The 57,671-nt window shown below is 70.4% G+C and carries 53 protein-coding genes and 1 tRNA gene (1 of these 54 running past the window's edge); 41 read left to right on the top strand and 13 right to left on the bottom strand.

Features of this window, described 5'->3' with window-relative positions:
- The 8 genes from ACFVZW_RS16990 to ACFVZW_RS16955 form a co-directional block, all read left to right on the top strand.
- Positions 1–1,804 carry the 3' portion of a M20/M25/M40 family metallo-hydrolase gene (locus tag ACFVZW_RS16990; protein ID WP_384521929.1) on the top strand. The gene continues 53 nt to the left of window position 1, outside the view, so only the last 1,804 of its 1,857 coding nucleotides appear in the window; its start codon lies beyond the left edge, outside the window; the stop codon is at positions 1,802–1,804.
- Positions 1,801–2,430 (top strand): adenylyl-sulfate kinase, encoded by a 630-nt coding sequence (gene cysC, locus ACFVZW_RS16985; protein WP_384521927.1) that lies wholly within the window; start codon positions 1,801–1,803, stop codon positions 2,428–2,430. Before ACFVZW_RS16990 ends, cysC begins: the two co-directional genes overlap by 4 nt.
- Positions 2,427–3,398 carry a sulfate adenylyltransferase subunit CysD gene (gene cysD, locus ACFVZW_RS16980; protein ID WP_384521925.1) on the top strand — a complete coding sequence of 324 codons (972 nt, stop codon included), beginning with the start codon at positions 2,427–2,429 and terminating at the stop codon, positions 3,396–3,398. Before cysC ends, cysD begins: the two co-directional genes overlap by 4 nt.
- An 89-nt stretch (positions 3,399–3,487) precedes the next feature.
- Positions 3,488–4,756: a sulfate adenylyltransferase subunit 1 gene (locus ACFVZW_RS16975; protein ID WP_384521954.1), complete on the top strand. Its 1,269-nt coding sequence runs from the start codon at positions 3,488–3,490 to the stop codon at positions 4,754–4,756.
- 122 nt (positions 4,757–4,878) lie between these two features.
- Positions 4,879–5,019, top strand: a complete 141-nt coding sequence (locus tag ACFVZW_RS16970) for a hypothetical protein (RefSeq protein WP_384521923.1) — start codon at positions 4,879–4,881, stop codon at positions 5,017–5,019.
- Positions 5,020–5,080: 61 nt separating this feature from the next.
- Positions 5,081–7,354 (top strand): TOMM precursor leader peptide-binding protein, encoded by a 2,274-nt coding sequence (locus ACFVZW_RS16965; RefSeq protein ID WP_384521921.1) that lies wholly within the window; start codon positions 5,081–5,083, stop codon positions 7,352–7,354.
- A gap of 33 nt (positions 7,355–7,387) precedes the next feature.
- Positions 7,388–8,944 carry a SagB family peptide dehydrogenase gene (locus tag ACFVZW_RS16960; protein ID WP_384521919.1) on the top strand — a complete coding sequence of 519 codons (1,557 nt, stop codon included), beginning with the start codon at positions 7,388–7,390 and terminating at the stop codon, positions 8,942–8,944.
- Positions 8,945–9,064: 120 nt separating this feature from the next.
- The gene (locus ACFVZW_RS16955; RefSeq protein WP_384521917.1) at positions 9,065–10,222 is read left to right on the top strand and encodes a sensor histidine kinase; all 1,158 of its coding nucleotides are present in this window, start codon (positions 9,065–9,067) and stop codon (positions 10,220–10,222) included.
- Between the two features lie 114 nt (positions 10,223–10,336).
- On the opposite strand, the gene ACFVZW_RS16950 is transcribed toward ACFVZW_RS16955, so the two are convergent.
- From ACFVZW_RS16950 to ACFVZW_RS16925, 6 genes are all read right to left on the bottom strand, one after another.
- The gene (locus ACFVZW_RS16950) at positions 10,337–10,930 is read right to left on the bottom strand and encodes a DNA-binding response regulator (RefSeq protein ID WP_383553313.1); all 594 of its coding nucleotides are present in this window, start codon (positions 10,928–10,930) and stop codon (positions 10,337–10,339) included.
- A gap of 122 nt (positions 10,931–11,052) precedes the next feature.
- Positions 11,053–11,757: a 4'-phosphopantetheinyl transferase family protein gene (locus ACFVZW_RS16945; RefSeq protein WP_384521915.1), complete on the bottom strand. Its 705-nt coding sequence runs from the start codon at positions 11,755–11,757 to the stop codon at positions 11,053–11,055.
- A complete protein-coding gene (locus tag ACFVZW_RS16940; protein ID WP_384521913.1) occupies positions 11,754–12,344 on the bottom strand; it encodes a YdeI family protein in 591 nt (196 codons plus the stop codon). Before ACFVZW_RS16940 ends, ACFVZW_RS16945 begins: the two co-directional genes overlap by 4 nt.
- Positions 12,341–14,233, bottom strand: a complete 1,893-nt coding sequence (locus tag ACFVZW_RS16935) for an NAD(P)-binding domain-containing protein (protein WP_384521911.1) — start codon at positions 14,231–14,233, stop codon at positions 12,341–12,343. Before ACFVZW_RS16935 ends, ACFVZW_RS16940 begins: the two co-directional genes overlap by 4 nt.
- A 21-nt stretch (positions 14,234–14,254) precedes the next feature.
- Positions 14,255–14,806 (bottom strand): SRPBCC family protein, encoded by a 552-nt coding sequence (locus tag ACFVZW_RS16930; RefSeq protein ID WP_384521909.1) that lies wholly within the window; start codon positions 14,804–14,806, stop codon positions 14,255–14,257.
- Entirely contained in the window at positions 14,803–16,392 is a 1,590-nt protein-coding gene (locus tag ACFVZW_RS16925; protein WP_384521907.1) for an aldehyde dehydrogenase family protein, read from the bottom strand. Before ACFVZW_RS16925 ends, ACFVZW_RS16930 begins: the two co-directional genes overlap by 4 nt.
- Before the next feature lie 167 nt (positions 16,393–16,559).
- On the opposite strand from ACFVZW_RS16925, the gene ACFVZW_RS16920 reads away from it, so the two are divergent.
- The 3 genes from ACFVZW_RS16920 to ACFVZW_RS16910 all read left to right on the top strand — a co-directional run bounded on the left by ACFVZW_RS16920 (position 16,560) and on the right by ACFVZW_RS16910 (position 19,322).
- Positions 16,560–17,030 (top strand): SUKH-3 domain-containing protein, encoded by a 471-nt coding sequence (locus ACFVZW_RS16920; protein WP_384521904.1) that lies wholly within the window; start codon positions 16,560–16,562, stop codon positions 17,028–17,030.
- A gap of 149 nt (positions 17,031–17,179) precedes the next feature.
- Positions 17,180–17,848, top strand: a complete 669-nt coding sequence (locus ACFVZW_RS16915; RefSeq protein ID WP_384521952.1) for a 2-phosphosulfolactate phosphatase — start codon at positions 17,180–17,182, stop codon at positions 17,846–17,848.
- A 175-nt stretch (positions 17,849–18,023) separates the two neighbouring features.
- Positions 18,024–19,322, top strand: coding sequence for a hypothetical protein (locus tag ACFVZW_RS16910; RefSeq protein WP_384521901.1), 1,299 nt, complete (start codon positions 18,024–18,026; stop codon positions 19,320–19,322).
- A 111-nt stretch (positions 19,323–19,433) separates the two neighbouring features.
- Here ACFVZW_RS16910 and ACFVZW_RS16905 read toward each other — a convergent pair.
- A tRNA-Arg gene (locus tag ACFVZW_RS16905) sits at positions 19,434–19,505 on the bottom strand.
- Positions 19,506–19,616: 111 nt separating this feature from the next.
- Between ACFVZW_RS16905 and ACFVZW_RS16900 the strand changes: the two genes are divergently transcribed.
- The 25 genes from ACFVZW_RS16900 to ACFVZW_RS16780 all read left to right on the top strand — a co-directional run bounded on the left by ACFVZW_RS16900 (position 19,617) and on the right by ACFVZW_RS16780 (position 45,637).
- Positions 19,617–20,132: a response regulator gene (locus ACFVZW_RS16900; protein WP_384521899.1), complete on the top strand. Its 516-nt coding sequence runs from the start codon at positions 19,617–19,619 to the stop codon at positions 20,130–20,132.
- A gap of 110 nt (positions 20,133–20,242) precedes the next feature.
- On the top strand, positions 20,243–21,499 hold the full coding sequence (gene nrtL, locus ACFVZW_RS16895) for an ArgS-related anticodon-binding protein NrtL (protein WP_384521896.1): 1,257 nt from the start codon (positions 20,243–20,245) through the stop codon (positions 21,497–21,499).
- A gap of 12 nt (positions 21,500–21,511) precedes the next feature.
- Positions 21,512–22,903, top strand: a complete 1,392-nt coding sequence (gene lysA / locus ACFVZW_RS16890; protein ID WP_384521893.1) for a diaminopimelate decarboxylase — start codon at positions 21,512–21,514, stop codon at positions 22,901–22,903.
- 104 nt (positions 22,904–23,007) lie between these two features.
- Positions 23,008–24,300 (top strand): homoserine dehydrogenase, encoded by a 1,293-nt coding sequence (locus tag ACFVZW_RS16885; protein ID WP_362358279.1) that lies wholly within the window; start codon positions 23,008–23,010, stop codon positions 24,298–24,300.
- 6 nt (positions 24,301–24,306) lie between these two features.
- Positions 24,307–25,377, top strand: coding sequence for a threonine synthase (gene thrC / locus ACFVZW_RS16880; protein ID WP_384521890.1), 1,071 nt, complete (start codon positions 24,307–24,309; stop codon positions 25,375–25,377).
- 369 nt (positions 25,378–25,746) lie between these two features.
- Positions 25,747–26,664 (top strand): homoserine kinase, encoded by a 918-nt coding sequence (gene thrB / locus ACFVZW_RS16875; protein ID WP_383553260.1) that lies wholly within the window; start codon positions 25,747–25,749, stop codon positions 26,662–26,664.
- Positions 26,665–27,048: 384 nt separating this feature from the next.
- Positions 27,049–29,091 carry a transcription termination factor Rho gene (gene rho, locus ACFVZW_RS16870; protein WP_384521887.1) on the top strand — a complete coding sequence of 681 codons (2,043 nt, stop codon included), beginning with the start codon at positions 27,049–27,051 and terminating at the stop codon, positions 29,089–29,091.
- A gap of 205 nt (positions 29,092–29,296) precedes the next feature.
- Positions 29,297–30,394, top strand: a complete 1,098-nt coding sequence (locus ACFVZW_RS16865) for an LCP family protein (RefSeq protein ID WP_384521885.1) — start codon at positions 29,297–29,299, stop codon at positions 30,392–30,394.
- A gap of 155 nt (positions 30,395–30,549) precedes the next feature.
- Positions 30,550–30,768, top strand: coding sequence for a 50S ribosomal protein L31 (rpmE, locus tag ACFVZW_RS16860; RefSeq protein WP_046909139.1), 219 nt, complete (start codon positions 30,550–30,552; stop codon positions 30,766–30,768).
- 98 nt (positions 30,769–30,866) lie between these two features.
- Positions 30,867–31,943, top strand: a complete 1,077-nt coding sequence (gene prfA, locus ACFVZW_RS16855; RefSeq protein ID WP_361434704.1) for a peptide chain release factor 1 — start codon at positions 30,867–30,869, stop codon at positions 31,941–31,943.
- A gap of 37 nt (positions 31,944–31,980) precedes the next feature.
- Positions 31,981–32,826: a peptide chain release factor N(5)-glutamine methyltransferase gene (gene prmC / locus ACFVZW_RS16850; RefSeq protein WP_383553246.1), complete on the top strand. Its 846-nt coding sequence runs from the start codon at positions 31,981–31,983 to the stop codon at positions 32,824–32,826.
- A 43-nt stretch (positions 32,827–32,869) separates the two neighbouring features.
- Positions 32,870–33,517: an L-threonylcarbamoyladenylate synthase gene (locus tag ACFVZW_RS16845; protein WP_384521880.1), complete on the top strand. Its 648-nt coding sequence runs from the start codon at positions 32,870–32,872 to the stop codon at positions 33,515–33,517.
- Positions 33,514–34,158: a protein-tyrosine-phosphatase gene (locus ACFVZW_RS16840; RefSeq protein WP_384521878.1), complete on the top strand. Its 645-nt coding sequence runs from the start codon at positions 33,514–33,516 to the stop codon at positions 34,156–34,158. Before ACFVZW_RS16845 ends, ACFVZW_RS16840 begins: the two co-directional genes overlap by 4 nt.
- Positions 34,159–34,285: 127 nt before the next feature.
- The gene (glyA, locus tag ACFVZW_RS16835; protein WP_384521875.1) at positions 34,286–35,533 is read left to right on the top strand and encodes a serine hydroxymethyltransferase; all 1,248 of its coding nucleotides are present in this window, start codon (positions 34,286–34,288) and stop codon (positions 35,531–35,533) included.
- Positions 35,534–35,640: 107 nt separating this feature from the next.
- Entirely contained in the window at positions 35,641–36,972 is a 1,332-nt protein-coding gene (locus ACFVZW_RS16830) for an MraY family glycosyltransferase (RefSeq protein WP_384521872.1), read from the top strand.
- A gap of 265 nt (positions 36,973–37,237) precedes the next feature.
- Complete coding sequence (locus tag ACFVZW_RS16825; RefSeq protein ID WP_384521869.1) at positions 37,238–37,654, top strand: hypothetical protein; 417 nt, start codon at positions 37,238–37,240, stop codon at positions 37,652–37,654.
- A gap of 225 nt (positions 37,655–37,879) precedes the next feature.
- Positions 37,880–38,689: a F0F1 ATP synthase subunit A gene (atpB, locus tag ACFVZW_RS16820; protein WP_384521866.1), complete on the top strand. Its 810-nt coding sequence runs from the start codon at positions 37,880–37,882 to the stop codon at positions 38,687–38,689.
- A gap of 94 nt (positions 38,690–38,783) precedes the next feature.
- Positions 38,784–39,050 (top strand): ATP synthase F0 subunit C, encoded by a 267-nt coding sequence (atpE, locus tag ACFVZW_RS16815; RefSeq protein WP_366371947.1) that lies wholly within the window; start codon positions 38,784–38,786, stop codon positions 39,048–39,050.
- A 41-nt stretch (positions 39,051–39,091) separates the two neighbouring features.
- Positions 39,092–39,637, top strand: a complete 546-nt coding sequence (locus ACFVZW_RS16810; protein ID WP_383553226.1) for a F0F1 ATP synthase subunit B — start codon at positions 39,092–39,094, stop codon at positions 39,635–39,637.
- The gene (locus tag ACFVZW_RS16805; RefSeq protein ID WP_384521862.1) at positions 39,634–40,449 is read left to right on the top strand and encodes a F0F1 ATP synthase subunit delta; all 816 of its coding nucleotides are present in this window, start codon (positions 39,634–39,636) and stop codon (positions 40,447–40,449) included. The genes ACFVZW_RS16810 and ACFVZW_RS16805 overlap by 4 nt, the downstream gene beginning before the upstream one ends.
- A gap of 132 nt (positions 40,450–40,581) precedes the next feature.
- Positions 40,582–42,180, top strand: a complete 1,599-nt coding sequence (atpA, locus tag ACFVZW_RS16800; RefSeq protein ID WP_384521859.1) for a F0F1 ATP synthase subunit alpha — start codon at positions 40,582–40,584, stop codon at positions 42,178–42,180.
- A 20-nt stretch (positions 42,181–42,200) separates the two neighbouring features.
- Positions 42,201–43,118 carry a F0F1 ATP synthase subunit gamma gene (locus ACFVZW_RS16795; RefSeq protein ID WP_383553217.1) on the top strand — a complete coding sequence of 306 codons (918 nt, stop codon included), beginning with the start codon at positions 42,201–42,203 and terminating at the stop codon, positions 43,116–43,118.
- On the top strand, positions 43,118–44,560 hold the full coding sequence (gene atpD / locus ACFVZW_RS16790) for a F0F1 ATP synthase subunit beta (RefSeq protein ID WP_384521856.1): 1,443 nt from the start codon (positions 43,118–43,120) through the stop codon (positions 44,558–44,560). The genes ACFVZW_RS16795 and atpD overlap by 1 nt, the downstream gene beginning before the upstream one ends.
- A gap of 111 nt (positions 44,561–44,671) precedes the next feature.
- Complete coding sequence (locus tag ACFVZW_RS16785; protein ID WP_384521853.1) at positions 44,672–45,046, top strand: F0F1 ATP synthase subunit epsilon; 375 nt, start codon at positions 44,672–44,674, stop codon at positions 45,044–45,046.
- A gap of 144 nt (positions 45,047–45,190) precedes the next feature.
- Positions 45,191–45,637, top strand: a complete 447-nt coding sequence (locus tag ACFVZW_RS16780) for a DUF2550 domain-containing protein (RefSeq protein ID WP_384521851.1) — start codon at positions 45,191–45,193, stop codon at positions 45,635–45,637.
- A 191-nt stretch (positions 45,638–45,828) separates the two neighbouring features.
- Here ACFVZW_RS16780 and ACFVZW_RS16775 read toward each other — a convergent pair whose 3' ends face one another.
- The 3 genes from ACFVZW_RS16775 to ACFVZW_RS16765 form a co-directional block, all read right to left on the bottom strand.
- Positions 45,829–47,676 (bottom strand): glycosyl hydrolase family 18 protein, encoded by a 1,848-nt coding sequence (locus tag ACFVZW_RS16775; protein WP_384521849.1) that lies wholly within the window; start codon positions 47,674–47,676, stop codon positions 45,829–45,831.
- A 124-nt stretch (positions 47,677–47,800) separates the two neighbouring features.
- A complete protein-coding gene (locus tag ACFVZW_RS16770; RefSeq protein WP_384521847.1) occupies positions 47,801–48,451 on the bottom strand; it encodes a response regulator in 651 nt (216 codons plus the stop codon).
- Positions 48,439–49,653, bottom strand: coding sequence for a sensor histidine kinase (locus ACFVZW_RS16765; protein ID WP_384521845.1), 1,215 nt, complete (start codon positions 49,651–49,653; stop codon positions 48,439–48,441). The genes ACFVZW_RS16770 and ACFVZW_RS16765 overlap by 13 nt, the downstream gene beginning before the upstream one ends.
- A 154-nt stretch (positions 49,654–49,807) precedes the next feature.
- Between ACFVZW_RS16765 and ACFVZW_RS16760 the strand changes: the two genes are divergently transcribed.
- Positions 49,808–50,482, top strand: a complete 675-nt coding sequence (locus ACFVZW_RS16760) for a hypothetical protein (RefSeq protein ID WP_384521842.1) — start codon at positions 49,808–49,810, stop codon at positions 50,480–50,482.
- Here ACFVZW_RS16760 and ACFVZW_RS16755 read toward each other — a convergent pair.
- From ACFVZW_RS16755 to ACFVZW_RS16745, 3 genes are read right to left on the bottom strand one after another with little or no spacing between them, the layout of a single operon-like run.
- Entirely contained in the window at positions 50,479–51,051 is a 573-nt protein-coding gene (locus ACFVZW_RS16755; protein WP_384521839.1) for a cob(I)yrinic acid a,c-diamide adenosyltransferase, read from the bottom strand. The genes ACFVZW_RS16760 and ACFVZW_RS16755 overlap by 4 nt on opposite strands.
- Positions 51,052–51,064: 13 nt before the next feature.
- Positions 51,065–51,814 carry an ABC transporter permease gene (locus ACFVZW_RS16750; protein WP_384521836.1) on the bottom strand — a complete coding sequence of 250 codons (750 nt, stop codon included), beginning with the start codon at positions 51,812–51,814 and terminating at the stop codon, positions 51,065–51,067.
- An 8-nt stretch (positions 51,815–51,822) separates the two neighbouring features.
- On the bottom strand, positions 51,823–52,596 hold the full coding sequence (locus tag ACFVZW_RS16745) for an ABC transporter ATP-binding protein (RefSeq protein ID WP_384521833.1): 774 nt from the start codon (positions 52,594–52,596) through the stop codon (positions 51,823–51,825).
- A gap of 72 nt (positions 52,597–52,668) precedes the next feature.
- On the opposite strand from ACFVZW_RS16745, the gene ACFVZW_RS16740 reads away from it, so the two are divergent.
- The 4 genes from ACFVZW_RS16740 to ACFVZW_RS16725 all read left to right on the top strand — a co-directional run bounded on the left by ACFVZW_RS16740 (position 52,669) and on the right by ACFVZW_RS16725 (position 57,637).
- Positions 52,669–53,304, top strand: coding sequence for a TetR/AcrR family transcriptional regulator (locus tag ACFVZW_RS16740; RefSeq protein ID WP_384521831.1), 636 nt, complete (start codon positions 52,669–52,671; stop codon positions 53,302–53,304).
- A 154-nt stretch (positions 53,305–53,458) separates the two neighbouring features.
- Positions 53,459–54,307 carry a 3-hydroxyacyl-CoA dehydrogenase family protein gene (locus ACFVZW_RS16735; RefSeq protein WP_384521828.1) on the top strand — a complete coding sequence of 283 codons (849 nt, stop codon included), beginning with the start codon at positions 53,459–53,461 and terminating at the stop codon, positions 54,305–54,307.
- A gap of 127 nt (positions 54,308–54,434) precedes the next feature.
- Entirely contained in the window at positions 54,435–54,758 is a 324-nt protein-coding gene (locus ACFVZW_RS16730; RefSeq protein WP_024761898.1) for an STAS domain-containing protein, read from the top strand.
- A gap of 284 nt (positions 54,759–55,042) precedes the next feature.
- Positions 55,043–57,637: an ATP-binding protein gene (locus ACFVZW_RS16725; RefSeq protein WP_384521825.1), complete on the top strand. Its 2,595-nt coding sequence runs from the start codon at positions 55,043–55,045 to the stop codon at positions 57,635–57,637.
- Positions 57,638–57,671 lie beyond the last annotated feature (34 nt).

The raw sequence follows: 57,671 nt of genomic DNA, 5'->3' as shown, positions 1-57,671 counted from the left end.
CAAGCTGGGCAGCGCCACCTTGCTCCACAGTCAGGTCTTCGACGAACTGCTCGAACTCAACCGGCGCGGCGCGCGCCTGCTCGTCATCGCCGGGGGAGCGGCCGGCATCCGGGAGCACTACCGGCGCACCGGCCGTGAGATCCGCACCCTGCTCTCCCGCAACGGCGACGAGATCCGCTACTGCCCGCCGGAGGAGATGCGGCACATCGTCGCCGCGTACGAGGAGGTCACCCTGCCCCTGGTGGAGGAGGAGCTGACCCGGCGCGGACTCTCCGTCTTCGCGGCGGTCGCCCGCACCGGCGCGCTCGTCAAGGCCACCGCCAACGGCCCGCTGCGCGTCCAGGAGGACGGCAGGACACGGGTGATCCGCGACCACCGCGCGGGCACCGTCAGCTCCGTGGACGTCCCCAGGCTGAACGGCCTGCTCGCCACCTTCGACGTCGTCTGCCTCTCCCCGCCGGTCGCCGACGCCGACGGCGGTACGGCGCTCAACGTGGACGCCGACGTGCTCGCCGCCGAGGCCGCGCTCGCCCTGGACGCCGACCATCTGCGGCTGGTCACCGGCACCGCCGGACTGCTCACGGACCCGGCCGACCCGACCAGCAGCCTGCGCCACCTCACCGAGGGCGAGGGCCGGCACTACGCCAAGGGCCGGATGCGCCAGAAGGTCAGGGCCGCCGAGATCGCCCTCAAGGGCACCTCCGACACCGCAATCACCGGGCCGCACACGCTGTCCGCCGCCGGCGCCACCTGGTTCTGGCGGGCCCCCGCCCCCGCCCCCGACCTCGATCTGCTCGCCCGCACGGTGGAGCTGTCCTCCGTCTCGCGCGACGAGCGGGAGATCGCCGAGTTCCTCGCCGAGTGGTGCGCGGAGCGCGGCATCAAGGCGGAGATCGACGCCGCGAACAACCTGGTGGCCACCAAGGGGGCGGGCCCCCGGCGACTGCTGATGCTCGGTCACCTGGACACCGTCCCGCACCGCTGGCCCGTCCGCTGGGACGGCGAGGTGCTGTCCGGGCGCGGCTCCGTGGACGCCAAGGGCAGCCTGGTGACGTACCTCCAGACCCTGGCCGACTTCGACCCGCCCGAGGGGGTCGAGGTGCGGGTGATCGGCGCCGTCGAGGAGGAGATCACCGGCGCCGGTGCCTTCCACGTCCGCGACGCCTACCCTGCCGACGCGGTCGTCGTGGGCGAGCCCAGCGGCGCCGAGGCCCTCACCCTCGGCTACTACGGCCTGGTCAAGGTCCGGTACGGCGTGGAGGAACCCACCGGGCACACGGCCGGCGAGGGCGTCCGTACCGCGGGCGACCGGATGGTCGAAGTGCTCGCCAAGGTCCCGGGGACGGTGGCCGGACTCCACCCGGACGCGCTCACCGCGGTGCTCGGCGTACGGGCCCTCAACCAGGGCGACGCCCAGGTCGGCGAGGCCGTCGTGGACGTCCGCGTACCCCCGGGTCTGGACGTGGAGACGACCGTGGACGCGCTGTGCGCGCTCGCGACCGCCCCCGTGCGGATCGACGTCCTGCGGGCCACCCCCGGAGTGACCACCGGACGCACCAGTCCGCTGGTCAAGGCCTTCCAGCGGGCCTTCAGGGCGGAGGGGATCACCCCTCGGTACCTGATGAAGAAGGGCAGCAGCGACATGAACACGCTCGCCACCACGTGGCACGGCGTCGCCATGGTCGCCTACGGCCCCGGTGACGCGAAGCTCGACCACACCCCCGACGAACACCTGCACGCGGACGAGTTCCGGCGGGCCCAGCGCCTGCTGGCCGCCGCGGTCCGAGAATGGAGCTTGCTGTGACCGTCCTGACGGCCGCCCCCGGGCACGACCGCGCGGCCCCCGCCGTCCACTGCACCTGCTACCCCGGCTCGACCCTCTGGCTGACCGGCCTGCCCAGCGCGGGCAAGACCACCCTCGCGTACGCCACCGCCGAACTGCTGCGCTCGCACGGCAGACGCGTGGAGGTCCTCGACGGCGACGAGCTGCGCCGGACGTTCTCGGCCGGCCTCGGCTTCTCCCGCGCCGACCGGATCGACAACGTCGAGCGCATCGGCCGGGTCGCCCAGGTGCTCGCCCGCAACGGTGTGACCGTCCTCGTCCCGGTGATCGCGCCGTACGCGGAGTCCCGCGACACGGTGCGCTCCTGGCACCGGGAGAGCGGCACCGACTTCCTGGAGGTCCATGTCGCCGCACCGCTGTCGGTCTGCGCCCGACGGGACGTCAAGGGCCTGTACGCCCGGCAGGCGGCCGGCGAGATCAGCGGCCTGACCGGTGTGGACGACCCGTACGAGGAGCCGGCCGCACCCGACCTGAGGATCGCCTCGCACACCCAGAGCGTCGCCGAGTCCGCGCAGGAACTGCTCGATCTGCTCACCCGGCGGGGGCTCCTCGCCGGCGCGGACGAGAAGGAGAGGAGTGCCGCATGACCGCCACGACCGTCACCTCGGCCGCCACCACGTTCGCCGCCCCGTCGCTGCCCCCCGTCCGGACCGGCGACGCCTTCGGGCTCTCCCACCTCGACGCCGTCGAGTCCGAGGCCGTGCACATCTTCCGTGAGGTCGCGGGCGAGTTCGAGCGGCCGGTGATCCTCTTCTCCGGCGGCAAGGACTCGATCGTCATGCTCCACCTGGCGCTCAAGGCCTTCGCACCCGCGCCGCTGCCCTTCTCCCTGCTGCACGTCGACACCGGGCACAACTTCCCCGAGGTCCTCGACTACCGCGACCGTGTGGTCGCCGAGCACGGCCTGCGGCTGCACGTCGCCCGGGTGCAGGACTTCATCGACGACGGCCGGCTGCGCGAGCGCCCGGACGGCACCCGTAACCCGCTGCAGACCGTCCCGCTGCTCGACGCCATCGCCGGCGGCCGCTACGACGCGGTGTTCGGCGGCGGCCGGCGCGACGAGGAGAAGGCCCGCGCCAAGGAGCGGGTGTTCTCGCTGCGCGACGAGTTCGGCGCCTGGGACCCCCGGCGCCAGCGCCCCGAGCTGTGGTCGCTGTACAACGGCCGCCACGCCCCCGGCGAGCACGTCCGGGTCTTCCCGCTCTCCAACTGGACCGAGCTCGACGTCTGGCAGTACATCCAGCGCGAGAACATCGCCCTGCCGGAGATCTACTACGCCCACCACCGCGAGGTCTTCGCCCGCGACGGCATGTGGCTGGCCCCCGGCGACTGGGGCGGCCCGCGCGCCGACGAGCAGCTGGAGACCAGGCTCGTCCGCTACCGCACGGTCGGCGACATGTCCTGCACCGGGGCCGTGGAGTCCACCGCCGCCACCGTCGAGTCCGTGATCGCCGAGATCGCCGCCTCCCGGCTCACCGAACGCGGCGCGACCCGCGCCGACGACAAGCTCTCGGAAGCCGCCATGGAAGACCGCAAACGCGAAGGGTACTTCTAGCCGTGAACCTCACCGAAGCTCCGAACACCGCGCCGTACCCGACCGGTCCGCATGCCGCCGACCAGCGCGCCGCCGACCCGCACAGGGCCGTGGACACCCTGCGGTTCGCCACCGCCGGCTCCGTCGACGACGGCAAGTCCACCCTGGTGGGACGCCTTCTGCACGACTCAAAGTCGGTCCTCGCCGACCAACTGGAGGCCGTCGAGGCCGCGTCCCTCAAGCGCGGCCAGGAAGCACCCGACCTGGCACTCCTCACCGACGGACTGCGCGCCGAGCGCGAGCAGGGCATCACCATCGACGTGGCCTACCGCTACTTCGCCACCGCCCGCCGCCGGTTCATCCTCGCCGACACCCCGGGGCACGTGCAGTACACCCGGAACATGGTCACCGGCGCCTCCACGGCCGACCTCGCCCTCGTCCTCGTCGACGCCCGCAACGGGGTCGTCGAGCAGACCCGCCGCCACCTCGCCGTCGCCGCCCTGCTCCGTATCCGCCACGTCACCCTCGTGGTCAACAAGATGGACCTGGTGGGCTGCTCGGAGGAGGTGTTCGCCCGCACCGCCGCCGCGTTCTCCGAGTGCGCCGCCGCCCTCGGCGTCGAGCGGGTGACCGCCATCCCGATCTCGGCCCTGGCCGGCGACAACGTCGTACGCCCCTCGGAACGCATGGACTGGTACGCGGGCCCCACGGTGCTCGAACACCTGGAGTCGGTACCGGTGGGCGCCGATCCCCGTACCGAGTCCGCCCGGCTGCCGGTCCAGTACGTCATCCGGCCGAACACCGCCGCACACCGCGACTACCGCGGCTACGCGGGGCAGATCACCTCCGGTGTGCTCCGGGTCGGCGACCGGGTCACCGCCCTGCCGTCCGGCGCGGTCAGCACCATCGCGGCCATCGACACCCTGGACGGCACCGTCACCGACACCGCCTGGGCGCCCCAGTCCGTGACGGTCCGGCTGACCGACGACCTCGACATCGCCCGGGGCGACCTGCTGGCCCCGGCCGCCGCCGCGCCTCCCGCCGTCCGGCTGCTGACCGCCACCGTCTGCCATCTCGGCGAGCAGCCCCTCCACGCCGGCCGGCAGGTCCTGCTGCGGCACACCACCCGCACCGTGCGGGCGGTGGTCGTGGAGATCACCTCACGGCTCGACCTCCAGGACCTCTCCGCCCGCCCCGGGCCCGACAACCTCGGCGTCAACGACATCGGCCGGATCGTCGTCCGCACCGCCGAACCGCTCGCCCTGGACGGCTACGCGGACTTCCGGCGCACCGGTTCGTTCCTGCTCATCGACCCCTCCGACGGCAGCACCCTCACCGCCGCGATGGCGGACGGACCGGCCTCCGCGGAAGGGGCGTGACGCCATCGCGAGATGACCATGAGAACTTCATGTCGGCCCGGTGACACAGGCACTGTCGGCCCTTCCCGGCGCCCAGCAGACTCTTCCCCGTCAGCAGGTCAACGACTCCAGGAAGGGCCGACATGAACCTCACCGTCGCCACCGCCGTCACCGCCACCCCGGTCACCGAGGACCTGGTCATCGAGGACTTCGGCGCCATGGCCACCGAGCAGTACCAGCCCGGTACGTGCATCTGCTGGATGGGCGACTCGGTCGCGGAGTAACCCTCCGCACCCCGACGCACACAACCGACCGCAGGCCGCACACCAGACAGGGGGAAACACGGTGGCACACCGCCAGGGAACCACGACCGGACTCGGGTTCAAGGCTCATCTGAAGGCCGAAGTCGTCCCCGGGGAGGGCGTGTTCCTCATATCCGAGCGTGGAGTGACCGCGCTGCGAGGATCCTGCGTCACCGCTCTCGCCCCGCTGCTCGACGGCACCCGCAGCCTCGACCGTCTGATCGCCGACGCCGCCGGATCCCTCCCCGCCGACCAGGTGCGCCAGGTCGTCACCCGGCTCCTCGGCTCCGGACTGCTCGCCCACCGGGCGCCGGACGCGGCCACCGCCGGCTCGGGCGAGGCGTTCTGGGAACTGGCCGGAGTGGACGGCGGCGAAGCCGCCCGCCGCACCGGCAGCGCAGCCGTCGCCGGCCTCGGCCGCGGCACGGAGGCGGGCGCCGGCACCGAGGAACTGCTCGCCGCACTGGCCGCGGCCGGCCTGCGCATCCACCGCGCCGACACGGACACCGAACCCCCCGGTCTGGCCGTCGTCCTCTGCGACAGCTATCTCGACCCCGCGCTGGCCGAGCTCGACGCCACCTACCGTGCCAGTGGCACCCCCTGGCTGCCCGTCCGGCTGACGGGCGAACAGCCCTGGATCGGCCCGGTGTTCCAGCCGGACGACGGACCGTGCTGGCATTGCCTGGCCGAACCCCTGCGCCGCAACCGCCCCGCCGAGACCTATCTCGGCCAGGCCCTCGGACGCCCCGTCAGCGTGCCGCCCTCCGGTCTCGCCGCGGGCCGCGCCGTCGGGCTCCACCTGGCCTGCCTCGAAGCGGTCAAGTGGATGGCGGGACATCGCCACTCCGGCCAGAACGCGCTGTGGACGATGGACACCCTGACCCTGGCCGGCCGCCACCATCCCGTACGCCGCCGCCCCCAGTGCCCCTCCTGCGGCGACCCCGAGGTGACCGCCCGCCGGATCTGGGCACCGGTCCGGCCGGTCAGCCGGCCCAAGTCCGGCACCGGCACCGGCGAGCGGTCCCTGACCCCCGAGGAGATGCTGGAGACCTACGGCCACCTGGTGGACGAACTGACCGGCGTGGTCAAGGAGGTGCGCCGCGACCGGCGCGACCCCGGCTTCCTCAACTGCTTCCACTCCGGACACAACCCGGCCACCTCGCCGACCGGACTCGCCGCGGTCCGCGCCGGCCTGCGCAGCCACAGCTCCGGCAAGGGCACCACCCCGCTGCAGGCCCGGGTCGGCGCCCTCTGCGAGGCCGTCGAACGCCACAGTGGCTACCGGCAGGGCGACGAACCCACCCTCCGCGCCACCTACCGCGAGGTCGCCGACCGCGCCGTCCACCCCGACACGGTCCAGCTGTTCCACCCCCGCCAGTTCCCCGACCGCGCCACCTGGAACGCCGAGCACGGCCCGGCGCACCGGATCGTCGCACCCTTCGACGAGGACACCCCGGTCGACTGGACCCCCGTCTGGTCGCTCACCGAGGACCGCCACCGGCTGCTGCCGACCTCGATGCTCTACTACGACGCGCCCTGCCCCACCGGCTTCTTCTCCGCCCACTCCAACGGCACGGCCGCCGGCAGCTCCCGCGAGGACGCCATCGTCCAGGGCTTCCTGGAGCTCGTCGAACGCGACGCCGTGGCCCTGTGGTGGTACAACCGCACCCGCCAGCCCGGAGTGGACCTCGCATCCTTCGGCGACCCCTGGATCGAGAAGACCCGGGCCGCCCACGCCGACCTGGACCGCGAGCTCTGGGTGCTCGACCTCACCAGCGACCTCGGCGTCCCCGTCTTCGCCGCGCTCTCCCGGCGTACCGACAAGCCCGCCGAGGACATCACCCTCGGATTCGGCGCCCACTTCGACCCCCGGGTGGCGCTGCGAAGAGCCGTGGCGGAGGTCAACCAGATGCTGCCGCCGGTCGTCAACGTGACCGCGGACGGCGCCGGTTACACCTGCGACGACTCCGCCGCGCTGAACTGGTGGAGGTCCGCCACCACCGCCGACCAGCCCTATCTGCTCCCGTCGGGACCGGACCGTACACCCGCCGACTTCCCGTACACGCCGCGCGCCGACCTGGCCGACGACGTGGCCGCGGCGGCGGAGCTGGCCCGCGGACTCGGCAGCGAACTCCTGGTCCTCGACCAGACCCGGGCCGACATCGGGCTCCCCGTCGTCAAGGTGGTCGTGCCCGGACTGCGTACCTTCTGGACCCGCTTCGCCCCCGGCCGGCTGTACGACGTCCCGGTACGTCTGGGCCGGCTGGCCACCCCCACCCGCTACGAGGACCTCAACCCGGTCCCTCTCTTCCTGTAACACCCGTCGCGCGCCATCCGTGAGGTCCCGGCCATGAAGTCATCCGCCCCACCCGCCCCGCGGGAAACCCGACTGATCGAACTGTGGTCGCTCCGCGAGGACACCACGGTGGAGACTGCGGCGGACGATCCCGGGACCGGCCTCGTCAGCACCCGCTGGGACGAGATCCGGCTGCCGTTCGCCGACCCGGTGATCTCGCGCGCCCTGGAACGCATGACGTACGGCCCGGTGTCGCTGGACAACGTCCTGCCGGGCTTCAGCGACGCCGGGTCCCTCCCCGGCGACCCGCGCCGCGCCGCACTCCGGGCCACCCTCGACTCGGTACGGCACGCGGTGATCCGCACGCTCGCCCTGTCCGACGGCACCGAACAGCTGGCGGTCGTGCCGATCGTGCGCGAGGCCCGGTTCGCCCCCGGCAGGCCGCCGCTGGACGCCGTCCACCGGCTGTCCCGGTTCGCCACCCTGCGGGTCGGCTCCCGGGACATGATCCTCGAATCACCGCTCAGCGCCCACCGGGTGCTGCTCCACACCCCGCAGGCGATGTGGCTGGTCAGCTGCTACGTACGCCCCACCTCGGTCCTCGACACGGCCCGACTCCTCGACGTCCCGGTGGACGTCGTGCGCACCGCGGTCGGCTATCTGGAGGCGTCCGGGATGCTCGTGCCCGGGACGCCCCGGGGGCGCTCCGACGGCCGCACCACCGGAGCGGAGGGCCGGGGGGCGTACGCCGTCACCTTCGCCGAGGACCGGGACCCCGCACTGGAGCACTGGTCGCCGCGCGAGCTGATGCTGCACAACCGCAGCCGGCCGGGCCTGCACGACGAGCCGCTCGGCCTCGACGTCAAGGACGGCGCGACCGCGCGGGAACACCCGGCGCCCGGCGGCGCGCCCCTGACGCTGCCGGTGCCCGACCTCGACCTGGTGCTCGCCCGGGATCCCCGTCTGACCACCGTGCTCGAATCCCGCCGCTCGGTCCGCCCGGACGGCGGACTGCCGCTGTCCCTGGCCCAGTTGGGGGAGCTGCTCTACCGCTCCGCCCGGGCCAGGCCGGCCGCCGGGCGCCCGTACCCGAGCGCCGGCTCGGTCTACCCGCTGGAGCTGTACGTCACGGTCGCGGGCTCCACCGAACTGCCGCGCGGGGTCTACCACTACGACCCGGCCGGGCACACCCTCTTCCCGCTCGGCACCGAGCCGATCCTGGTGGACGCCCTGCTGGGCGAGGCCGGCGCCAACGCCGGGCTGAGCGAGGAGCCGCCCGTCCTGATCAGCATGACGGCCCGGTTCCGCCGTATGAGCACCGCCTATCCGGGCAGCGCCTACAGCGTGCTCCTCAAGGAGGTCGGGGCGCTCCAGCAGACCCTGTACCTGGTCTCCACGGCCATGGGCATCGGGCCGTGCGCCCTGGCGTTCGGCGACACCGCGACCTCGGCGCGCGCCTTCGGGCTCGACTGGCGCGCCGAGTCGGGCGTCGGCGAGTTCGTCCTGGCCGCGCTGCCGACCGGCGCCGTCTCCGCGGAACACCAAGTCCCCGGCGCTTCAGGCGGATTGGGCGCGAGAGGTTCCCGACCGGAGATACCTCCCAGTCCGTAACCTACTCGGCCTATGCTGCACACCCCGTGCGAAAACGCAGTCGAGTAGGGAGCCCCTGTGCGATGGTCCCGCACCGCAGATTCAGACGCATACACCCACCGGGCCACCGAAGGAGGTGACTTGGCGCCGCGCGTCGCCGGCACCATCACCATCGTCGTCATCCTCTGCTTCTTCGCCGTCGCGCTGACCTACGCCATCGGCGGAGGATTCGGAGGCGCGGAACTCGCCCTGTGCGGCGTCCTCATGCTGATGCTGCTCTTCCTCCAGCTCAGCCACTCCTTCCCGGACTGGATACCGGCGGCCGCCCGCTTCCGCAGGGGGACCTTGGCCCTCCAAGCGGTGCTCACCTTCGCCCCGTTCGCCCTGTTCGGCGCCGCCTGGCTGGGAATGCCCGGCTTCCTCGCCGCCTCCTCGCTGCTCGTCCTGAGGGCGGCACTGGGCTGGACCGCCTTCGCCGCCGTCATCGCCGCGACCGGCGTCGTCCAGTTCGCCGTCGGGTACGGAGTGGGCCAGCTCGCGTACAACACCGTGGCCACCGTCCTCACCGGCCTGGTCGTGTACGGGCTCAGTCGGCTCTCCGGCCTGATCCGCGAAGTACAGGCGGCCCGCGAGGAGCTGGTCCGCCTCGCCGTGACACAGGAACGGCTCCGCTTCGCCCGCGACCTGCACGACCTGCTCGGCTTCAGCCTCTCCACCATCACGCTCAAGTGCGAACTCGCCCACCGGCTGGTGCGGGTGGCGCCGGAGCGCGCGGAGATGGAGATCACCGAGATCGTCCAGACCGCGCGCCAGGCCCTCACCGACGTCCGCTCCGTGGCCAGCAGCTACGTCCAGATGAGCCTGAACCGCGAGGTCGGCTGCGCGGCCTCCCTGCTGCGCGCCGTGGGCATCCGTACCGACATCCGGGTCACCCAGGAGCCCCTGCACAGCTCCGTGGACACCGTCCTCGCGACCGTACTGCGCGAAGGCGTGACCAACCTGCTGCGGCACAGCAAGGCCCAGCACTGTGTGATCGAGGCGAGCGTCGATGGCGGCACCGCCCGCCTCCGCATCGCCAACGACGGTCTGCGCGACCGGGATTCCGCCCACTGCCCCGACAGCGAGGGCGTCACCGGCGGAGTGGGCCTGCGCAGCCTCACGATCCGCGCCGAGGCCGTGGGCGGGCGGCTCACCAGCCGCGTCCGTGAGGACGGCTGGTTCGAACTCACCGTGGAACTCCCGTCCCCGCCGCCGGGCGCCGCCGCGGAGCCGGCCGACCGCGAGGCCGCGGAAAGCTAGGGCGTGTCTTGTCGATCAGGCCGGGCTCGCGGACAAGACACCCCCTTGGGCGTTGTCCCCCGGAACGTGCCGCGGGAACGCACCGTCGGCCGGTCCGCGGGACACGCCCCCGGCTCACAGCCAGCCGGCGTCCCGGGCGATCCGTACGGCGTCCATACGATTACGGGCGTTGAGCTTGGTCACCACCGTGGTCAGATAGTTGCGCACGGTGCCCGCGGACAGGAACAGCTTCCGCGCGATCTCCGGCGCGTCGAGCCCCTGCGCGGCCAACCGCAGCACCTCGCTCTCCCGCGCGCTCAGCGGACTTCCCCCGGCCGTCAGCGTCGCGAGCGCCAACTGCGGGTCCACGACCTGCTCCCCGGCCACCACCTGGTGGATCGCCGCCGCGAGCCGGGTCGGGTCGGCGTCCTTGAGCAGGAACCCGGACACCTTCGCCTCCAGCGCCCGACGCAGGTTCCCCGGCCTGCCGAGACTGGTGAGGATGATCGTCCTGCACTCCGGGAGCTCCCGGCTCAGCAGTTCCGCCGCCCTGATGCCGTCGATCCCCGGCATGTCGATGTCCAGTACCGCGACGTCGGGCCGGGTCTCCAGCGCCACCGGAAGCACCCGGTCGCCATTGTCGGCCTCCCCCACCACTTCGATGCCGTCCTCCAGCTCCAGCAGCGAGACCAGGGCCCGCCGGAGCATCAGCATGTCGTCCGCGAGCATGACTCTGATCACTGTCGTCCCCCCTCACGAACCCCCCTGTGGAGCCCGTTCGCGAGGTGAATCGTAGTGCGGTAGAGGCTATTTGGCGGATAATCGTCACCGGACTCCGGTATCCGCGCTGGTCACCGCTCCGGCGAGAGAGCGACCGCCGCAGCATGATCCTCCGGAGTGGCCACATCCCGTACGGTCCAGCCGTCGGGGCCCGCGGCCGGGGTGACACCCGTACCCACGTAGTCCAGCGCGGGGGAGCGGCCGAGCCCCGTACCGATGCCCTTGAGGTACGCCTCCTTGCGCGCCCACGCCCGCGTGAAGGCCGGCGGTCGCGACTCCTCGTCGAGTACCGCCAGTTCGGCCTGCTCCTCCGGATGCAGGACCGTCATCGTCTCCGCGACGGCCTCCGGCGTCGGCACGCGCTCCACGTCCACACCGAGCGGCACCGGCGCGAGACCGAGCAGCACCATCGACCCGCCGTGCGAGAGCGAGAAGTGCGCCCCGCCCCCCTCGACCACGGGCCGGCCGTGCGGCCCGCCGCAGCAGGGGCACACCGCCCGCCCCAGCCGGACCGCCTCCGGCGCGAGACCGAGCCGTTCGCCGAGCAGCACCCGCAGCCCCACATGGGCCACGAGATAGCTCCGCCGGTCCGCCTCGCGCCGCAGGGATTCCGCGCGCCGCAGCTCCCCGGCGTCCAGCACCCGGGGAGCGAGCCGCCCCGCCCAGCCGGCCCAGGCATCCGCCTCGACCAGCCACAACGTCGTCTCCGACGCCCGCTGCACGGGCAGGGCGGCGGGCGGCGCCACCAGCGCCGACGGGGGCCGGGGCGGGATCACGGCTTCCTCCGGGGCCCGTGCGGGGGATCGCCGGCCTCCAGCCGTTCGACGTACGTCGCGATCCTGCGCGCCCGCGTCTCCGCCTTCACCGCCTTCTCCACGTTGAGCAGGATCTGGTACCGGTTGCTCCTGCTCAACGCCTCGTAGGCGACCGCCGCCCCAGGGGACGCGTCGAGCGCGGCCCGCAGATCGGGCGGGACCTCCGCCGTGCTCTGCGGGGCGTAAGCGGCGGACCAGCGGCCGTCGGCCTTGGCCAGCTCGATCTGCGCGAGCCCCGCCGGCCGCATCCGGCCCGCGGCGATCAGCTTCCCGGCCTTGGCGCAGTTGATCTTCGACCAGGGGCTGCGGCGCTTGCGGGGCGAGAAGCGCTGCGCCCACCAGCCGTCCGGCACGTTCCCGGAGAAGGCCTTGCCGTCGATCCAGCCGTAGCAGAGCGCGACGTCCAGGGCCTCGGACCGGGTGACCGAGGCGACCGCCGTGCCCTTCTTCGGCAGAGCGAGCCACACCTCGTCGGCCGCCTCGTGATGCTTCTCCATCCAGGCGGCGAACTCCTCGACGGAGGAGCAGCGCAGATTGTCGTCCGTCATGCCGCCGTGTCCACCTCCACCGTCTCCGTGACGCGCGCACCGGAGCGCGCGGTGTCCGGCACGCTGCTCAGCGGCCGGCCCTGCTGCTCGGCGGCGGCCTTGACGCGCTCCAGAGTCATCCGCATCCCCTCGCGCAGCTCCTCGGTGTGGTTCTCGTAGCCGCCGAGCATCGAGTCGGCGAAGGACGCGGTGCGCTTGCGCTGCCCGGTGTTCTGCCCGGAGACGTCCCACACCTCGGTGACCAGTGTGCCTCCCTGTCCGTCCCGCTCGAGACGGTACCCCCAGCGCACCCCGTTGGTCGTGGTGTGGAAGGCGAAGGACTTGCCCCGCTCCCACTGCTCGACCGTGTTGGAGGTGATCCACGCGACCCAGCCGCGGCGGTTGATGCCGATGAACTTCGACCCGACCCCGCGCTTGTCACCGCGCCAGTAGCAGCGGCGGCACTCGGGGCTCCACTCGCCCATCCGCGTCACATCGCTGATCAGGTCCCACACCACCTCGGGAGACGCGTCGATCCGGATCGACACCTCCTCGGGACGGTAGTCGGCCGCGAGCGTCCCGCCGGCCTTCCTGGCGAGCTTGGCGCCCCTGCGCCGTACCCCGCGCAGCTCCGCGAGATAGGGGTAGTGGTCCACCTGCATGGTGTGCCGCTTGGACGTGATGTAGCGCTTGGCGAGCTTCTCCTTGTACCGGGTGATCTCCTTGCGCATCTCCGACAGGGACGGCAGCGCGGCCTTGCCCTGGAGGAGATCGGCGATCCAGTGGGACTGGGCCTCGGCCAGTACCGTCGTCGCGCCCAGCGGCTGGAACAGCCCCACGAAGTACAGCCCGGAGTGCCGGGGGTCGACCACACGGTGGAAGAGGGAGACGTCGTTGTCCGTCGGGGCGATCACGGACTCGTCGAGGAAGGGGAAGCTGACCTTGTAGCCGGTGCTGTAGATGACCGTGTCGACGACCTCGCTGCTGCCGTCGGTGAAGTGCACCGTGTCGCCGTCGAAGTGCGAGATGTTCGGCTTGACCGAGAGACCGCCGTGGCCGAGCCGGGGGAGCAGGGACTCCGAGACGGTCGGGTGGGAGTTGAACAGCTTGTGGCCCGGCTTCGGCAGACCGAAGTCGGTGACCTTGCCGATCGTCATCCGAAGCAGGAGGGCCATGACCCAGCGCTGGGTCTCGCGCGGCATCACCCGGGTGATGAACGGGCTGATCATGTCGTCGCCGGGCTTGCCGAACATGAACTTGGGGAAGACGTAGCCACCGGTACGGATCGACAGGAACGTGCGCTCGGAGACGGTGGAGGTCTCCACCGCGATGTCGGACGCCGAGTTGCCGAAGCCCAGCACCAGCACCCGCTTGCCGGCGTACTCGTCGGGGACCTTGTAGTAGTGCGAGTGGATCTGGGTGCCGGTGAAGGTGTCCGCGCCGGGGAAGGCCGGCTCGGGGTCGCGCGGGTCCCAGTGGTGGCCGTTGGCCACGACCACGGAACCGTAGTGCCGGGTCGTCTCGACCCCGGTGTCACGGTCCTGCGAGGTCACGGTCCAGCCGCCCCCCTCGGCGGGCTCCACATGGGTCACCGACGTACGGAAGGCGATCGACTCGCGGAAGCCGAAGTGGTCGACGTAGTCGTCCAGGTACTGCGCGATCTGGACGTGGTCGGGGTAGTGCGGATAGTCCTTCGGCATGGGGTACGCGCGGTACTCGGACAGCTTCTTGGACGTGTTGATGTGCAGGGACCGGTAGCCGGACGACATGCCGTTGTCGTTGAGGTAGCGCCAGTTGCCGCCGACCTTCGAGCCGGCTTCGTAGCAGTCGAAATCGATCCCGCGCGCATGCAGGACCTGGCAGGCGGCAAGCCCCGACCAGCCGGCTCCGATGATGCAGACCTTCTCCATGGGGGTGCTTCTCCTTGTGTGTCAGGACAGGTGGTGGCCGCCGGCGGTGACCCGGGCGGGGCCTCCGACGGCGGAGATGACCTGGTGGGCGCTGCGGAGCAGCACATGTCCGACGGCCGAGTCGATCGCACCCGCGAGATGGGGGACGCTCGTGCTGTAACTGACCTCGAAGGCGACCTCGCTGCCACCGGGGACGTCGGTGCTGGTCCAGGCCCCCTTCAGATGCTGGAAGTCCCCGCTGACCTGCTCGAACTCGATGCGGTACGACTGCTCGCCCGCGGGGCCGGGGCGCCCGGCGGGCTCGGTGGGCTGCACGTCGGCGGTGCCGTGGGGCTCGGCGGGCTCGGTGGGCTGCACGTCGGCGGTGCCGTGGGGCTCGGCGCGCCGGGTGCGCTGCACCCAGCCGGCCGTACCGCCGCGGAAGGCGAGCACCCACTCCTGATCCCCGTCGGCGGTGGGTGCGACGGAGAGGATGTCCTCGGCGTACGAGGGGAACGCAGCCCCGTCCGCGAGGCGTTCGATGACTTCGGCGGCCGAGGCGGGGACCGTGGCCTTCAGTACGCGGGTCGTCATGACGCGTCCTCCTTGTCGGCCGCCGGGCGCAGCACGCTGACGGCCTGCAGACGGGTGGTGCGCAGCATGGGGTGGCTCGCCTCGCCGAAGGCACCGCCGGTGAGACCGGGGCCGCCCTGGTTGGGGAGGAAGGGGAGGAAGCCGCTGTGCGAGTCGTTGATCTTCAGATTGCCGGCGTTGGTGACCCCGTCCAGGAAGCGCTCGATCGTCGAGAAGCTGGAGGACCAGACGGAGTTGCGCAGCCCGTACGCGTTGCTGTTGACGAAGTCCAGCACCTGCTCCAGGAGTTCGTCGTCCGAGGCGACGGCCTCGGGCACGACGATCGGCAGCAGCGGGAAGAAGGTCTCGTCGCGGACGACGGAGAGCGACCTGGCGCCCTGGAGGCCCTCCACGCGCACGATGCTCGGCTCGACGAAGAAGCCGGTGCTCGACTCCGACCCGTCCACCTCCAGCCGGCGCCCGCCGTGCACGAGCTTCGCTCCCTTGGCGAGCGCCTCGCCCAGGCAGCCGAAGAACCAGTCGACCCCGAGGACCGGGGTGAGGACCACGCCCGGCTCGTCGGGATACCCCGGCCGGATGTCCTTGGTGGCCGCGACGAGCCGCTCGATGAGCTCGTCGGCGATCGCCGGGTGGGCGACGACCTGGTTGGGGACGTTGCAGATCTGGCCGGAGTTCAGGAAGAACTGGGTGATGGTCTCCACCGCGGCGTCCAGGTCGGCGTCGTGCCAGACCACGCAGCAGTCGTTCCCCGCGAGCTCCAGGATCGGCTTCTTGCCCGCGGCGATCGCGTCGGCCTCGAACTCCAGGCCCTTCTTGCTGCCGCCGAAGTAGAGCACGTCGTCGACGTGCTCACTGGCGAGCCAGGTCTCCAGCATGGGGGCCCCGCAGAACGCGTTGACCGTCCCGGCCGGTGCGCCCATCTCCTCCAGCACGGGCGCCACGACCTCTCTCATCGCGTACATACAGCTGAGCGCGACGCCACGCGGCGCCCGCACCACGACGGTGTTTCCGGCGATGAGGGCGGTGAGCCCGTTCAGCGCGTTCACGGTCGCGGCGTTCTGCGGCGGATTGATGCAGACGACGCCGTCGGGAATGCGGCGCAGAATCATCTCCCGCTCGCCGTCCACGCGCCGGAACTCCAGCTGCTCGGCGCACCATTCGAGCGTTTCCCTGCTCCAACTTGTGAAGGGAATTCCGGTGATCATTCCCTCGGCCGCGTCCCGGGGAGTCCCTTCGGCGACCAGAATCTCGACCAGCGGATCCCGGTGCTCCAACAAACGCTCTCCGATCCGCCGCCCCACCTCCAGACGTGTCTCGATCGGCACCCGCCGCCACTCCTCGGCGGCATTGGCAGCCGCTTCGAGCGCCAGCGCCGCCATGCCCTCGTCGGCGACGACACAGGCCCCGACGGCGCGCTCCCCTGCCGCATCCGGATCGACGATTCCCAGATCGAGATCGCGCTTGAGACGCAGACTGGGGAAGGTGTCCTCGATGAGGGAACGGGCGGTAATGGTGTGTACGAACTGCGGATTGTCGCCGGTGATGTCCTGGCCACCGATGTAGGCCGGATATACCCCGAACTTCATTTCGCCCCCTTCGGTCAGTCCGAATACGGCTGACGTTTGTCCCCAAAGCTAGGGCGGCGAATCCACGCGAACAATGAGCCCACCATCAGGCTTGCTTATGGAAGCGATCCGCCCGGACTCGGCGCTGTACGATCCCAGGGCGCGCTGCCACCGGGGGAGAACAGGCAATGCCGAGAATGAGAGCGGACGAGGTCGAGGCGGCCCTGACCGCCGCGGGCTGGTCCCCCGGGCGCGACATCGGCGCGGAGCTGCCCGAGCTCCTACGGGTGGTGACGGAACGCTTCGCGGACGAGGGCCATCCGGTCGAACCGTTCGAGGCCGCCCAGGACTTCGTACGCGAATTCGGCGGCCTGCGCCTGCCCATCCCGGGCACTCCGCCGGACGCCGTCGGCTTCACCCCGCAGTGGATCTACGAGGAGAGCGCCGAGGACGTGGCCGAGCTGGCCGAAGACCTGGGCCGCCGACTGTTCCCGGTGGGCTACGAGGAGTTCGACGCGTCGATGATCCTCATCGACGAGACCGGCCACTTCTTCCTCATGCACCACACGGGCCCGTACTTCCTGGGAGCGAGTGCGTACGAAGCGATCAGCGCGCTGCTGCGCGGCCCCCAGGAGGAGGCGGGAAGGCACTTCGCGTGACGCACTCCCGGCACCCCGAAAGCTGCAACGCCACGACGCCGAGCCGCTGCCCGAAGGCAGCGAACGCAATTGCTACGGCACGGCGCAGGGGGGGGGCGTGCTGGTGCTTCGGGTAGGGCATGCGCGACCATGACCGGATGGACGCTCGTTTGGACGCTCGCTTCCTCGGCATTGCCGACCTGGTCGAAACCCCGTCCGTGGCGGTCGTGGTCGACGTCATGCGTGCTTTCACGGTGGCGGCCTGGGCCTTTGCCCAGGGGGCGGAAAAGATCGTTCTTGCCGAGTCGCTGGACGAAGCCCTGGCGCTCAAGGCTCGTCACCCGGATTGGGTGGCGCTCAAGGACGGCCCGCCCGCGCCCGGGTTCGACGCCGTCAACTCACCGGCCCTGCTGCGGTCCATCGACCTCGCCGGACGGACCGTTGTGCAGAAGACCACGGCAGGGACGGTCGGCGCCCTGGCGGTCAAGGAGGCGTCGCTGGTGCTGTGCGCCGGCTTCGTGGTGGCGGAGGCGACGGCTCGACTCCTGCGGACACGGGACTGCGCCAGTGTCACGTTCGTGGTCACTGGCGAGGATGGGCACGCCGAGGAGGATCTGGCGTGCGCTCAGTACATCGCCCGGAGAACCACCGAGGCGGGAACGGACGCAGCCGAGTTCCTCCGCCGCGCCGGCAAGTCGCGCGCCGCCACCGAGCTGGCGGAGGGTGTGCGTCGAGGATCCCATCCCGATGACGTCGCACTCTGCCTCGAACTCGACCGCTTCCCCTTCGCCATGGTGGCGACCCCGGAAGACTCCCTCATGGTCCTCCGCCCGCGCTGACCGCCGCCGGGCGGCGGCGTGCGCGCCAACGACCCGATTCACGCACGACCATCAGCACGGCACCGTTCGATCAAAGCCGAGTGCCCCGCGGGGCGCACGGTTGTCGCCTGCGAATCACCCGGACGGTTTGGAGGGGCGGCTTGGTTCGTCCGACAATGCTGGGCATTGTGCGGGCATGAATGAGCAGCGGACTCCGGGACGGAGAGGCGTCGTCCTCTGGATTCTGATCGCGTGTGGCCTGGTAGCGACGGCGGTTGAGCTGACCATTTTCGGTGGTGCGGATGTGACCGACGGGCTGACGTACGCCGGAAGAATCAGCGGCGTCGTCTTCCTGGCGGCAGCCATTCTGGAGGTGGTCGCCTTCGGCGCCCTCTTCAGCCCTGCGAAGTACTCGGGCGCGCTCGTGATCCTCGGCGTCCTGATCTCGCTGTTGACGAACGTCGTTCTGCTCATCCTTCATCTGGACGGCAGTTTCACCTACTACTCACTCTTTCTGATCCTGCTGCCATGGGCCTGCTGGGCTCTCTTGTGGCTCTACAAGAAAGGCGTCTGGAGCCGCGTCCCCCACGCCCGAGGCTTTGCGGCGGGTGTGGCGCTCACAGGACTCCTCGCGGTCGCCAACTTCACGCACACCCAGGTCTACCAGCCCTACACGGCGACGGCCATGCTCACGACTTCGGTGGAGTTCGGTGCCGCAACCGCCGCCGCGAACGGCGCAGTCAGCGTTCCGCTGCGCCTGCGCACGCGCAATTCGGGGAAGGTGGGTGTGTACGTTCTCGGTTCCCTGTACCAGCTGAGCGCACGACCGACGTCGTTCGTGCGCTACCCCCGCCCGGACAAGGACTGGCTCCAGGACATCAACAGCGGTCAGCGAGACCTCATGCGCTACACGAATGTTCACGCCGGCGGATACGAACTGCTGGCCCAAGGACAGTTCGCCGGACGAGCCGGTCCCGCCATGGTGCTCGAACCAGGAGCGGAAATCGTGACGCGGAAGGTCATCCAGTTTCCCAGGAGAAACACGTACGAAGTGCTGGCCGCCACCGCGAACGTAGCCTTTCTGAGGAAGGACCGAGCGAAGCTCACCGACGACTACGCCAGATCCGGCTCCAGTTCGTGGAACAAGGAATACGTCAACAAGAAGTTGGAGCCACGTTGGGTAACCAATGATGACCATGGTGACAACGATGACCCCGTCAACACCTTCCGATACGAGTCACGCATCGCGCACAGCACGGCCGTTCTCGAGAACACCCGGGCTCCCCACTACGTCACCGTCTGGTGGGCCCTGCACGAGGTGAAGTCGGAGGGCCCCTTCGGCCCGGATCTGGTGGCCGTGGTGGGGCCCAAGGAGGCTCTCGGAAACAGGCCATCAGCGGCGGATACCCACCGGATGGCAGAGCGCTACGGGCTGGCCTACGCACCCAGCGGCACGACCCAGATCTCCATGGCGGAGCTACTGAAGGCTCCGTGACCGGAGGCACCCACTGGGGGCCGCGGCCCCAAGAACACGCCTGCACACGCAAGAAGACCCCGTCCTCAGCGTCTTAGCTGGTGGCGGGGTCTTTAGGCACTTCCTGCGAAGTGCCCCCGGCAGGATTCGAACCTGCGCACACGGCTCCGGAGGCCGTTGCTCTATCCCCTGAGCTACGGGGGCGTCCGCCGTGTTCGGCGGCGACGGGTAGAACCCTACCAGCATCCGAGGAGTGCCTGTGAACAGGTATTTCCGTCGCGTCACCGACCCCTCGTTCCCCCTCACGGGTCGGAAGTGGGCAAAACCCGGACGCAGCCCCTCCCCGCGACCTACTCTCGTCGTGTGTCAGGCGTGTCCGGTCGGGTGCTCGTTGTCGATGACAACCGGGTGATCCGGCAGTTGATCAGGGTCAATCTTGAACTCGAGGGGTTCGAGGTCGTGACCGCGGCCGATGGTGCCGAGTGTCTGGATGTCGTGCATCAGGTATGTCCTGATGTCGTCACCCTCGACGTCGTCATGCCCCGGTTGGACGGGTTGCGTACCGCCGAGAAGCTGCGGTCCGATCCACGGACCAGTCATGTGCCCGTCGCCATCGTCAGTGCCTGTACGCAGCACGAGATGGACAGCGGTGTCGCGGCCGGCGTCGACGCGTTCCTTGCCAAGCCCTTCGAGCCCGCCGAGCTCGTCCGCGTCGTGCGGCAGCTCATGCACCGGGAGCGCGGCGAGCGGCGCGACGGACAGGAGGGGCCTTCTGCCGTCGACGGCAGACACGGGGCCGGGCGCGCCGGCAGTCCCAGCGGGTCCCACTAGCCGTCGTGCTCCACAGCGCGCCCGGCCGCGACTGAGTGCGCCCGCCCCCTGCTGCCCGCATTGCGAAACCGGTTCGCGTTCCGACCCCCCTTCTCCCATACGCTTGTCCCGTGACTCCCGCGGACCTCTCCCTCACCGTGCTGCACGCCGTGCGCCGTGCGGTCGACGACGGTGCGCTGCAGGTCGACAGCGGAGACATGCCCCGACACATCAAGGTCGAGCGGCCCCGGCCCGGCGGGCGCGGGGACTACGCGAGCAACGTGGCCCTGACCCTCGCGCGGGCCGCCCGGCGCACCCCCCTCGACGTGGCCGCCATCCTCAAGGACCGGCTCCACCACAGCCCCGGGCTCGCCGCCGTAGACATCACCGGGCCCGGCTTCCTCAACTTCACCCTCCGCCAGGAGGCACAGCAGGACCTCGTACGCGAGATCCTCCGCCGCGGTCCCCAGTACGGGTGGCTCCAGCCCACCGGCCAGATCTCCCAGCCCTGCTACCGCGCCGACCTCCGCGCCGCCGTCACCGCCGACTCGCTGCGGCGCATCCTCGTCTCCCAGGGCGTCGCCGTCCGCACCGGCTGCGAGGACGCCGCCGACCCCGACTGGGCACTCTTCGGCGTGCGGATCGAGGCCCAGGGAGCGAGGGGCAAGCTGCCCGTCGACATCGCGCCCCTTCCTGTTCCCGACACCCCCCGCGCCCTCCTCCGCCGTCTCGGCGTCGACGCCGCGCGTTGGGGGCTCCTCTCCGCCGCCTCGCACGACCGGGCCCGTCTCGGCGACGAGCTCCTCCGACAGCACGAGGACAATCCCCTCTTCCGTGTCCGGTACGCCCACTCCCGTACCCGCGCCCTCCTCCGTAACGCCGCCCAGCTCCAGAGCCTCAACCTCGACGTCAACGTCGAAGACGCCGACGCCCCGGTCCTCACGCGTGCCGCCGCCGACGCCTCGGTCCTCACGCGTGCCGCCGTCGAAGACGCCGCCGGCGCCCAGGTCGCCCTCACCCCCGCCGTCGAAGCCGCCGCGGCCCTCGACGTCCCCGGCACCCCCCACCCCGCCCCCGAAGGCGCCTACGCCCAGGCCCCCCACCCCGCCTCCGAAGGCACCTGCGCCCAGGCCGCCCTCGTTCGCGTCCTCGCCGATCACCCCGCCGTCCTCGCCTCCGCCGCCCGCCATCGCGCCCCCGATCGGGTCGCCCGGCATCTCGAAGTCGTTGCCGATGCGCTGCTCGACTTCCAGCACACCGTCCTGCCCCTCGGCGACGAGAAACCCTCGGCCGCCCACCGCTCCCGGCTCGCGCTCGCCGAAGCCGCCGGGGTGGTGCTCGCCGGTGGCCTCTCCCTGCTCGGCATCAGCGCACCCGACCAGATTTGAAAGATTGCAGACATGAGCCGTTCCGCCCACCCCGCCGGGCCCCGTCACGCCGACGTCCTCCCCGAAGGGCACTACACCGCCCCGCCCTCCGACCTGAACCACCTCGACCCCAAGGTCTGGGCCAGGACCGTCGAGCGGAACGACCTCGGTGTCGTCACCGTCGGCGGTATCGGAGTCGACGAGCTCCGTGAGCAGTTCGGTACCCCCGCGTACTTCCTCGACGAGGCCGACTTCCGCGCCCGCTGCCGCGCCTGGGCCGACGCCTTCGGCGCCGACGCCGACGTCTTCTACGCCGGCAAGGCCTTCCTCTCCCGCGCCGTCGTGCGCTGGCTCAAGGAGGAGGGGCTGAATCTGGACGTGTGCTCCGGCGGCGAGCTGTCCACGGCCCTGTCCGCCGGGATGCCCGCCGAGCGCATCGCCTTCCACGGGAACAACAAGTCCCACGAAGAGATCCAGCGCGCCGTCGAGGTCGGCGTCGGGCGCATCGTGCTCGACTCCTTCCAGGAGATCGTCCGCGTCGCCCACATCGCCCAGTCGCTCGGCAAGCGCCAGCGCGTGCAGATCCGGGTGACGGTCGGGGTCGAGGCTCACACGCACGAGTTCATCGCCACGGCCCACGAGGACCAGAAGTTCGGCATCGCCCTCGCCGGGGGACAGGCCGCCGAGGCCGTCCGCAGGATCCTCAAGCTCGACGGGCTCGAGCTCATCGGCATCCACTCCCACATCGGGTCCCAGATCTTCGACATGGCCGGCTTCGAGGTGTCCGCCCGCCGCGTCGTCCAGCTGCTCGCCGAGGTACGCGACGAGCACGGCGTCGAGCTCCCCGAGATCGACCTCGGCGGCGGCCTCGGCATCGCCTACACCTCCGAGGACGACCCCCGCGAGCCGCACCACATCGCCAAGGCCCTCACCGAGATCGTCACCCGTGAGTGCGAGGCCGCGGGGCTCCGTACGCCTCGGATCTCCGTCGAGCCCGGGCGCGCCATCGTGGGGCCCACCGCCTTCACCCTCTACGAGGTCGGCACGGTCAAGCCCCTCGAAGGGCTGCGGACGTACGTCAGCGTCGACGGCGGCATGTCGGACAACATCCGCACCGCGCTGTACGACGCCGAGTACAGCGTCGCCCTCGTGTCGCGGACGAGCGACGCCGAGCCCATGCTCGCCCGCGTCGTCGGCAAGCACTGCGAGAGTGGCGACATCGTCGTACGGGACGCATTCCTGCCCGCCGACATCGCCCCCGGCGACCTCATCGCCGTACCGGCCACCGGCGCGTACTGCCGCTCCATGGCCAGCAACTACAACCACGCACTCCGCCCGCCCGTCGTCGCCGTGCGCGACGGCGAGGCGAAGGTGATCGTCCGGCGTGAGACGGAGGAAGATCTCCTGCGTCTCGATGTCGGGTGATGAAATAAGCGTCTCAGGATCCGGACGAGGGACAGAAACCCTCGTCCGGTGAGTGAGACTGGTCCAACCGTAGAGATACGAAGTAGTACGAGAAACGAGGTCGGATGATGCGTACGCGTCCGCTGAAGGTGGCGCTGCTGGGCTGTGGTGTGGTCGGCTCAGAGGTGGCGCGCATCATGACGACGCACGCCGACGACCTCGCCGCGCGCATCGGCGCCCCGGTCGAGCTCGCCGGCGTGGCGGTCCGCCGCCCCGACAAGGTCCGTGAGGGCATCCCCGCGGAGCTGATCACCACCGACGCCACCGCTCTGGTCAAACGGGGCGACATCGACGTGGTCGTCGAGGTCATCGGCGGGGTCGAGCCCGCCCGCTCCCTCATCACCACCGCCTTCGAGCACGGCGCCTCCGTCGTCTCGGCCAACAAGGCGCTCCTCGCCCAGGACGGCGCGAGCCTCTACGCCTCCGCCGACCAGCACGGCCAGGACCTCTACTACGAGGCCGCCGTCGCGGGCGCCATCCCGCTCATCCGGCCGCTGCGCGAGTCCCTCGCCGGCGACAAGATCAACCGCGTGATGGGCATCGTCAACGGGACGACCAACTTCATCCTCGACAAGATGGACACGTCCGGCGCCGGGTACTCCGAAGCGCTCGACGAGGCCACCGCCCTCGGGTACGCCGAGGCCGACCCGACCGCCGACGTCGAGGGCTTCGACGCCGCCGCCAAGGCCGCCATCCTCGCCGGGATCGCCTTCCACACCCGCGTACGCCTCGACGACGTCTACCGCGAGGGCATGACCGAGGTCACCGCCGCCGACTTCGCCTCCGCCAAGCGCATGGGCTGCACCATCAAGCTGCTCGCCATCTGCGAGCGCTCCGCCGACGGCGGCTCCGTCACCGCGCGCGTGCACCCCGCGATGATCCCGCTGAGCCACCCGCTCGCCTCCGTCCGCGAGGCCTACAACGCGGTCTTCGTCGAGGCCGAGGCCGCCGGGCGGCTCATGTTCTACGGCCCCGGCGCCGGCGGTTCTCCGACCGCCTCGGCCGTCCTCGGCGACCTGGTCGCCGTGTGCCGCAACAAGCTCAACGAGGCCACCGGCCCCGGCGAGTCCGCGTACACCCAGCTGCCCGTGAGCCCCATGGGCGAGGTCGTGACGCGGTACCACATCAGCCTCGACGTGGCCGACAAGCCTGGCGTACTCGCCCAGGTCGCGACGGTCTTCGCCGAGCACGGCGTATCCATCGATACGGTGCGCCAGCAGGGCAAGGACGGCGAGGCCTCCCTCGTCGTCGTCACCCACCGCGCGCCCGACGCCGCCCTCTCCGGGACCGTCGAGGCGCTGCGCAAGCTCGACACCGTGCGCGGTGTCGCCAGCATCATGCGTGTTGAAGGGGAGTAAGGACCCATGACCAGCAAGGGCACCCACCAGTGGCGCGGCATCATCGAGGAGTACCGGGACCGCCTTCCGGTCACGGACGCGACGCCCGTCGTCACGCTCCGTGAGGGCGGCACGCCGCTCGTCCCCGCTCAGGTCCTCTCCGAGCGCACGGGCTGCGAGGTGCACCTCAAGGTCGAGGGCGCCAACCCCACCGGTTCCTTCAAGGACCGCGGCATGACCATGGCCATCTCCAAGGCCAAGGAGGAGGGCGCGCAGGCCGTCATCTGCGCCTCCACCGGCAACACCTCGGCGTCCGCCGCGGCTTACGCGGTGCGCGCCGGGATGGTGTCCGCCGTCCTCGTGCCGCAGGGCAAGATCGCGCTCGGCAAGATGGGCCAGGCCCTCGTGCACGGCGCGAAGATCCTCCAGGTCGACGGCAACTTCGACGACTGCCTCACCCTGGCCCGCGCGCTCTCCGAGAACTACCCGGTGGCACTGGTCAATTCGGTGAACCCGGTCCGTATCGAGGGCCAGAAGACCGCCGCCTTCGAGATCGTGGACATGCTGGGCGACGCTCCCGACATTCACGTCCTGCCCGTGGGCAACGCCGGCAACATCACGGCGTACTGGAAGGGGTACCGGGAGTACGCCGCCGACGGTCTGGCGACGCACACCCCGCGCATGTGGGGCTTCCAGGCCTCCGGCTCCGCGCCGCTCGTGCGCGGCGAGGTCGTCAAGGACCCGTCGACCATCGCCACCGCGATCCGGATCGGCAACCCGGCCTCCTGGGACTTCGCGATCGCCGCGCGGGACGAGTCCGGCGGCTTCATCGACGAGGTGACGGACCGTGAGATCCTGCGTGCCTACCGGCTGTTGGCCTCGCAGGAGGGCGTCTTCGTCGAGCCCGCCTCCGCCGCGTCCGTGGCCGGTCTGCTGAAGGCCGCCGAGCAGGGCAAGGTCGACCCGGGCCAGCGGATCGTCTGCACGGTCACCGGCAACGGCCTGAAGGACCCCGACTGGGCCGTCGCCGGCGCTCCCCAGCCGGTCACCGTCCCGGTCGACGCGGCGACCGCCGCGGAGCGCCTCGGCCTGATCTGATCGGCCCCAGCCGGTCCGATCGGCCCCGGACGGGCGGCTGATCCGCCGCGCCCGGCCCGATCAGCCTTCTGATCTGGCCTGATCCACCTCTGCCTGGCCTGATTCGGCCCCTCCGCACGGAGGGGCCACCGGGTGAAACCCGATCAGGAACGTACATAGGCGCACAGGATGGCTCGCGACACGCATCGTGCGCCTCCTGTGCGCCCTATGTCGCCACAGAACCTTCCTTCGATAGGCTGTACCGAACCCGCCCCGTTGCATATGCGCGGTGTCGTTGCCGTTGTCGCCCCCGAGGCAGAAGCGGCCCCCGGGTTTCCGTGTACTTCTCTTGAAATCCCGTAGTCGCAAGTCAAGGAGAGTCATCGAGCGATGGCCGGTCCCGCGTTCCGCGCCGCCGCCGTACGGGTGCGCGTTCCCGCCACCAGCGCCAACCTCGGCCCGGGCTTCGATGCCTTCGGCCTGTCGCTGGGTCTCTACGACGACGTCGTCGTCCGGGTCGCCGACTCCGGGCTGCACATCGACATCGCCGGAGAGGGCGCCGACACGCTCCCGCGCGACGAGAGCCACCTGCTCGTACGCTCCCTGCGCACGGCCTTCGACCTGCTCGGCGGGCAGCCGCGCGGCCTCGAGGTCGTCTGCGCCAACCGCATCCCGCACGGCCGCGGCCTCGGCTCCTCCTCCGCCGCCATCTGCGCCGGCATCGTCGCCGCCCGCGCCGTGACCATAGGCGGCGACACCCGCCTCGACGAGGCGGCCCTCCTCGAGCTCGCCACGGAGATCGAGGGGCACCCCGACAACGTCGCCGCCTGCCTGCTCGGCGGCTTCACGCTCGCCTGGACCGAATCCGGTGCCGCGCGGGCGATCAGGATGGATCCCTCGGATTCCATCGTTCCGGTGGTTTTCGTCCCCGGAAAGCCCGTACTGACCGAGACCGCCCGCGGTCTGCTGCCGCGCACCGTCCCGCACGTCGACGCCGCGGCCAACGCCGGGCGCGCCGCGCTCCTCGTGGAGGCGCTGACCCGCCGCCCCGAGCTGCTGCTCGCGGCCACCGAGGACCGGCTGCACCAGGAGTACCGGGCTCCCGCGATGCCCGAGAGCATCGCCCTTGTGAACCGGCTGCGGGCGGACGGAGTCCCCGCGGTCATCTCCGGCGCGGGCCCCACGGTGCTCGCGCTGGCCGAACACGGGACGGCCGACAAGGTCGCCCGGCTGGCGGGAGAGGGATGGGCCGCGAACCGGCTCGACCTCGACGTGTCCGGAGCGAGTGTTCTGCCGCTCGCTCCGTAGGGACACGTGATTGCCGGTGATGGAGAGGGGGAATGTTTGTTGGAGCCGGTAGTGTTAACCTCAAGTCAGCACCCGGCGCCTTTGTGGCGCGGTGCTGAGTGTCCCCATCCGGGACCACCGATTCTTCCGGGAGCCTCCCCAACTGCCTGAGCAGCCTGCCTGAGCAGTTTCGAGCACGCTCCGGAACCGGCGCGACACCCCTCGCTCTTCCCAGGTGAGGGCCGAGCAGGGGGCCTCGGGCCGGACCCACAGCACGTTTTTTCTCTTCCGCCGTACCCGGCGGGACCACCGCCCCGACACGGTCCACAAGCCAGGACCGCTGCCGGACAGCACAACCGGTCGCCGAGCCAGATGGCCGACGTCCGCTCCAGGGAAGGACCCTTCGTGAGCGACACCACCGATCTGATGGGCGTGACTGCCGACAACAGTGTCGACAACGCCGCGCCCGCCGAAGGTGCTGCCACTGGCACCACCGCACGGCGCCGCCGCTCCGGCACCGGCCTCGAGGGCATGGTCCTGGCCGAGCTGCAGCAGGTCGCGTCCGGCCTCGGCATCAGGGGCACCGCGCGGATGCGCAAGAGCCAGCTGATCGAGGTCATCAAGGAGGCGCAGGCCGGAGGCGGCTCGTCCGCCCCCGCCAAGGCCGCCGACACGGCTGAGACCAAGCCGAAGCGCCGTGCCACCTCCAAGGCCCGCACGGCCGAGGCCGCGGCCGAGACCGCCGCCCCGCAGGCGGAGAAGGCCGAGAAGGCCGTCGCCCAGCAGCAGATCGACATCCCCGGTCAGCCCTCCCCCAAGGTCTCGGCTTCGCTCGACCAGGGAGGTGCCCCCACCGACGACCAGCCGGCCGGCGAGCGCCGCCGTCGCCGGGCCACCGCGCCCGCCGGAAGCCCGGAGGGCGAGGCCAAGGCCGAGACCGCCCAGGCCGTGAAGACCGAGGCCAAGGTCGAGGCCCGTACGGACACGTCCGCCGACGCCAAGGCCGACACAGCCGTCGACACCGCCGAGGGTCGCGGCCGCCGTGACCGCGGCGAGCGCGGGGAGCGCCGTGACCGCGGCGACCGCCAGCGCGACCGCCGTGACCGCGGCAAGGGCGACGACCAGCAGGGCGGTGGCCAGGGCGGCCAGCGTCAGCAGCGTCAGGGCGGCCAGCAGCCGAACACCGGCCCGCAGGACGACTTCGACGACGAGGGCGGCCGTCGTGGCCGTCGCGGCCGCTACCGCGACCGTCGTGGCCGTCGCGGCCGTGACGACTTCGCGACCGGCGAGCCGCAGGTCTCGGACGACGATGTCCTGATCCCCGTCGCGGGCATCCTCGACATCCTCGACAACTACGCGTTCATCCGGACCTCCGGCTACCTGCCCGGCCCGAACGACGTGTACGTCTCCCTCGCCCAGGTCCGCAAGAACGGCCTGCGCAAGGGTGACCACGTCACCGGCGCCGTGCGTCAGCCGAAGGAGGGCGAGCGCCGCGAGAAGTTCAACGCGCTGGTCCGCCTGGACTCCTCGAACGGCATGGCCGCCGATTCCGGCCGTGGCCGCCCGGAGTTCAACAAGCTGACCCCGCTCTACCCGCAGGACCGGCTCCGCCTGGAGACCGACCCGGGCGTGCTGACCACGCGGATCATCGACCTCGTGTCGCCGATCGGCAAGGGCCAGCGTGGCCTGATCGTGGCCCCGCCGAAGACCGGCAAGACCATGATCATGCAGGCGATCGCCAACGCGATCACGCACAACAACCCCGAGTGCCACCTGATGGTCGTCCTGGTCGACGAGCGTCCGGAAGAGGTCACCGACATGCAGCGGTCGGTCAAGGGCGAGGTCATCTCCTCGACCTTCGACCGCCCGGCCGAGGACCACACCACGGTCGCCGAGCTGGCCATCGAGCGCGCCAAGCGTCTCGTGGAGCTGGGTCACGACGTGGTCGTCCTGCTCGACTCGATCACCCGCCTGGGCCGCGCGTACAACCTCGCGGCGCCGGCCTCCGGCCGCATCCTGTCCGGTGGTGTCGACTCGACCGCGCTCTACCCGCCGAAGCGCTTCTTCGGTGCCGCGCGCAACATCGAGGACGGCGGCTCGCTGACCATCCTGGCCACCGCGCTGGTCGACACCGGCTCGCGCATGGACGAGGTGATCTTCGAGGAGTTCAAGGGCACCGGCAACATGGAGCTCAAGCTCGACCGGAAGCTCGCCGACAAGCGCATCTTCCCGGCCGTCGACGTCGACGCCTCGGGTACGCGTAAGGAAGAGATCCTGCTCGGCAGCGACGAGCTCGCCGTCACCTGGAAGCTGCGCCGTGTGCTGCACGCGCTCGACCAGCAGCAGGCGATCGAGCTGCTCCTCGACAAGATGAAGCAGACGAAGTCGAACGGCGAGTTTCTGCTCCAGATCCAGAAGACGACTCCCGGAGCCGGCAACAACGACTGAGGCGAGACCTCCGTCACACGGCGGGGAACCGGCCTCAGGGCCGTAACCCCGCCGTGACCTGGACAAACCCATCGCGCCCACCGTGCCTCGCACGGTGGGCGCGGTGCGTTGTGGCCCGTCGCTCTGCGAAACCTCACAGGTTCCTATGCAACCCTTTTGGGCGCTTCGCCGTCACAGAAGGTGAAACTAGGACCTGAGGTAGCAGATGAGTCAGCAGAGCAGGGGCGGCCGAATACCGGGCAGCGGCAACGGCCGCCGACGCAAGCCGCCCACCAAGGGCCGCCGCGCGGTGACCGTCGCCGCCTGGGGCGCGGCCGCACTCGTCGTGGTCGGCGGCTCCGGACTCGGTTACGTCTACTTCAAGCTGAACGGCAACCTCAAGGGCGTCGACATCAACGCCCAGCTCGGCACCGAACGCCCCGAGAACGTCGACAACGGCTCGATGGACATCCTCGTCCTCGGCTCCGACTCCCGCTCCGGCGACAACGGCGCGTACGGCAAGGACGAGGGCGGGGCCCGCTCCGACACCGCGATGATCGTCCACGTCTACGAGGGCCACAAGAAGGCCGGCGTCGTCTCCGTCCCGCGCGACACCCTCGTCGCGCGCCCCGCCTGCACCGACGGGCAGGGGAACACCGTCGCCGGCGAGAAGCGGGCGATGTTCAACACCGCGTACGAGGTCGGCGGCCCGGCATGCGCCGTGAAGACCGTCGAGGCGATGTCCGGCATCCGCATGGACCACTACATCGAGGTCGACTTCACCGGCTTCACCAAGCTGATCGACAAGCTCGGCGGCGTCGAGGTCACCACGACACGGCGCATCACGGACGACAAGAGCCACCTCGACCTCGCACCGGGCACCCACACCCTCGACGGCGAGCAGTCCCTCGGCCTGGTCCGCACCCGCAAGACCGTCGGCGACGGCAGCGACCTCGGCCGGATCCAGCTCCAGCAGGCCTTCATGAAGGCGTTCATCGAGCAGGTCAAGGACGTCGGCGTCCTCACCAACCCCAAGAAGCTCCTGGACATCGCGGACACGGCCACCAAGGCCATCACGCCCGACTCCGAGCTGGACTCCGTCAACGAGCTCATGAGCTTCGCCAAGGGGCTCTCGGCGATCGGCTCGGAGGACGTCCACATGGTCACGATGCCGGTCCGGTACGACCCCGCCGACCCGAACCGCGTCATCCCCCTGGAAGCCCAGTCCCGGCAGGTCTGGCAGGCGCTCAAGGCCGACAAGCCCATCCCCGCCTCCGCCACCAAGGACACGGCCACCGGGCAGGCGGACGGCGTCGTGAAGTAGCCCCCGCGGGCACCGCTCGACCGCCCCGGAATAGTTTCACCACGGACCCGGTTTTGGGAGATACGGCCGGTCCTGGCAGACTGGTACGTCGGCTCCGGTTCACGCAGGTGCAATCCGCACGGCGACCCGGCGCCCTCCCGAAACTAGGAGACACCTTGAAGCGCGAGATCCACCCCGAGTACGTCGAGACCCAGGTCAGCTGCACCTGTGGCGCGTCGTTCACCACCCGTAGCACCCTGACCGAGGGCACCATCCGTGCCGAGGTCTGCTCCGAGTGCCACCCGTTCTACACGGGCAAGCAGAAGATCCTCGACACCGGCGGCCGCGTCGCCCGCTTCGAGGCCCGCTTCGGCAAGGCTGCGGCCAAGAAGTAGCACGTCACTGCGCCGGTCCTTGGTCGCTCCCGCAGGGGGGACCGGACCGGCGCTTTGCCGTCCCCGCAGTCCGTTCGTACGAAAACCAGGAGCCCCCGATGTTCGAGGCGGTCGAGGAACTGATCGGCGAGCACGCCGATCTCGAGAAGAAGCTCGCTGACCCTTCGGTCCACGCGGACCAGGCCAACGCGCGCAAGCTGAACAAGCGTTACGCCGAGCTGACCCCGATCGTCGCCGTCTACCGTTCGTGGAAGCAGAACGGTGACGACATCGAGACCGCCCGCGAGCTGATGCACGACGACCCCGACTTCGCGGCCGAGGTCAAGGAGCTGGAGAAGCAGCGCGAGGAGCTGACCGACAAGCTGCGGCTGCTGCTCGTCCCGCGCGACCCCAGCGACGACAAGGACGTCATCCTGGAGATCAAGGCCGGCGCGGGCGGCGACGAGTCCGCCCTGTTCGCCGGCGATCTGCTGCGGATGTATCTGCGCTACGCCGAGCGCGTCGGCTGGAAGACCGAGATCATCGACTCCACCGAGTCCGAACTCGGCGGCTACAAGGACGTCCAGGTCGCGGTGAAGACCAAGGGCGGCAACGGCGCGACCGAGCCCGGCCAGGGCGTCTGGGCGCGGCTGAAGTACGAGGGCGGGGTGCACCGCGTGCAGCGCGTGCCCGCCACCGAGTCGGCCGGCCGGATCCACACCTCCGCCGCCGGTGTCCTCGTGACGCCCGAGGCCGAGGAGATCGACGTCGAGATCCACGCCAACGACCTGCGCATCGACGTGTACCGCTCCTCCGGTCCCGGCGGCCAGTCCGTCAACACGACCGACTCCGCGGTCCGCATCACGCACCTGCCGACCGGCATCGTCGCCTCCTGCCAGAACGAGAAGAGCCAGCTCCAGAACAAGGAGCAGGCCATGCGTATCCTCCGGTCCCGGCTGCTCGCCGCCGCGCAGGAGGAGGCCGAGTCCAAGGCCGCCGACGCCCGCCGCAGCCAGGTCCGCACCGTCGACCGATCCGAGAAGATCCGTACGTACAACTTCCCGGAAAACCGGATCTCGGACCACCGCGTCGGCTTCAAGGCGTACAACTTGGACCAGGTACTCGACGGCGACCTGGACGCGATGATCCAGGCCTGCGTCGACGCCGACTCTGCTGCGAAACTGGCCGCCGCGTAAGTTCCGTAAGCCCCACCCCGTACCACGGAGGACCAGCGTGAACCTGCTGCTTGCCGAGGTGGCCCAGGCCACCCAGCGGCTGGCCGACGCCGGCGTTCCCTCTCCGCGTTTCGACGCGGAGGAGCTCGCCGCGTTCGTGCACGGCGTCAAGCGGGGGGAGCTGCACAACGTCAAGGACGCGGACTTCGACGCCCGCTACTGGGAGGCGGTGGCCCGCCGGGAGGCGCGCGAGCCGCTCCAGCACATCACCGGCCGGGCGTTCTTCCGCTACCTGGAGCTCCAGGTGGGGCCGGGCGTCTTCGTGCCCCGTCCGGAGACCGAGTCGGTCGTCGGCTGGGCCATAGACGCCGTACGGGCCATGGACGTCGTCGAGCCGCTGATCGTCGACCTGTGCAGCGGTTCGGGCGCGATCGCGCTCGCCATGGCGCAGGAGGTGCCGCGCTCGCGCGTGCACGCCGTGGAGCTCTCGGACGACGCGCTGGTGTGGACCCGTAAGAACGCCGAGGGTTCGCGGGTCACCGTGCACCAGGGCGACGCGCTCAGCGCGCTGCCGGAGCTCGACGGCCAGGTCGACCTGGTCATCTCCAACCCGCCGTACATCCCGCTGACCGAGTGGGAGTACGTCGCGCCCGAGGCACGCGACCACGACCCGGAGATGGCACTGTTCTCCGGCGAGGACGGCCTCGACACGATCCGGGGGATCGAGCGCACCGCCCACCGGCTGCTGCGCCCGGGGGGCCTCGTCGTGATCGAGCACGCGGACACCCAGGGCGGCCAGGTGCCGTGGATCTTCAACGAGGAGGCCGGCTGGGCGGACGCCGCCGACCACCCCGACCTGAACAACCGGCCGCGCTTCGCCACCGCCCGCAAGGCGATGCCGTGAACCGCACTGCCATGACCACGCTTGTGTATGAGGAGGCCCGCTGATGGCTCGGCGATACGACTGCAACGAGGCGACGGACCGTGTGACCGGTCTGCGCGAGGCCGCGTCCGCCGTTCGTCGTGGCGAGCTGGTCGTGCTGCCCACCGACACCGTGTACGGGATCGGCGCGGACGCCTTCAGCTCCGAGGCGGTCGCGGACCTGCTGGACGCCAAGGGCCGGGGCCGCAACATGCCCACGCCCGTCCTCATCGGCTCCCCGAACACGCTGCACGGGCTCGTCACGGACTTCTCCGAGCAGGCGTGGGAGCTCGTCGACGCGTTCTGGCCCGGTGCGCTGACGCTGGTCGCCAAGCACCAGCCGTCGCTGCAGTGGGACCTGGGGGACACCCGGGGCACGGTGGCGATCCGGATGCCGCTGCACCCGGTCGCGATCGAGCTGCTCACCGAGGTCGGCCCCATGGCCGTCTCCTCGGCGAACCTCACGGGACACCCGTCGCCGGAGGACTGCGACGCGGCGCAGGGCATGCTGGGGGACTCCGTCTCGGTGTACCTCGACGGCGGCCCGACGCCCGGGATCATCCCGTCGTCGATCGTGGACGTCACGGGCAAGGTGCCCGTCCTGCTGCGCGAGGGCGCCCTGTCCCCGGAGGAGCTCCGGAAGGTCGTACCCGACCTCGAGGTGGCCAATTGACCGCCCCTGAGGGGCGTGGCATAGCGGGGCACGAGAGCACTTCCTTCCGCATCCTCCACGTCAGCACCGGCAACGTCTGCCGCTCGCCGATCACCGAGCGGCTGACCCGCCATGCCCTGTGCGACCGCCTGGGCGACCCCCGGGGCGGCGGCCTGATCGTGGAGAGCGCGGGCACCTGGGGCCACGAGGGCGCCCCGATGGAGGCCAACGCGGAGCTGGTCCTCGCCGACTTCGGCGCGGACGCCAGCGGCTTCGTGGGCCGCGAGCTCCTCGACGAGCACGTCATCCGCGCGGACCTCGTCCTGACAGCGACCCGCGACCACCGGGCGCAGGTCATCTCGATGGGTCACTCGGCGGGGCTGCGGACCTTCACCCTGAAGGAGTTCACCCGGCTCGTCCGCGCCATAGATCCCGCGACGCTGCCGGACCCCCTGGGCGACGGCATGGTCGAACGCGCACGCGCCCTGGTCCGCGCGGCGGCGGCTCTACGCGGGTGGCTCCTGGCCCCGAACGCGGAGGCGGACGAGGTGAACGACCCGTACGGTGCGCCGATCACCTTCTTCCGCTCGATCGGCGAGGAGATCAACACGGCGCTGGATCCGGTCGTGACGGCGCTGACGGGTGTGCCCGCGCGTCGTTGACGGGTGGGCTGTGCTCCGGGGAAGGGTCGTCAGGGCCATCCGGCCCAGGGACTTGGTGAACATCGGGCAAACCCGTGCCGACGCGCCTACATTGGAGCTGAAGCCCAGCCCACGCCTGGAGCCAACGATGCCGGTCACCGCTCCCCCCGAAGAGGATCTCGACGTCCTGCGCCGGCAGGACCCGGAGATCGCCGACGTGCTGCTCGGGGAGGTGCGCCGGCAGTCCGACAGTCTTCAGCTGATCGCCGCCGAGAACTTCACCTCGCCCGCCGTCCTCGCCGCGCTCGGCTCCCCGCTCGCCAACAAGTACGCCGAGGGCTATCCCGGCGCCCGCCACCACGGCGGCTGCGAGTTCGTCGACGCCGCCGAGCGGATCGCCGTGGACCGGGCCAAGGCGCTCTTCGGGGCCGAGCACGCCAACGTGCAGTCCCACTCCGGTTCCTCCGCCGTCCTCGCCGCCTACGCGGCCCTCCTGCGGCCCGGGGACACCGTTCTCGCCATGGGCCTCGAACACGGCGGCCATCTCACCCACGGCTCGCCCGCAAACTTCTCAGGCCGCTGGTTCGACTTCGTGCCCTACGGCGTCGACGCCGAGACCGGACTCGTCGACTACGAGCAGGTCGCCGCCCTCGCCCGTCACCACCGCCCGAAGGCGATCGTCTGCGGCTCCATCTCCTACCCCCGGCATCTCGACTACGCGCTCTTCCGCGAGATCGCCGACGAGACCGGCGCCTATCTCATCGCCGACGCCGCGCACCCCATCGGCCTCGTCGCCGGGGGAGCGGCCCCCAACCCCGTCCCGTACGCCGATGTGGTGTGCGCCACCACGCACAAGGTGCTCCGCGGTCCGCGCGGCGGGATGATCCTGTGCGGCGCCGAGCTCGCCGGCCGCGTCGACCGGGCCGTCTTCCCGTTCACCCAGGGCGGCGCCCAGATGCACACCATCGCCGCGAAGGCCGTCGCCTTCGGAGAGGCGGCGACGCCGGCCTTCGCCGCGTACGCCCATCAGGTGGTCGCGCATGCCCGCGTCCTCGCCGACGCGCTCGCCGCCGAGGGTTTCGCCGTCACCACCGGCGGCACGGACACCCACCTGATCACCGCGGATCCCGCCCCGCTCGGCATCGAGGGCCGCACGGCACGGATGCGCCTCGCCGCCGCCGGCATGGTCCTCGACACGTGTGCTCTTCCTTACGGGGACGGGCGCGGCATCCGGCTCGGCACGGCCGCCCTCACCACCCAGGGGATGGGCTCCCGGGAGATGGCCCGGATCGCCGCGTTGTTCACGATCGCGCTACGGGACGAGCCCGAGGAGACGGCTCGGGTACGCGCCGAAGTGCGCGAACTGGCCGGGCGATTTCCCCCGTATGGACGGTGATGGCGGGCGGAGCGCAACCATCCTCGCGGGCCGAATGTCCTCAAGCACATGGACAGCACGGCTAGGGTGTGGGGCTGAGATGGCCAGCGATTCCTGTGGGGCAGCCCGTGCGTGATTACCTGCTGACGCTCTGTGTCACGGCCGCGGTGACCTATCTGCTGACCGGTCCGGTGCGGAAGTTCGCCATCGCGACCGGGGCGATGCCGGAGATCCGTGCCCGAGACGTACACCGAGAACCGACTCCGCGGCTCGGTGGCATCGCCATGTTCTTCGGGCTGTGCGCCGGACTGCTGGTCGCCGACCACCTCCAGAACCTCAACAGCGTCTTCGAGCTCTCCAACGAGCCCCGGGCGCTGCTGTCCGGAGCCGCGCTGATCTGGCTGATCGGTGTCCTCGACGACAAGTTCGAGCTGGACGCCCTGATCAAGCTGGGCGCGCAGATGATCTCGGCCGGTGTGATGGTGATCCAGGGTCTGACGATCCTGTGGCTGCCGATCCCCGGTGTCGGCACGGTCGCCCTCACCCGCGGGCAGGGCACGCTCCTCACGGTCGCCCTGGTGGTCCTCACCATCAACGCGGTGAACTTCGTGGACGGCCTCGACGGCCTCGCCGCCGGCATGGTCTGCATCGCCGCCGCGGCCTTCTTCCTGTACGGCTACCGCCTCTGGTACGGCTACACGATCGAGGCCGCCGCCCCCGCCACGCTCTTCGCCGCGATCCTCATGGGCATGTGTCTGGGCTTCCTGCCGCACAACATGCATCCGGCCCGGATCTTCATGGGCGACTCCGGATCGATGCTGATCGGTCTGATCCTGGCCGCCTCGGCGATCTCGATCACCGGCCAGGTCGACCCGGACGCGCTGAAGATCTTCGAGGGCTCGACCCGTCAGGCCACCCACGCCGCGCTCCCGGTCTTCATCCCGCTCGTGCTGCCGCTGACGATCATCGCGATCCCGATGGCGGACCTGATCCTGGCCATCGTGCGCCGCACCTGGAACGGCCAGTCGCCGTTCGCGGCCGACCGCGGGCATCTGCACCACCGGCTGCTGGAGATCGGGCACTCGCACAGCCGTGCGGTGCTGATCATGTACTTCTGGTCGGCGCTGATCGCCTTCGGGACGCTCGCGTACTCGGTGCACTCGGCGTCCATGTGGATCGTGCTCGTCGTGGTGCTGCTCAGTGCGATCGGTCTGGTGCTGCTCCTGCTTCCGCGCTTCTCGCCGCGGGCGCCGCGGTGGGCGGAGTCCTTCGTTCCGCCGCGCTACCGGCGCCGTAAGCGGGCGGCTGTGGAACCCCTGGCCGAATCCGCGACTCCGGCCCCCGCGTCCGTGGAGGCTCTGGAGGAGCGCATCCCGGTCCCGGCAGGGGTCAACGGCGCCACCGCCATCGGCCACCGTTCGCGCTTCACCGACCGGCGGAAGGCCGGAACGTCGAGTTGACGAACGCCGCATCGGCGTCCAATACCAGACAAGTCCACCCCGCGTCGTGCACACACGCGCGCGGTAACTCTCATGTGTGACAGTCAGCACACTTCACGGGTAAAGAACTACTCAAATAGTTTGTGATACCGTTCACGAGACCCGGCGACAGAGCCGAAGGACCGTAGTGCGACGGTCCATTGGCCCCGAGACTCACCTCGGACCGGGCTTACGCTCGTCCCTGACGACACCATCGCCCCCACCAAGCAACAGCGGAGACACCGCCATGCCGTCCAACGACGCACGCATCCTTCTGTCAGCTGCCATTCCCACTGCTGCCACCGGCGCCATCGCCGCGGTCATCAGCGGCGTGGTCGCCGGTGGGAAGGGTGCGATCGGCGCCGTCCTCGGCTGCGTGATCGTCATCGCGTTCATGGGTATCGGGCTCGTGGTGCTCCAGCGGACGGCGAAGTCGTACCCGCACCTGTTCCAGGCGATGGGTCTTCTGCTCTACACGACCCAGCTCCTGCTTCTCTTCGTCTTGTTGCTGATGCTCAAGAGCACCACGTTCTTCGACTTCAAGGCTTTCGCCTTCACCCTGCTCGCGTCGACCCTCGTCTGGATCGCCGCGCAGGCGCGTGCCTACATGAAGGCCAAGATCATGTACATCGACGACCCCAAGAAGCCGGGGTCGTCGACGTGAGGGGTAGGGCCGGGATAAAGGCGCATTCGGCTTCCTGCTATCGTCCGGTGCCAACTGCGGCACTGCGGGCGCGGGCATCCGAGCTGACGCCTGTCCCAGCGCGAGGCTCGAAGCCGAACCGCCGCCCCCTTATCCGTAAGACCAGTCCAGTGCCGACCCGCGGCTGCGTGCCGCGCCGACACAACGAGGTTGCCGTACCTATGCGCCACGCTGAAGGAGCCCGCGGTGAGTGCTGACCAGACGCTTGCCTTCGACCCGGATTGCCACATCTTCAGTGGATGCGGCTTCCCGGCGCCGGGCCTGCACACGTTCATGTACGAGCCCGTCGCCACGGTGGGGGGCATCGACATCACCAAGCCGATGCTGCTCGCCGTGCTGGGCTCCATCGTGGTCGTCGGGTTCTTCTGGGCCGCCTTCAACAAGCCCAAGCTGATCCCCGGCAAGATGCAGATGGTCGGCGAGGCCGGTTACGACTTCGTTCGCCGCGGCATCGTCTACGAGATCATCGGCAAGAAGGACGGCGAGAAGTACGTCCCCTTCATGGTGTCGCTGTTCTTCTTCGTCTGGATCATGAACCTCTGGTCGATCATTCCGCTCGCCCAGTTCCCGGTCACGTCGCTGATCGCCTTCCCGGCCGGTCTCGCGCTGATCGTGTACGTCATGTGGATCTCGCTGACCTTCAAGAAGCACGGCTTCGTCGGCGGCTGGAAGAACATCGTCGGTTACGACAAGTCCCTCGGCGCGATCCTCCCGATGGTCGTCGTCCTCGAGTTCTTCTCGAACCTCATCATCCGGCCCTTCACGCACGCGGTCCGACTGTTCGCGAACATGTTCGCCGGTCACCTGCTGATCGTGATGTTCTCGCTGGCCACCTGGTACCTGATGAACGGCCTGGGCTTCGTCTACGCCGGCGCCTCGTTCGTCATGGTCCTCGTGATGACGGCCTTCGAGCTCTTCATCCAGGCCGTCCAGGCGTACGTCTTCGTCCTCCTGGCCTGCAGCTACATCCAGGGCGCGCTCGCCGAGCACCACTGAGCGACTCCCGCCCGGGATTCGGCTACACCCCCAATCCAACAGTCGTCCGGTGGCCAACCCCCACCGGGTCATTGAAAGAGAAGGAAGTAACGGCATGTCCGCTGCTCTCGAGCTGATCAACCTCGCCGCCCCCGGTGACAGCGCCAAGACCACCCTCGTCGGCAACGTCGCCTCGATCGGCTACGGCCTGGCCGCGATCGGCCCCGGCGTCGGCGTCGGCATCATCTTCGGTAACGGTACGCAGGCCCTCGCCCGCCAGCCCGAGGCCGCCGGTCTGATCCGCACCAACCAGATCATGGGCTTCGCCTTCTGTGAGGCGCTCGCCCTCATCGGCATCGTCATGGGCTTCGTCTACCAGTAAATCGGACCGACAGCCCAAACCTTTTTACGGAAGGCACTGATGTGAACGCTCTGCTTCTTGCGCAGGGTCAGGAGCCCCAGCCTCCTCTGATCCCGCATCTTGACGAGCTCGTCATCGGCCTGATCGCCTTCGTCATCGTCTTCGGCTTCCTCGCCAAGAAGCTCCTCCCGAACATCAACAAGGTTCTGGACGAGCGTCGGCAGGCCATCGAGGGTGGCATCGAGAAGGCCGAGTCGGCCCAGATCGAGGCCAAGAGCGTGCTGGAGCAGTACAAGGCCCAGCTCGCCGAGGCCCGCCATGAGGCCGCGCGTCTTCGCCAGGAGGCGACGGAGCAGGGCACCGCGATCATCCAGGAGATGAAGGCGGAAGGCCAGCGCCAGCGCGAGGAGATCATCGCGGCCGGCCACACGCAGATCGAGGCCGACCGCAAGGCCGCGGCGACCTCGCTGCGCCAGGACGTGGGCAAGCTCGCCACCGACCTGGCCGGCAAGCTGGTCGGCGAGTCCCTGGAGGACCACGCCCGCCAGAGCCGCACGATCGACCGCTTCCTCGATGAGCTCGAGGAGAAGGCCGAGGCCGTCCGATGAACGGAGCGAGCCGTGAAGCACTGGCCGCCGCACGTGAGTCCCTCGACGCGCTGACCGACAACACCTCGGTCGACGCCGCGAAGCTCGCGGGTGAGCTGGCCGCAGTCACCGCGCTACTCGACCGCGAGGTGTCGCTGCGTCGGGTCCTGACCGACCCGGCGCAGGCAGGCGAGGCCAAGGCCGAGCTCGCCGGGCGACTGCTCGGCGGCCAGGTGGGCGGGGAGACCGTCGACCTGATCTCCGGCATGGTGCGTTCCCGCTGGTCGTCCTCGCGTGACCTGGTCGACTCGGCCGAGGAGCTGGCGAACATCGCCGACCTCACCGCGGCGCAGCAGGCCGGTGCGCTGGACGACGTCGAGGACGAGCTGTTCCGGTTCGGCCGGATCATCACGTCCAGCACCGAGCTGCGCTCGGCGCTGACCGACAAGGCCGCCACGGCGTCCGCCAAGAGCGAGCTGCTGCGCAGCCTGCTCGGTGGCAAGGCCAACCCGGTCACCGAGCGTCTGGTCGTCCGTCTCGTGACCCAGCCGCGTGGACGTAGCCTGGAAGCGGGACTCGAGTCCCTCTCCAAGCTCGCCGCGGCGCGCCGGGACCGGATGGTCGCCGTCGTGACCTCGGCGGTGCCGCTGTCCGACCAGCAGAAGCAGCGCCTCGGTGCCGTCCTGGCCAAGCTGTACGGCCGCCAGATGCACCTGAACCTCGACGTGGACCCGGCGGTCCTCGGCGGGATCACGGTGCAGGTCGGTGACGAGGTCATCAACGGCACCATCGCGGAGCGCCTCGACGAGGCGACCCGGCGACTGGCCGGCTGACGGCTTCGGCCACCAACTGAACAAGCATGATCAGCGGCCCGGTTGGGCCGTGCAATTGCAGAAGATTCCTGGGGGTCGGCCCCCAGACCCCCAAGAAAACTTCGGGCCCAACAAGGAGAGCAGGGAACCCAGATGGCGGAGCTCACGATCCGGCCGGAGGAGATCCGGGACGCGCTGGAGAACTTCGTCCAGTCGTACCAGCCGGACGCGGCCTCGCGCGAGGAGGTCGGAACGGTCAGCCTGGCCGGCGACGGCATTGCCAAGGTGGAGGGTCTTCCCTCGGCCATGGCGAACGAGCTGCTGAAGTTCGAGGACGGCACCCTCGGTCTCGCCCTCAACCTCGAGGAGCGCGAGATCGGTGCGATCGTCCTCGGCGAGTTCAGCGGTATCGAGGAGGGCCAGCCGGTGCAGCGCACCGGTGAGGTTCTCTCCGTAGGTGTCGGCGAGGGCTACCTCGGCCGCGTCGTCGACCCGCTCGGCAACCCGATCGACGGCCTCGGCGAGATCGCGACCGAGGGCCGCCGCGCCCTCGAGCTGCAGGCCCCGGGCGTCATGGCCCGTAAGTCGGTGCACGAGCCGATGGAGACCGGCTACAAGGCCGTCGACGCCATGACGCCGGTCGGCCGCGGCCAGCGTCAGCTGATCATCGGCGACCGTCAGACCGGCAAGACCGCGCTGTGCGTCGACACGATCATCAACCAGCGTGACAACTGGCGCTCGGGCGACGTGAACAAGCAGGTCCGCTGCATCTACGTCGCCGTCGGCCAGAAGGGCTCGACCATCGCGTCCGTTCGCGGCGCCCTGGAAGAGGCCGGAGCCCTCGAGTACACGACGATCGTCGCCGCCCCGGCGTCCGACCCGGCCGGCTTCAAGTACCTGGCGCCGTACACCGGCTCCGCCATCGGTCAGCACTGGATGTACCAGGGCAAGCACGTCCTGATCGTCTTCGACGACCTGTCGAAGCAGGCCGACGCCTACCGCGCCGTGTCGCTGCTGCTGCGCCGCCCGCCGGGCCGTGAGGCCTACCCGGGTGACGTCTTCTACCTGCACTCCCGTCTGCTCGAGCGTTGCGCCAAGCTCTCGGACGAGCTGGGTGCCGGTTCGATGACCGGTCTGCCGATCGTCGAGACCAAGGCGAACGACGTGTCGGCGTTCATCCCGACCAACGTCATCTCCATCACCGACGGCCAGTGCTTCCTGGAGTCCGACCTGTTCAACGCCGGCCAGCGTCCGGCCCTGAACGTCGGTATCTCGGTCTCCCGTGTCGGTGGCTCCGCCCAGCACAAGGCGATGAAGCAGATCTCCGGTCGCCTCCGTGTCGACCTGGCCCAGTTCCGTGAGCTCGAGGCGTTCGCCGCCTTCGGTTCGGACCTGGACGCCGCGTCGAAGGCGCAGCTGGAGCGTGGTCAGCGCATGGTCGAGCTGCTCAAGCAGGCTCAGTACCAGCCGATGCCCACCGAGAACCAGGTCGTTTCCGTCTGGGCCGGCACCACCGGCAAGATGGACGACGTCCCGGTGGCCGACATCCGCCGCTTCGAGGCCGAGATGCTGGCGTACCTGCGCCAGAGCCACTCCGGTCTCATGGCCTCCATCCGTGAGGGCGGCAAGATGTCGGACGACACCCTGCAGTCCGTGGCCGACGCCATCGCGGAGTTCAAGAAGCAGTTCGAGACCTCTGACGGGAAGCTGCTGGGCGACGACGCTTCCGCTGCCGTCAACGTCTCGAAGTGACGACGGAAGGGACCTGACTCATGGGAGCGCAGCTCCGGGTCTACAAGCGTCGCATCAAATCCGTCACCGCGACGAAGAAGATCACCAAGGCGATGGAGATGATCGCCGCCTCGCGTGTCGTCAAGGCGCAGCGCAAGGTGCAGGCGTCGACCCCGTACGCCACCGAGCTGACCCGCGCGGTCACCGCGGTGGCCACGGGTGCGAACGACAAGCACCCGCTGACGACCGAGACGGAGAACCCGACCCGTGCCGCGGTCCTGCTCCTCTCGAGCGACCGCGGTCTGGCCGGCGCCTTCAACTCCAACGCCATCAAGGCGGCGGAAGCGCTGACGAGGAAGCTGGAGAGCGAGGGACGCGAGGTCGACATCTACGTCGTCGGCCGTCGTGGCATCGCGCACTACAACTTCCGTGAGCGCAAGCTGGCCGACTCGTGGACCGGTTTCACGGACCAGCCGGAGTACGCGGACGCCAAGAAGATCGCGGCTCCGCTGATCGAGGCGATCGAGAAGGACACGGCCGAGGGCGGAGTGGACGAGCTCCACATCGTCTACACCGAGTTCGTCTCGATGATGACGCAGACGGCGGTCGAGGCCCGGCTGCTGCCCCTCAGCCTCGACGAGGTGGCGAAGGAGGCGGGCGAGCAGGACACGCTCCGTCCGCTGTACGACTTCGAGCCGTCGGCGGAGGACGTCCTCGACGCCCTTCTGCCGCGCTACGTCGAGAGCCGGATCTACAACGCGCTGCTCCAGTCGGCTGCCTCCAAGCACGCCGCCACGCGCCGTGCGATGAAGTCGGCGACCGACAACGCGGGAGACTTGATCAACAACCTCTCCCGACTTGCCAACGCGGCCCGCCAGGCCGAAATCACCCAGGAAATCAGCGAGATCGTCGGTGGCACCGCAGCCCTGGCCGACGCGACCGCGGGGAGTGACAAGTAATGACGACCACTGTTGAGACGGCCGCCGCCACGGGCCGCGTCGCCCGGGTCATCGGCCCGGTCGTCGACGTGGAGTTCCCCGTCGACGCGATGCCGGAGATCTACAACGCGCTGAACGTCGAGGTTCCGGACCCGGCCGAGGAGGGCGCGACCAAGACGCTGACCCTCGAGGTCGCCCAGCACCTCGGTGACGGCGTCGTCCGCACCATCTCCATGCAGCCCACCGACGGCCTGGTCCGCCAGGCCCCGGTGACCGACACCGGCGAGGGCATCACCGTGCCCGTCGGCGACGTCACCAAGGGCCGTGTGTTCAACACGCTGGGTGAGGTGCTGAACGCCGACGCCTCCACCGTGGCCGACGCGCCGCGCTGGACGATCCACCGCAAGGCCCCGGCCTTCGACCAGCTCGAGTCCAAGACCGAGATGTTCGAGACCGGCCTGAAGGTCGTCGACCTTCTCACCCCGTACGTCAAGGGTGGAAAGATCGGTCTGTTCGGTGGTGCCGGTGTCGGCAAGACCGTTCTGATCCAGGAAATGATCGTCCGTGTGGCCAAGCTGCACGACGGTGTGTCGGTCTTCGCGGGCGTCGGCGAGCGCACCCGTGAGGGCAACGACCTCATGGTCGAGATGGAGGAGGCCGGCGTTCTCGACAAGACCGCGCTGGTCTTCGGCCAGATGGACGAGCCCCCGGGCACCCGTCTGCGCGTGGCCCTCGCCGGTCTGACCATGGCGGAGTACTTCCGCGATGTGCAGAAGCAGGACGTGCTGTTCTTCATCGACAACATCTTCCGCTTCACGCAGGCCGGCTCCGAGGTCTCGACCCTGCTCGGCCGTATGCCCTCCGCCGTGGGTTACCAGCCGAACCTGGCCGACGAGATGGGTCTCCTCCAGGAGCGCATCACCTCGACCCGTGGTCACTCGATCACCTCGATGCAGGCGATCTACGTTCCCGCGGACGACCTGACCGACCCGGCTCCGGCCACCACCTTCGCCCACCTCGACGCGACGACGGTTCTCTCCCGTCCGATCTCCGAGAAGGGCATCTACCCGGCCGTGGACCCGCTGGACTCCACGTCCCGGATCCTGGACCCGCGCTACATCGCGCAGGACCACTACGACGCCGCCACGCGCGTCAAGGGAATCCTGCAGAAGTACAAGGACCTCCAGGACATCATCGCGATTCTCGGTATCGACGAGCTGAGCGAGGAGGACAAGCTCGTTGTCCACCGCGCCCGCCGTGTCGAGCGCTTCCTGTCCCAGAACACCCACGCGGCGAAGCAGTTCACCGGTGTGGACGGTTCGGACGTTCCGCTCGACGAGTCGATCGCCGCGTTCAACGCGATCTGCGACGGTGAGTACGACCACTTCCCCGAGCAGGCCTTCTTCATGTGCGGTGGCATCGAGGACCTCAAGAAGAACGCCAAGGAGCTTGGCGTCTCCTGAGCCCCGTGCTCTCGTGAGGGGGGCGGGTGTGTCCCGCCCCCCTCGTCACGCCCATTAGAATTGACCCCAACACCCGGCACGACCGCCGGGTGGTGACCCGAGGAGCCACCCTTGGCTGCTGAGCTGCACGTCGAGCTGGTCGCCGCGGACCGGAGTGTCTGGTCCGGCGAGGCCACCTTGGTCATCGCACGCACCACCTCCGGCGACATCGGCGTCATGCCCGGCCACCAGCCGCTGCTCGGTGTGCTGGAGTCGGGCCCGGTGACCATCCGTACCAGCGAGGGCGAGACCGTCGTCGCCGCTGTGCACGGTGGATTCATCTCGTTCGCCGACGACAAGCTGTCTCTGCTCGCGGAGATCGTCGAGCTGGCGGACGAGATCGACGCCCAGCGCGCCGAGCGTGCGCTGGAGCGCGCCAAGTCGGAGTCGGACGCCGCCGCCGAGCGTCGCGCCGATGTCCGGTTGCGTGCGGTAGCGGTCCACTAGCGGACCGCGCCGAGAGTTGTGCCCTCAGCCGCGGCACGGCTGGAATTCTCCAGACCGTGTCGCGGCTGAGGCGATGCATATGCAGGTTGTATTCGGTTACGCCGGCGAAGCCGGTCACGGGACGCAGCGAGGAGGTCGGTGAAGATGTTCCTCGCTCTGCTCGTGAGCGGCCTGGTCGTCGCACTGGTGGTGATCGGGCTCTTCGTCTTCGGCTTGCGCCGTCGCCTGATCCAGCGTGCCGGCGGCACCTTCGACTGTTCCCTGCGCTGGAACGTGCCCGAGGAGCCGGACCTCTCCGGCAAGGGCTGGGTGTACGGCGTCGCCCGCTACAGCGGTGACCAGATCTCCTGGTTCCGCGTCTTCTCCTACGCGCCCCGCCCGCGCCGTGTCCTCGAGCGCTCGGCGATCGAGGTCCTGGAGCGCCGGATGCCCGAGGGCGAGGAGGAGCTGGCGCTGCTCTCCGACGCCGTGATCCAGGGCTGTATGCACCGGGGGACCCGCCTGGAGCTGGCGATGAGCGAGGACGCTCTCACCGGCTTCCTCGCATGGCTGGAGGCGGCGCCTCCGGGCCAGCGAGTGAATGTGGCCTGATCGGCCCGCTTGCTGGATGGGGGTCCCCCCGGACGAAGTCTGGGGGAGAGTGAATGTGGCCTGATCGGCCCGCTTGCTGGATGGGGGTCCCCCCGGACGAAGTCTGGGGGAGAGTGAATGTGGCCTGAGGCTGGACACGAACGACGGCGGGGACGGTGTGCTGCACCGTCCCCGCCGCGCTTTCCGTGGGGCTAGTTCAGCCCGCTGTTGATGGCTCCGACCAGCTCGCCGTTGCCCGAGTCACCGCTGAACTCCCAGAAGAACGCGCCGCCCAGGCCCTGGTTCTTCGCCCAGCTCATCTTGGACGTGACCGTGGCCGGGGTGTCGTAGCTCCACCAGTTGTTGCCGCAGTGCGCGTACGCCGTACCGGCCACCGTGCCATTGGCCGGGCAGGAGTTCTTCAGGACCTTGTAGTCCTCGATGCCCTGCTCGTACGTGCCGGCCGCCGGGCCGGTCGCGCTGCCGCCCGGTGCGGACTGGGTGACGCCGGTCCAGCCGCGGCCGTAGAAGCCGATGCCGAGCAGCAGCTTGTTGGCCGGGACGCCCTTCGCCTTGAACTTGGCGATCGCCTCGGCGGAGTTGAAGCCCGCCTGCGGGATGCCGGCGTAGGAGGTGAGCGGGGAGTGCGGGGCCGTCGGGCCCTGCGCCGCCCAGGCGCCGAAGAAGTCGTACGTCATCACGTTGAACCAGTTCATGTACTGCGCCGCGCCCGCGTAGTCGGCCGCGTCGATCTTGCCGCCGGCGGAGGCGTCGGCCGTCACGGCCGCCGTGACCAGGGCGCTGCTGCCGAACTTGGCACGCATGGCCTGCATCATGTTCTTGAACGAGGCAGGGCCGCTGGTGTCGCAGGACAGACCGCAGGCGTTGGGGTACTCCCAGTCCAGGTCGATGCCGTCGAAGACGTCGGCCCAGCGCGGGTCCTCCACCAGGTCGTAGCAGGACTGCGCGAAGGCGGTCGGGTTCTGCACGGCCTGGCCGAAGCCGCCGGACCAGGTCCAGCCGCCGAAGGACCACAGCACCTTGATGTTCGGGTACGCCTTCTTCAGCTTGCGCAGCTGGTTGAAGTTGCCGCGCAGAGGCTGGTCCCAGGTGTCGGCGACGCCGTCGACGGACTGGTCGGCGGTGTAGGCCTTGTCGTAGTCCGCGTAGGCGTCGCCGATCGTGCACCTGCCACCGGTGACGTTGCCGAAGGCGTAGTTGATGTGCGTGATCTTGGACGCTGAGCCGGAGGTCGCGATGTTCTTGACGTGGTAGTTCCGGCCGTAGACGCCCCAGTTGGTGAAGTAGCCCAGCTTCACGGTGGAGCCGGGGTTGGGGTTGCCCCCGCCGCCCGTGGTCCGGACGCTCGCGGTGCCGCTGGCGGGGCCGGTCTGGTCGATGGTGTCGCGGGCGACGACCGTGTAGCTGTAGTCGGTGCCGGCGGTCAGCCCGGTGTTGGTGTACGTCAGTCCGGTGACCGTGGCGATCGTGGTGCCGTTCCGCTTGACGTCGTAGTTCTTGATGCCCTTGTCGTCCGTGGCCGCGGTCCAGGTCAGCTTGACCGAGGTGTTGGTGATGTCGGAGGCGACGGGCGTGCCGGGGGCGGAGGGCGCGTTGTCACCGGGCTGGGTGGTGCCGTCGCAGGAGCCGCCGTTGATCTTGCAGCCGCTGGGGGCACCGGAACCGGAGCCGTTGAAGCCGAAGGAGACGGTGGCGCCGGGGGCGAGGGTGCCGTTCCAGCCGACGTTCTTGGCGGTCCAGTGGGTGCCGGAGCTGGTGACGGTGGCGTCCCAGGCCGAGGTGACGGCGGTGCCGGCGGGGTAGTCCCACTCGACGGTCCAGGAGGAGAGCGTGGTGGTGCCGGTGTTCTTCACCGTCCACTTGCCCTCGAAGCCGGAGCCCCAGTCGGAGACCTTGGTGTACGTGGCGGTGGCCGCAGTGGCGGCCTCGGCGGGTGCTGCGAGGCCGACCATGGCGGCCAGGGGCAGGATCAGGGCGGTCAGACCGGCGGCGGCCCGGTGTCTGAACCCTGTTCTGCGCGTCGGTGCTTGAGTGCTCAACGGTGCTCCTCAAGTTGCGGACGGACAAGCTGGGGGTGGTCCGTGAATGTGCGCGCGCCCCGCGAGCGTAGAAAGGTCTGGACCAACCGTCAAGAGGTCCAGACCAACGTCGGAGTCCGCTCCGTCAGACCCCCAACTCCTGGGCCAGCACGGCCGCTTGAACCCTGCTGCGCAGCTTCAGCTTCCCCAGCACCTTGCTGACATGGGTCTTCACCGTGGCCTCCGCCATGTCCAGGCGCACCGCGATCTCGGCGTTCGACAGACCCCTGCCCAGCGCGGAGAGCACCTCCCGCTCCCGTGGTGTCAGCGCGTCCAGTACGGACGGATCCGGCCCGCCGGGCGCACGCACCGGTTTACGGGGCGCCGCGAACTCGGCGATCAGCCGCCGGGTCACGGCCGGGGCGATCAGCCCCTCCCCGCGCGCCACCGTCCGTACCGCCTCGATCAGGTCCTTCGCGTCGGTGTTCTTCAACAGAAAGCCCGCCGCCCCGGCCCGCAGCGCCCCGAAGACGTACTCGTCGAGGTCGAAGGTGGTCAGGACCAGCACGTCGGCCAGGCCCTCGGAGACCACGAGCCGGGTCGCCGTCACCCCGTCCATCCGCGGCATCTGCACATCCATCAGGACCAGGTCCGGGCGGAGTTCGCGGGCCAGTTCCACCGCCCGCTCGCCGTCCGCGGCCTCCCCGACCACCTCGATGTCCGGCGCGCTGCCCAGGATCAGGACGAGTCCCGCCCTGACCGCGCTCTGATCCTCGGCCACGATCACCCGTACCATGCAGGCGGCTCCTTGTCGCTCGTACCGACGGGCAGGACCGCCCGTACCCGCCATTCTTTCCGTCCGTCGTCCGCCGTCACCGGACCGGACTCGAACTCCCCGTCGAGCAGCGCCACGCGTTCCCGCATCCCCACCAGGCCCGCCCCGGATCCAGGGGCGCGCGGCCCGGGCTGCCCGCCGAGCACACTGGTCACGCCGACCGTGAGGCCACCGTCGGGGCAACGGCCCAGCTCCACCCGCACCTGGCCGGGGGCCGCGTGCTTGAGGGCGTTGGTCAGCGACTCCTGCACGATCCGGTACGCGGCGAGCTCGACCGGAGCCGGCAGCGCCGCGGCGTCCCCCGACCGGCTGTCGTCGAGGACGAACGTCAGTCCGCTCGACTCCCCGTTCGTCGCCGCCTGGGACACCAACGCGTCCAGCCCGTCCAGGGTGGGCGCCGCCGCCGGCTCCGCGTCCCCGCTGCTGTCCCGCAGCAGCCCGATCAGCCGCCGCATCTCCGCGAGACCCTCCACGCTGTTCTCCCGGATCACGGTCAGCGCCTGCCGGGTGGTCGCCGGATCGTCGAGCGACAGCGCGGCCGTGGAGTGGATCGCGATCGCGGAGAGATGGTTGGCGACCATGTCGTGCAGCTCCCGCGCCATCCGGGCGCGCTCGGCCACGACCGCCTGGCTGCGGTCCATCTCGGCGAGCAGCGCGGTCTGCTCCGCGCGCAGGCGGGCGGCGTCGGCGGCCTGGCGGTGATTGCGTACGACGGCGCCGGTGACGGCGGGCAGGAAGGACACCATGCCGGTGATCAGGCCGACGAGCAGGGCGATCGCGTTCTGCCACCAGACGAGGAAGCCGATCGTCACACCGATCGTGATCAGTCCGGTCGTGTACGGGATGCGACGGGCGGCGGCGGGCTTCCCGTAGACCACGGCCGAGTAGACCAGGTCCGTGAACATCAGCGCGGTCACGAGGCTGCCGTAGGTGAACTGGTCCGCCACGAGAGCGAGGGTGCCGACGCCCAGGGCGGTCTGGGGCATCGTGCGCCGCAGGGTCGCCATCGAGGCCATCACGACGAGCGGGATCAGGGTCGCCCACCGCGCGGTGATCAGCCGGTCGGTCTGGGTGTGCAGCCCGAACGACCACATCAGCAGGCCGATGGCGAGGCCGCCGGCGGCGATGAGCAGGTCGTCGCGGTGCGGTCGGGGGAGTGTCACGCTCCCATCCAACACGGCGGGCGGACTCCGGGCCTCGCCGTCGGGGCCGATCCGTTCCTCCGTCGAAGGATGTAGTCGCACTTCGTCATCGGCGACGACGATCCGGGGGGAATGCGACGGGACGCTGGAGGGGAACCGAGAGGGGAGTACCGCCGTGATCGTCATGCTGATCGTGATCTGCGAAGTGGGCTTCTGGGTCCTGCTGGCCGCGGGTCTCGCCACCCGCTATCTGCTGAAGATGCCCCGGACGGGTCTCGCCCTGCTGCTGTGCGAGCCACTCCTGGAGGTCCTGCTGCTCGTCGTCACCGCGATCGATCTCAAGAACGGGGCGGAGCCGAGCTGGCGGCACGGTCTCGCGGCGGTGTACATCGGCTACACCGTGGGGCATGGCCACCGCACCGTGAAGTGGCTCGACGGCCATGCCGCCCACCGCCTCGGCGGCGGGCCGCCGCCCGTGAAGCCGCCGCGCTACGGCATGGCCCGCGCCCGCCACGAGGGCAAGGTCTGGCTGGGCTCGGTGACGGCGGCGGCCGTCGCGTCCGGACTGCTGCTGCTCGCGAGCTGGTACGTGGGCGACGACGGGAACACCGAGTCGCTGCGGAGCTGGATCTTCGTCGCCTGGCGGGCGGCCGGGATCCACGGCCTGATCGCGCTCACCTACGCGATCTGGCCGAAGAAGGCCCCGGCCGGCGCCCCGGAGTCACCGGTCCCCGCCCGGGACCCAGAGCACGTCCCCGACCTTTTTGTTGGCGACCCGCGCAAGGATGCTGCATCCCCCGGGGGGCAACCCCCGGACCCCCGGCGGGGGCGTGGGCGGGATCGGGTCTAGCGGTCCCCGCCCGGGACCCAGAGCACGTCCCCGACCTTTTTGTTGGCGACCCGCGCAAGGATGAAGAGCAGGTCTGAGAGGCGGTTGAGGTACGTGGCGGTCAGCGGGTTCATCGTCTCGCCGTGGACCTCCAGGGCCGCCCAGGTGGAGCGCTCCGCGCGCCGGACCACCGTGCATGCCTGGTGCAGCAGTGCCGCACCGGGCGTGCCGCCCGGCAGGATGAAGGAGCGCAGCTTCTCCAGCTCCTCCAGGAAGCGGTCGCAGTCCGCCTCCAGCTTGTCGATGTACGACTGCTCGACCCGCAGTGGCGGGTACTTCGGGTCCTGGACCACCGGGGTGGAGAGGTCCGCGCCCACGTCGAACAGGTCGTTCTGGACGCGGACGAGGACCTTCACGACCTCCTCGTCGAGCTGCCCGAGGGCGATGGCCGTGCCGAGGACGGCGTTGGCCTCGTTGGCGTCGGCGTACGCCGAGATCCGCAGATCGGTCTTGGCGGTCCGGCTCATGTCGCCCAGCGCGGTGGTGCCCTGGTCGCCGGTACGGGTGTAGATGCGCGTCAGATTGACCATGACCCCAGCGTAGTTACGCTCCGGCCCTCCGGAACGTCCGTGTGCCGACCGTCACGGCGAGCGCCGTGAGCGCGACCGCCACCAGGACGCCGTACAGCATGGTCGCCGTGGCGTACTGCCCGACGTACGCGTCCCGCACCGCGTCCACCAGATAGCGGAACGGCATGAAGTGCGAGAGCACGTCCAGCCAGCCGGGGGCGAGCGCCATCGGGAGCATCAGCCCGGACAGCAGCATCGCGGGCAGCGAGAGCGCGTTGATCGTCGGGCCGAACTCCTGCGGCGTACGGACCTTCATCGCCAGCGCGTAGGAGAGCGAGGCCAACGCGAAGGTCAGCAGCGCGACGAAGACGAATCCGATCAGGATCCCGGCCAGCGGGGCCCGCAGCCCCATCGCCAGCGCGACGAGCACCAGCAGCACGGCCTGGAACACGAAGAGCGAGGCGTCGCGCAGGACCCGGCCGAGGAGCAGCGCGAGCCGGCTGACCGGGGTGACGCGCATCCGCTCCACCACGCCCCAGTTCTTCTCCATGATGAGCGAGAAGCCGGCGAACGAGGCTCCGAAGAGCCCGAGTTGGAGCAGCAGGCCGGGGACGAGGATCTGCCAGGAGTCGCCCTCGCGGCCGAGTGGAAGGTCGGCGAGCAGCGGTCCGAAGAAGAGCAGGTACAGCAGCGGCATCAGGACGCCGAACAGCATCTGGAACTTGGAGCGCAGGGTCTGGCGGGAGTAGCGCCCGAAGATCAGCGCGGTGTCGTGGAGTAGCAAGGCGTGTCCTAAACGGCGACGGGGGCGAGGTCGGCGGGGGCCGGGCCGCGCCCGGTGATGGCGAGGAAGGCGTCCTGGAGGGTGGTGACGCCGTGCTCCGCCTTGAGGGCGGCCGGGCTGCCCTCGGCGACGACGACGCCCTTGTCCACGATCACCAGCCGGTCCGCGAGGGCGTCGGCCTCGTCGAGGTAGTGGGTGGTGAGGACGACGGTCGTGCCGAAGTCGTCGCGCAGCCGGCGCACCAGCGCCCAGAGGTCGGCCCGGCTGCCCGGGTCGAGACCGGTCGTCGGCTCGTCGAGGAAGAGCACATCGGGCCGGTGGGTGAGGCCCATCGCGAGGTCGAGACGGCGTCGCTGGCCGCCGGAGAGCGCCGCGGTGGAGCGGTCGAGGAGCTCGGTGAGGCCGAGCTCGCCGGCCAGTTCCTCGGCGCGGGCCGTCGCGTCGGCCTTGGACAGCCGGTAGAGCCGTCCCTGGGTGACGAGTTCGGAGCGCACGGTCTCCTGCGGGTCGACGCCGCCGGACTGGGCGACGTACCCGATCCGCTGCCGTACGGCGGCGGGGTCGGCGAGCAGGTCGTGGCCCGCGACCGTGGCCGCGCCGCCGGTGGGCGGGAGCAGCGTGGTGAGCATCCGCAGGGTCGTGGTCTTGCCGGCGCCGTTGGGTCCCAGGAGGCCGAGGATCTCGCCCGGCCGCACCGTCAGGTCGATCCCGCGCACGGCTTCCACGGGGCCGAGTTTCGTCTCGAAGGTCCGGGCGAGCCCGGCCGTACTGATGATTGGCATAGTGACCACAAAAACAGAGTCCCTGAAATTTTGCAATGCCACCAAGTTTTCAGGCAGCCCTAGGATGGGGACATGGCTGAGGGGCTCAGGGAGCGCAAGAAGCGCGAGACGAAGCAGCGGATCTCCGACATTGCGACCGGACTCTTCCTGGAACACGGCTTCGTGACCGTGACCGTCGCGGACGTCGCCGAAGCCGCGGACGTGTCCGTCAACACCGTCTACAACTACTTCCCGGCCAAGGAGGACCTCTTCCTCGACCGGATGGAGGGCGTCACCCTCCGCCTCTCGCGGATGATCCGGGGCCGCGACCGGGGGGAGTCCGCCGCCCATGCCGTGCTGCGCGAGATGCGCGGCCAGATCGGCGCCGTCTCGCCCGCGTACGGACTCATGGACGGCTTCGACGCCTTCATGAACGTCATCGAGCACGCGCCGACGCTCAAGGCCCGGCTCTTCTACCTCCAGCAGGAGGTTCACGACGCGGTCGTCGCCACCCTGCGCGAGGAGACCGACGCGGCCGCCGACGACCCGCTGCCGCTGCTCGTCGGCGGGCAGATCGCCTGGATCGAGAACACCGCCGTCGGCTACATCACCCGTGAGATGACCGCCGGCCGCAAGGCCACCACCGTCTCCCGCGAGACCCTCGTCCTCCTGGACGAGATCGAGGAGCTGCTGAGCGAGCGGGTCCTGACCTACGCGGTACGCGGCTAGAGGGTGTCCGGTCACCCGGTCGGGGCCTGTCGTGAGTGTGACGTCCGTCAAACCGGGCGTGACGCGCATTACTTCGCGGTCACATGAAGCCTCACTCCCGCTAATCTCCGCCGGAGAGTCAGAGAAGTGAACAGGTGTTAAGGGGTGGAAGACCGTGGCCAGGAAGCTCGCCGTCATCGGAGCCGGACTCATGGGGTCCGGAATCGCGCAGGTCTCGGCCCAGGCGGGGTGGGACGTCGTTCTGCGTGACGTCACCGACGCCGCGCTGACCCGTGGCACCGACGGCATCAAGGCGTCGTACGACCGCTTCGTCGCGAAGGGCAAGCTCGACGCCGCCGACGCCGAGGCCGCCCTCGGCCGCATCACCGCCACCACCGAACTCGACGCGGTCGCCGACGCCGACATCGTCGTCGAGGCCGTCTTCGAGAAGCTGGAGGTGAAGCACGAGATCTTCCGCGCCCTCGACAAGACCGTCAAGGACGGGGCGGTTCTCGCCTCCAACACCTCCGCCATCCCGATCACCAAGATCGCCGCGGTGACGGAGCGCCCCGAGGCCGTCGTCGGCACCCACTTCTTCTCGCCGGTCCCGATGATGCAGCTCTGCGAGCTCGTCCGCGGCTACAAGACCAGCGACGCCACCCTCGCCACCGCGCGGGAGTTCGCCGAGTCCGTCGGCAAGACCTGCATCGTGGTCAACCGCGACGTCGCCGGCTTCGTCACCACCCGCCTCATCTCGGCCCTGGTCGTCGAGGCCGCGAAGCTCCAGGAGTCGGGCGTCGCCACCGCCGAGGACATCGACATCGCGTGCAAGCTCGGCTTCGGTCACGCCATGGGGCCGCTCGCCACCGCCGATCTGACCGGCATCGACATCCTGGTGAACGCCACCAGCAACATCTACACCGAGACCCAGGACGAGAAGTTCGCACCGCCGGAGCTGATGCGCCGGATGGTGGACGCGGGTGACATCGGCCGCAAGAGCGGGCAGGGGTTCTACAAGCACTGAGTTCCGACGGCCGTTTGGGCCTGCACTCGAAAGGGTGAATTCGGTATCAGTTCGCTTACAAGGCGCAACGCTTCTGCGCCGACGGCAGTCAGTTGATGCAAAGACGGAGCACTCCCGGGGAGCGCATATGCACATCAGGGGCGACCACGTCGAGCTGGTCGTCGGGGGCCGCCTCGACGTGCGCAGCGCGGCGGACGCCCGTACGGTCCTGCACTCGGCCGTCGACGACGGAGTCGGCGACCTGGTGCTCGACCTGACCGGCCTCGACTCCTGGGACGCCACCGGGCTCGGGGTCATCATGGGCGCACATCGCAGGGCCGGCCGCTGTGGCCGTCGGCTGGTGCTGCGCGGGGTCCCCCCGCAGATGCAGCGCCTGCTCGTGGCGACCCGGCTGCACCGGATCCTCGCCATCGAAGGCGGGCTCGCGGCGGAGTCCCTGCCCCGCGTCTGATCCTCGCCCCCGGCAGCGGGGCGAGGCGGACCGCGGCATGAATCGACGCCGTACCGACTGTGAAGCTGCTGTGAGAAACCGGCGTCCCGGGCGAATCCTTAGCGGACCGTGACGTCTTGGGCGGGGTGGCACCCCGCCTGTTCCCGGATACTCGAAGAACGTCTAGGGTTCGGTCGCCTGCCCATTGACGGACCCACCCGGCGGGCACCGGACCAGAAGCGACAGCGAGCGTGCAGATCGGCCGGAGGGGCTTCCGCACGCACCGCTTTTGGGGGGCTTGAACCATGGACCCGATGAACCGGGAGCCGGAAGAGTACGGCTACGACCACGAGGGCGACGACGCCCGCGACACCCGCGGCGGCCTCCTGCCCGAGCGCGGCCCGTCCACGCCCGCCCGGGTCCGCACCGCCCGGGTCGTCTCGGGCGACCTCCTGCTCACCGTCAACCCCGTCGACGGCAGCGAGATCGAGGCATGCCCGCCCGGAGAGCAGCCCGCACCGCCCCGCCGCCGCACCGTCCAGGAGCGCGTCGAGGCCGCCCGCGCGGTCGCCCCGCCCGTACCGCCGGGCCCCGCCGCCCCGCGGCTGCCGCTCCTCGAGAGACAGGAGGAGCACGAGCGGCTCGTCCAGCTCCTCGCCCGCGGCCGCTCCGTCCGCCTCACGGGCCCCGCGGGCTCCGGCCGCACCGTCCTGCTCGACGCCGTCGCCGCGGAGTGCGCCGACCTCGCACCCGACGGAGTCGTCCGGCTCTCCGGCCACCACCGGACCCCCACCGAGCTGCTGTACGAACTCTTCGCCACCGTCCAGCACGCCCCGGACCACCGGCCCGACCGCCCCGCCCTGCTGGAACTGGTCCACGACATCGGTGCCGTCGTCGTCGTCGACGACCTCGAGTTCGGCGGCACCACCCTCGACGAGCTGATCACCGCCGCCCCCGAGTGCGCGTTCCTGCTCGCGGCCACCCCCGACGTCCCGGCGCCCTCGCCCGACGCCCACATCGAAGAGGTCTCCCTCACCGGCCTCGGCCGGGCCACCGCCATCGAACTCCTGGAGAGCGCCGTCGACCGGCCGCTCACGGACGACGAGGCCAACTGGGCGGGCGACCTCTGGTTCGAGTCCGAGGGCCTGCCGCTGCGGTTCGTGCAGGCCGGCGCCCTGCTCCGGCAGCGCGACCAGCTCCGGATCACCCCCGCCGAATTCGACGCCTTCGGAGCCCAGGAGGACGCCCCCTCGGAGTTCGACGCCTTCGGCGCCCTGGACGACGCGTTCGGGCCGGCCGAGGCGGCTCCCGCGGACCCCACCGACATCGAGCTGCGCGACATACCCCTGCCCAGCCTCGGCGAGGGCGCGGCCCCCGCCGCGCTGCTCTCCTCCCGGCTCAGCCGCTCCGCCCAGGAGACCCTGCGGTTCGCCGTCGCCCTCGGCGGCGAGGTGCCGCACCAGGCCCACCTGCCCGCCCTCGTCGGCGACACGCATGCGGACGCCGCCCTCGGCGAGCTCATGACCTGCGGTCTGCTCACCCCGGTGGGCCCCCGCTACCGCCTCGCGGCCGGGGTCCTCACCCAGCTCCGCGCCCAGGGGTACGGCGGGACCGACGAGGAGACCGCCGCCCGGGCCCACACCGTCGCCCAGCACTACGCCTGGTGGGCCGGACACCCGTCCGTCACCCCCGTTCGCGCGGTCGCCGAGTCCGACGCCCTGCTCGCCGCCCTGACCGCGCTCCGGCCCGGCACGAACCCCGAGCACCCCGCCACCGCCGCGCAGCTCGCCCGCAGTGCAGCGCCGGCCTTCGCCGCCGGGCTCCACTGGGGCGCCTGGGAGCGTGCCCTGCGCAGTGGCCAGGAGGCCGCCCGGATCGCCGGTGAGGTCGCCGAAGAGGCGTACTTCCACCACGAGTTGGGCGTTCTCGCGCTCTGCTCAGGCAACCTGGACCGGGCCCGCGCCGAGCTGGAGGCGTCCATCGGGATGCGCGGGGTCCTCGCCGACAAGCGCGGCACCGTCGCCGGCCGCCGGGCGCTCGCCCTGGTCGCCGACCGCGCCGGAGGCCCCCTCGGCGGCGACCGCACCCCGGCGGGCGACGAGCTGCCCGCCGCCCGGCACGAGGAGTCCGTCTCCCCGCCCCGCGGCATCCCGAAGGCCATCGTCCCCCTCCGGTCGGCCGCACCCAGGACCGCGCCGATCCCGGCGTTCCCGGACTTCGCCGACGAGGGCCCGACGCTGATCACCCGCTCCGACGCCCCGCCGAGCGGCGGCGGTACGAAGGCCGGCGGCTTGAAGGCCGGCCGCTTCGGCATCATCGCCGGGGCCCGCCGCAACCTCGTCGCGGTCGGTACGGGAGCGCTCCTGGCCGCCGTCCTCGGCACCGTCGTGACGATCGGGGCCACCTCCGGCAACGCAGAGGACCCGGGCTCCAACCGCGTCACCTCCGACCGGACGGCCAGCGAGGACGGCGCCGACGACGGCCTGGACGCGGACGAGCCCACCGACGACTCGACCGGCGACCCCGCGGACGCCCCGAGCTCCCCGGGACCCTCGGGCTCGGCGACGACCCCGGGCGCCCCCGGCACCTCGGGCACCCCGTCGTCCCCGGACGGCTCGACGAACCCGACGTCGCCGTCGACGGGGGCGCCGTCGACGACGACGACCCGTCCGCGACCGACGACGAGCCCCACGACCAAGCCGACGCCGTCGACGACCCCGCCGACGACGCCTCCCACCACTCCGCCGACGACCCCGCCCACGACGACTCCGCCGACGACCGAGCCCACGCCGCCGTCCACGATCACGCAGAGCCAGGGCAGCCCGTCCAACTCCGCCTCGGCGACACTCAGCGGTGGGTCCAGCACCGGAGCCGCCACCTCGGAAGGCACTCCCGCCTGACCCGCGACGGCAACGGCCCCGGGTGCGTTCACCG

Origin of the sequence: Streptomyces sp. NPDC059567, assembly GCF_042735655.1 — a bacterium.
Classification (GTDB): domain Bacteria; phylum Actinomycetota; class Actinomycetes; order Streptomycetales; family Streptomycetaceae; genus Streptomyces.
This window is presented reverse-complemented; position numbering and strand designations above follow the sequence as displayed.

Bases quoted from the DNA above. Each gene is read 5' to 3' on its own strand.
- ACFVZW_RS16845 (WP_384521880.1), top strand. From the start codon at position 32,870: ATGGCTCGGCGATACGACTGCAACGAGGCGACGGACCGTGTGACCGGT.
- ACFVZW_RS16770 (WP_384521847.1), bottom strand. From the start codon at position 48,451: ATGGTACGGGTGATCGTGGCCGAGGATCAGAGCGCGGTCAGGGCGGGA.
- ACFVZW_RS16970 (WP_384521923.1), top strand. From the start codon at position 4,879: ATGAACCTCACCGTCGCCACCGCCGTCACCGCCACCCCGGTCACCGAG.
- ACFVZW_RS16935 (WP_384521911.1), bottom strand. From the start codon at position 14,233: ATGGAGAAGGTCTGCATCATCGGAGCCGGCTGGTCGGGGCTTGCCGCC.
- ACFVZW_RS16920 (WP_384521904.1), top strand. From the start codon at position 16,560: ATGCCGAGAATGAGAGCGGACGAGGTCGAGGCGGCCCTGACCGCCGCG.
- ACFVZW_RS16755 (WP_384521839.1), bottom strand. From the start codon at position 51,051: ATGGTCAATCTGACGCGCATCTACACCCGTACCGGCGACCAGGGCACC.
- atpE (WP_366371947.1), top strand. From the start codon at position 38,784: ATGTCCGCTGCTCTCGAGCTGATCAACCTCGCCGCCCCCGGTGACAGC.
- ACFVZW_RS16780 (WP_384521851.1), top strand. From the start codon at position 45,191: ATGTTCCTCGCTCTGCTCGTGAGCGGCCTGGTCGTCGCACTGGTGGTG.
- thrB (WP_383553260.1), top strand. From the start codon at position 25,747: ATGGCCGGTCCCGCGTTCCGCGCCGCCGCCGTACGGGTGCGCGTTCCC.
- atpD (WP_384521856.1), top strand. From the start codon at position 43,118: ATGACGACCACTGTTGAGACGGCCGCCGCCACGGGCCGCGTCGCCCGG.
- ACFVZW_RS16960 (WP_384521919.1), top strand. From the start codon at position 7,388: ATGAAGTCATCCGCCCCACCCGCCCCGCGGGAAACCCGACTGATCGAA.
- ACFVZW_RS16805 (WP_384521862.1), top strand. From the start codon at position 39,634: ATGAACGGAGCGAGCCGTGAAGCACTGGCCGCCGCACGTGAGTCCCTC.
- ACFVZW_RS16745 (WP_384521833.1), bottom strand. From the start codon at position 52,596: ATGCCAATCATCAGTACGGCCGGGCTCGCCCGGACCTTCGAGACGAAA.
- ACFVZW_RS16885 (WP_362358279.1), top strand. From the start codon at position 23,008: ATGATGCGTACGCGTCCGCTGAAGGTGGCGCTGCTGGGCTGTGGTGTG.
- lysA (WP_384521893.1), top strand. From the start codon at position 21,512: ATGAGCCGTTCCGCCCACCCCGCCGGGCCCCGTCACGCCGACGTCCTC.
- ACFVZW_RS16795 (WP_383553217.1), top strand. From the start codon at position 42,201: ATGGGAGCGCAGCTCCGGGTCTACAAGCGTCGCATCAAATCCGTCACC.
- ACFVZW_RS16930 (WP_384521909.1), bottom strand. From the start codon at position 14,806: ATGACGACCCGCGTACTGAAGGCCACGGTCCCCGCCTCGGCCGCCGAA.
- ACFVZW_RS16740 (WP_384521831.1), top strand. From the start codon at position 52,669: ATGGCTGAGGGGCTCAGGGAGCGCAAGAAGCGCGAGACGAAGCAGCGG.
- ACFVZW_RS16730 (WP_024761898.1), top strand. From the start codon at position 54,435: ATGCACATCAGGGGCGACCACGTCGAGCTGGTCGTCGGGGGCCGCCTC.
- atpA (WP_384521859.1), top strand. From the start codon at position 40,582: ATGGCGGAGCTCACGATCCGGCCGGAGGAGATCCGGGACGCGCTGGAG.
- ACFVZW_RS16825 (WP_384521869.1), top strand. From the start codon at position 37,238: ATGCCGTCCAACGACGCACGCATCCTTCTGTCAGCTGCCATTCCCACT.
- ACFVZW_RS16925 (WP_384521907.1), bottom strand. From the start codon at position 16,392: ATGAAGTTCGGGGTATATCCGGCCTACATCGGTGGCCAGGACATCACC.
- thrC (WP_384521890.1), top strand. From the start codon at position 24,307: ATGACCAGCAAGGGCACCCACCAGTGGCGCGGCATCATCGAGGAGTAC.
- ACFVZW_RS16865 (WP_384521885.1), top strand. From the start codon at position 29,297: ATGAGTCAGCAGAGCAGGGGCGGCCGAATACCGGGCAGCGGCAACGGC.
- ACFVZW_RS16910 (WP_384521901.1), top strand. From the start codon at position 18,024: ATGAATGAGCAGCGGACTCCGGGACGGAGAGGCGTCGTCCTCTGGATT.
- prfA (WP_361434704.1), top strand. From the start codon at position 30,867: ATGTTCGAGGCGGTCGAGGAACTGATCGGCGAGCACGCCGATCTCGAG.
- cysD (WP_384521925.1), top strand. From the start codon at position 2,427: ATGACCGCCACGACCGTCACCTCGGCCGCCACCACGTTCGCCGCCCCG.
- ACFVZW_RS16950 (WP_383553313.1), bottom strand. From the start codon at position 10,930: ATGCTCGCGGACGACATGCTGATGCTCCGGCGGGCCCTGGTCTCGCTG.
- glyA (WP_384521875.1), top strand. From the start codon at position 34,286: ATGCCGGTCACCGCTCCCCCCGAAGAGGATCTCGACGTCCTGCGCCGG.
- ACFVZW_RS16940 (WP_384521913.1), bottom strand. From the start codon at position 12,344: ATGACGGACGACAATCTGCGCTGCTCCTCCGTCGAGGAGTTCGCCGCC.
- ACFVZW_RS16725 (WP_384521825.1), top strand. From the start codon at position 55,043: ATGGACCCGATGAACCGGGAGCCGGAAGAGTACGGCTACGACCACGAG.